The sequence below is a fragment of the Amycolatopsis speibonae genome (assembly GCF_042647925.1).
GTDB lineage: Bacteria > Actinomycetota > Actinomycetes > Mycobacteriales > Pseudonocardiaceae > Amycolatopsis > Amycolatopsis speibonae.
In genome coordinates this window covers 113,344-169,287 of sequence record NZ_JBHRWK010000020.1, presented here as the reverse complement: position 1 = coordinate 169,287, position 55,944 = coordinate 113,344, and the positions used below count along the sequence as shown (strand labels likewise).

58 protein-coding genes, 1 tRNA gene and 1 pseudogene (1 of these 60 only partly in view) are annotated in these 55,944 nt (G+C 67.0%); 12 read left to right on the top strand and 48 right to left on the bottom strand.

The genetic code is table 11. From position 1 onward, the window contains the following. Window positions 1–6 precede the first annotated feature (6 nt). From ACFOSH_RS15225 to ACFOSH_RS15135, 19 genes are all read right to left on the bottom strand, one after another. The gene (locus ACFOSH_RS15225) at window positions 7–1,314 is read right to left on the bottom strand and encodes a DNA/RNA helicase domain-containing protein (protein ID WP_378239519.1); all 1,308 of its coding nucleotides are present in this window, start codon (window positions 1,312–1,314) and stop codon (window positions 7–9) included. Further along, entirely contained in the window at window positions 1,311–1,715 is a 405-nt protein-coding gene (locus ACFOSH_RS15220) for a hypothetical protein (RefSeq protein WP_378239518.1), read from the bottom strand. Before ACFOSH_RS15220 ends, ACFOSH_RS15225 begins: the two co-directional genes overlap by 4 nt. A 2-nt stretch (window positions 1,716–1,717) precedes the next feature. Then, window positions 1,718–2,059, bottom strand: a complete 342-nt coding sequence (locus ACFOSH_RS15215; RefSeq protein WP_378239517.1) for a hypothetical protein — start codon at window positions 2,057–2,059, stop codon at window positions 1,718–1,720. A 41-nt stretch (window positions 2,060–2,100) separates the two neighbouring features. After that, a complete protein-coding gene (locus ACFOSH_RS15210) occupies window positions 2,101–2,913 on the bottom strand; it encodes a hypothetical protein (RefSeq protein WP_378239515.1) in 813 nt (270 codons plus the stop codon). Further along, window positions 2,910–3,398 carry a hypothetical protein gene (locus tag ACFOSH_RS15205; RefSeq protein ID WP_378239514.1) on the bottom strand — a complete coding sequence of 163 codons (489 nt, stop codon included), beginning with the start codon at window positions 3,396–3,398 and terminating at the stop codon, window positions 2,910–2,912. The genes ACFOSH_RS15210 and ACFOSH_RS15205 overlap by 4 nt, the downstream gene beginning before the upstream one ends. A gap of 10 nt (window positions 3,399–3,408) precedes the next feature. Further along, window positions 3,409–3,621 carry a hypothetical protein gene (locus tag ACFOSH_RS15200; RefSeq protein WP_378239513.1) on the bottom strand — a complete coding sequence of 71 codons (213 nt, stop codon included), beginning with the start codon at window positions 3,619–3,621 and terminating at the stop codon, window positions 3,409–3,411. A gap of 63 nt (window positions 3,622–3,684) precedes the next feature. After that, window positions 3,685–4,158, bottom strand: a complete 474-nt coding sequence (locus ACFOSH_RS15195) for a hypothetical protein (RefSeq protein WP_378239512.1) — start codon at window positions 4,156–4,158, stop codon at window positions 3,685–3,687. Then, entirely contained in the window at window positions 4,158–5,108 is a 951-nt protein-coding gene (locus ACFOSH_RS15190; RefSeq protein WP_378239511.1) for a hypothetical protein, read from the bottom strand. The genes ACFOSH_RS15195 and ACFOSH_RS15190 overlap by 1 nt, the downstream gene beginning before the upstream one ends. Beyond that, on the bottom strand, window positions 5,105–5,755 hold the full coding sequence (locus ACFOSH_RS15185; RefSeq protein WP_378239510.1) for a hypothetical protein: 651 nt from the start codon (window positions 5,753–5,755) through the stop codon (window positions 5,105–5,107). Before ACFOSH_RS15185 ends, ACFOSH_RS15190 begins: the two co-directional genes overlap by 4 nt. After that, on the bottom strand, window positions 5,752–6,303 hold the full coding sequence (locus tag ACFOSH_RS15180; RefSeq protein WP_378239509.1) for a hypothetical protein: 552 nt from the start codon (window positions 6,301–6,303) through the stop codon (window positions 5,752–5,754). Before ACFOSH_RS15180 ends, ACFOSH_RS15185 begins: the two co-directional genes overlap by 4 nt. Then, window positions 6,303–6,557, bottom strand: coding sequence for a hypothetical protein (locus tag ACFOSH_RS15175; protein WP_378239508.1), 255 nt, complete (start codon window positions 6,555–6,557; stop codon window positions 6,303–6,305). The genes ACFOSH_RS15180 and ACFOSH_RS15175 overlap by 1 nt, the downstream gene beginning before the upstream one ends. Before the next feature lie 125 nt (window positions 6,558–6,682). After that, window positions 6,683–7,000, bottom strand: coding sequence for a hypothetical protein (locus tag ACFOSH_RS15170; protein ID WP_378239507.1), 318 nt, complete (start codon window positions 6,998–7,000; stop codon window positions 6,683–6,685). Between the two features lie 86 nt (window positions 7,001–7,086). Next, the gene (locus tag ACFOSH_RS15165) at window positions 7,087–8,844 is read right to left on the bottom strand and encodes a hypothetical protein (protein ID WP_378239506.1); all 1,758 of its coding nucleotides are present in this window, start codon (window positions 8,842–8,844) and stop codon (window positions 7,087–7,089) included. Between the two features lie 51 nt (window positions 8,845–8,895). Next, window positions 8,896–10,089, bottom strand: coding sequence for an AAA family ATPase (locus ACFOSH_RS15160; protein ID WP_378239505.1), 1,194 nt, complete (start codon window positions 10,087–10,089; stop codon window positions 8,896–8,898). A 75-nt stretch (window positions 10,090–10,164) separates the two neighbouring features. Continuing rightward, window positions 10,165–10,494 (bottom strand): hypothetical protein, encoded by a 330-nt coding sequence (locus ACFOSH_RS15155; RefSeq protein WP_378239504.1) that lies wholly within the window; start codon window positions 10,492–10,494, stop codon window positions 10,165–10,167. Window positions 10,495–10,532: 38 nt separating this feature from the next. After that, on the bottom strand, window positions 10,533–10,697 hold the full coding sequence (locus ACFOSH_RS15150; RefSeq protein WP_378239503.1) for a hypothetical protein: 165 nt from the start codon (window positions 10,695–10,697) through the stop codon (window positions 10,533–10,535). Between the two features lie 933 nt (window positions 10,698–11,630). Further along, window positions 11,631–14,546, bottom strand: coding sequence for a BTAD domain-containing putative transcriptional regulator (locus ACFOSH_RS15145; RefSeq protein ID WP_378239502.1), 2,916 nt, complete (start codon window positions 14,544–14,546; stop codon window positions 11,631–11,633). Beyond that, window positions 14,546–14,971, bottom strand: coding sequence for a hypothetical protein (locus ACFOSH_RS15140; RefSeq protein WP_378239501.1), 426 nt, complete (start codon window positions 14,969–14,971; stop codon window positions 14,546–14,548). Before ACFOSH_RS15140 ends, ACFOSH_RS15145 begins: the two co-directional genes overlap by 1 nt. A gap of 36 nt (window positions 14,972–15,007) precedes the next feature. Further along, on the bottom strand, window positions 15,008–15,397 hold the full coding sequence (locus ACFOSH_RS15135) for a hypothetical protein (protein ID WP_378239500.1): 390 nt from the start codon (window positions 15,395–15,397) through the stop codon (window positions 15,008–15,010). Window positions 15,398–15,496: 99 nt separating this feature from the next. Between ACFOSH_RS15135 and ACFOSH_RS15130 the strand changes: the two genes are divergently transcribed. Next, window positions 15,497–15,883, top strand: coding sequence for a M50 family metallopeptidase (locus ACFOSH_RS15130; protein ID WP_378239499.1), 387 nt, complete (start codon window positions 15,497–15,499; stop codon window positions 15,881–15,883). Between the two features lie 137 nt (window positions 15,884–16,020). Here the strand turns inward: ACFOSH_RS15130 and ACFOSH_RS15125 are convergent, their stop codons facing one another. The 11 genes from ACFOSH_RS15125 to ACFOSH_RS15075 all read right to left on the bottom strand — a co-directional run bounded on the left by ACFOSH_RS15125 (window position 16,021) and on the right by ACFOSH_RS15075 (window position 24,676). After that, the gene (locus tag ACFOSH_RS15125; protein ID WP_378239498.1) at window positions 16,021–16,488 is read right to left on the bottom strand and encodes a TadE/TadG family type IV pilus assembly protein; all 468 of its coding nucleotides are present in this window, start codon (window positions 16,486–16,488) and stop codon (window positions 16,021–16,023) included. Then, window positions 16,485–17,420, bottom strand: coding sequence for a hypothetical protein (locus tag ACFOSH_RS15120; protein WP_378239497.1), 936 nt, complete (start codon window positions 17,418–17,420; stop codon window positions 16,485–16,487). Before ACFOSH_RS15120 ends, ACFOSH_RS15125 begins: the two co-directional genes overlap by 4 nt. Before the next feature lie 51 nt (window positions 17,421–17,471). After that, window positions 17,472–17,924 carry a TadE/TadG family type IV pilus assembly protein gene (locus ACFOSH_RS15115; RefSeq protein WP_378239496.1) on the bottom strand — a complete coding sequence of 151 codons (453 nt, stop codon included), beginning with the start codon at window positions 17,922–17,924 and terminating at the stop codon, window positions 17,472–17,474. A gap of 2 nt (window positions 17,925–17,926) precedes the next feature. Then, entirely contained in the window at window positions 17,927–18,094 is a 168-nt protein-coding gene (locus tag ACFOSH_RS15110; RefSeq protein WP_378239495.1) for a hypothetical protein, read from the bottom strand. An 83-nt stretch (window positions 18,095–18,177) separates the two neighbouring features. Continuing rightward, window positions 18,178–19,071 (bottom strand): type II secretion system F family protein, encoded by an 894-nt coding sequence (locus ACFOSH_RS15105; protein ID WP_378239494.1) that lies wholly within the window; start codon window positions 19,069–19,071, stop codon window positions 18,178–18,180. Next, entirely contained in the window at window positions 19,068–19,982 is a 915-nt protein-coding gene (locus tag ACFOSH_RS15100; protein WP_378239493.1) for a type II secretion system F family protein, read from the bottom strand. The genes ACFOSH_RS15105 and ACFOSH_RS15100 overlap by 4 nt, the downstream gene beginning before the upstream one ends. Continuing rightward, window positions 19,979–21,358 carry a CpaF family protein gene (locus tag ACFOSH_RS15095; RefSeq protein ID WP_378239492.1) on the bottom strand — a complete coding sequence of 460 codons (1,380 nt, stop codon included), beginning with the start codon at window positions 21,356–21,358 and terminating at the stop codon, window positions 19,979–19,981. The genes ACFOSH_RS15100 and ACFOSH_RS15095 overlap by 4 nt, the downstream gene beginning before the upstream one ends. Continuing rightward, window positions 21,355–22,239 carry a MinD/ParA family ATP-binding protein gene (locus ACFOSH_RS15090; RefSeq protein ID WP_378239491.1) on the bottom strand — a complete coding sequence of 295 codons (885 nt, stop codon included), beginning with the start codon at window positions 22,237–22,239 and terminating at the stop codon, window positions 21,355–21,357. The genes ACFOSH_RS15095 and ACFOSH_RS15090 overlap by 4 nt, the downstream gene beginning before the upstream one ends. A 38-nt stretch (window positions 22,240–22,277) precedes the next feature. Further along, window positions 22,278–22,988: an SAF domain-containing protein gene (locus ACFOSH_RS15085; RefSeq protein ID WP_378239490.1), complete on the bottom strand. Its 711-nt coding sequence runs from the start codon at window positions 22,986–22,988 to the stop codon at window positions 22,278–22,280. 126 nt (window positions 22,989–23,114) lie between these two features. Continuing rightward, window positions 23,115–23,837: a hypothetical protein gene (locus ACFOSH_RS15080; RefSeq protein ID WP_378239489.1), complete on the bottom strand. Its 723-nt coding sequence runs from the start codon at window positions 23,835–23,837 to the stop codon at window positions 23,115–23,117. A gap of 275 nt (window positions 23,838–24,112) precedes the next feature. Continuing rightward, window positions 24,113–24,676, bottom strand: coding sequence for a hypothetical protein (locus ACFOSH_RS15075; protein ID WP_378239488.1), 564 nt, complete (start codon window positions 24,674–24,676; stop codon window positions 24,113–24,115). 222 nt (window positions 24,677–24,898) lie between these two features. Between ACFOSH_RS15075 and ACFOSH_RS15070 the strand changes: the two genes are divergently transcribed. Then, window positions 24,899–25,543, top strand: coding sequence for a prepilin peptidase (locus ACFOSH_RS15070; protein ID WP_378239487.1), 645 nt, complete (start codon window positions 24,899–24,901; stop codon window positions 25,541–25,543). A 362-nt stretch (window positions 25,544–25,905) separates the two neighbouring features. Here ACFOSH_RS15070 and ACFOSH_RS15065 read toward each other — a convergent pair whose 3' ends face one another. After that, on the bottom strand, window positions 25,906–26,265 hold the full coding sequence (locus tag ACFOSH_RS15065; RefSeq protein WP_378239486.1) for a DUF6355 family natural product biosynthesis protein: 360 nt from the start codon (window positions 26,263–26,265) through the stop codon (window positions 25,906–25,908). A gap of 395 nt (window positions 26,266–26,660) precedes the next feature. After that, window positions 26,661–28,961 (bottom strand): helix-turn-helix domain-containing protein, encoded by a 2,301-nt coding sequence (locus ACFOSH_RS15060; protein ID WP_378239485.1) that lies wholly within the window; start codon window positions 28,959–28,961, stop codon window positions 26,661–26,663. A gap of 302 nt (window positions 28,962–29,263) precedes the next feature. Between ACFOSH_RS15060 and ACFOSH_RS15055 the strand changes: the two genes are divergently transcribed. The 4 genes from ACFOSH_RS15055 (at window position 29,264) to ACFOSH_RS15040 (ending at window position 32,653) form a co-directional block, all read left to right on the top strand. Next, window positions 29,264–29,743: an XRE family transcriptional regulator gene (locus tag ACFOSH_RS15055; protein WP_378239484.1), complete on the top strand. Its 480-nt coding sequence runs from the start codon at window positions 29,264–29,266 to the stop codon at window positions 29,741–29,743. Window positions 29,744–29,808: 65 nt separating this feature from the next. Then, complete coding sequence (locus tag ACFOSH_RS15050) at window positions 29,809–30,354, top strand: hypothetical protein (protein ID WP_378239483.1); 546 nt, start codon at window positions 29,809–29,811, stop codon at window positions 30,352–30,354. Next, entirely contained in the window at window positions 30,351–31,460 is a 1,110-nt protein-coding gene (locus tag ACFOSH_RS15045) for an MAB_1171c family putative transporter (protein WP_378239482.1), read from the top strand. Before ACFOSH_RS15050 ends, ACFOSH_RS15045 begins: the two co-directional genes overlap by 4 nt. Then, entirely contained in the window at window positions 31,457–32,653 is a 1,197-nt protein-coding gene (locus tag ACFOSH_RS15040; protein ID WP_378239481.1) for an FAD-dependent monooxygenase, read from the top strand. The genes ACFOSH_RS15045 and ACFOSH_RS15040 overlap by 4 nt, the downstream gene beginning before the upstream one ends. Here ACFOSH_RS15040 and ribD read toward each other — a convergent pair. Together ribD and ACFOSH_RS15030 are read right to left on the bottom strand one after the other, a co-directional pair. Continuing rightward, window positions 32,650–33,510, bottom strand: coding sequence for a bifunctional diaminohydroxyphosphoribosylaminopyrimidine deaminase/5-amino-6-(5-phosphoribosylamino)uracil reductase RibD (ribD, locus tag ACFOSH_RS15035; protein WP_378239480.1), 861 nt, complete (start codon window positions 33,508–33,510; stop codon window positions 32,650–32,652). The genes ACFOSH_RS15040 and ribD overlap by 4 nt on opposite strands. Before the next feature lie 35 nt (window positions 33,511–33,545). Then, window positions 33,546–34,802, bottom strand: coding sequence for a helix-turn-helix domain-containing protein (locus tag ACFOSH_RS15030; protein ID WP_378239479.1), 1,257 nt, complete (start codon window positions 34,800–34,802; stop codon window positions 33,546–33,548). A gap of 555 nt (window positions 34,803–35,357) precedes the next feature. Between ACFOSH_RS15030 and ACFOSH_RS15025 the strand changes: the two genes are divergently transcribed. Then, a complete protein-coding gene (locus ACFOSH_RS15025) occupies window positions 35,358–36,299 on the top strand; it encodes a helix-turn-helix domain-containing protein (RefSeq protein WP_378239478.1) in 942 nt (313 codons plus the stop codon). Between the two features lie 81 nt (window positions 36,300–36,380). Further along, window positions 36,381–36,611, top strand: coding sequence for a hypothetical protein (locus ACFOSH_RS15020; protein WP_378239477.1), 231 nt, complete (start codon window positions 36,381–36,383; stop codon window positions 36,609–36,611). Between the two features lie 60 nt (window positions 36,612–36,671). Here ACFOSH_RS15020 and ACFOSH_RS15015 read toward each other — a convergent pair whose 3' ends face one another. From ACFOSH_RS15015 to cas2, 10 genes are all read right to left on the bottom strand, one after another. Further along, the gene (locus ACFOSH_RS15015) at window positions 36,672–37,439 is read right to left on the bottom strand and encodes an ESX secretion-associated protein EspG (RefSeq protein ID WP_378239476.1); all 768 of its coding nucleotides are present in this window, start codon (window positions 37,437–37,439) and stop codon (window positions 36,672–36,674) included. Between the two features lie 23 nt (window positions 37,440–37,462). Next, window positions 37,463–38,710 carry a hypothetical protein gene (locus ACFOSH_RS15010; RefSeq protein WP_378239475.1) on the bottom strand — a complete coding sequence of 416 codons (1,248 nt, stop codon included), beginning with the start codon at window positions 38,708–38,710 and terminating at the stop codon, window positions 37,463–37,465. After that, on the bottom strand, window positions 38,710–39,297 hold the full coding sequence (locus ACFOSH_RS15005; RefSeq protein WP_378239543.1) for a DUF3558 domain-containing protein: 588 nt from the start codon (window positions 39,295–39,297) through the stop codon (window positions 38,710–38,712). Before ACFOSH_RS15005 ends, ACFOSH_RS15010 begins: the two co-directional genes overlap by 1 nt. Window positions 39,298–39,317: 20 nt before the next feature. After that, window positions 39,318–39,719 (bottom strand): hypothetical protein, encoded by a 402-nt coding sequence (locus tag ACFOSH_RS15000; protein ID WP_378239474.1) that lies wholly within the window; start codon window positions 39,717–39,719, stop codon window positions 39,318–39,320. Between the two features lie 9 nt (window positions 39,720–39,728). Then, a complete protein-coding gene (locus ACFOSH_RS14995; protein WP_378239473.1) occupies window positions 39,729–40,280 on the bottom strand; it encodes a DUF3558 domain-containing protein in 552 nt (183 codons plus the stop codon). A gap of 44 nt (window positions 40,281–40,324) precedes the next feature. Beyond that, a complete protein-coding gene (locus ACFOSH_RS14990; protein WP_378239472.1) occupies window positions 40,325–41,056 on the bottom strand; it encodes a hypothetical protein in 732 nt (243 codons plus the stop codon). Continuing rightward, window positions 41,053–41,436: a hypothetical protein gene (locus ACFOSH_RS14985; protein WP_378239471.1), complete on the bottom strand. Its 384-nt coding sequence runs from the start codon at window positions 41,434–41,436 to the stop codon at window positions 41,053–41,055. Before ACFOSH_RS14985 ends, ACFOSH_RS14990 begins: the two co-directional genes overlap by 4 nt. Continuing rightward, window positions 41,433–41,756 (bottom strand): hypothetical protein, encoded by a 324-nt coding sequence (locus tag ACFOSH_RS14980; RefSeq protein WP_378239470.1) that lies wholly within the window; start codon window positions 41,754–41,756, stop codon window positions 41,433–41,435. The genes ACFOSH_RS14985 and ACFOSH_RS14980 overlap by 4 nt, the downstream gene beginning before the upstream one ends. Continuing rightward, window positions 41,741–42,214 carry a YbaB/EbfC family nucleoid-associated protein gene (locus ACFOSH_RS14975; protein ID WP_378239469.1) on the bottom strand — a complete coding sequence of 158 codons (474 nt, stop codon included), beginning with the start codon at window positions 42,212–42,214 and terminating at the stop codon, window positions 41,741–41,743. Before ACFOSH_RS14975 ends, ACFOSH_RS14980 begins: the two co-directional genes overlap by 16 nt. A gap of 930 nt (window positions 42,215–43,144) precedes the next feature. Continuing rightward, a complete protein-coding gene (gene cas2 / locus ACFOSH_RS14970; RefSeq protein WP_378239468.1) occupies window positions 43,145–43,375 on the bottom strand; it encodes a CRISPR-associated endonuclease Cas2 in 231 nt (76 codons plus the stop codon). On the opposite strand from cas2, the pseudogene ACFOSH_RS14965 reads away from it, so the two are divergent. After that, window positions 43,355–43,930, top strand: a pseudogene (locus tag ACFOSH_RS14965) (IS5 family transposase); the annotation flags it as partial. The gene cas2 and the pseudogene ACFOSH_RS14965 sit on opposite strands and share 21 nt — an antisense overlap. A 59-nt stretch (window positions 43,931–43,989) precedes the next feature. Here the strand turns inward: ACFOSH_RS14965 and ACFOSH_RS14960 are convergent. From ACFOSH_RS14960 to ACFOSH_RS14945, 4 genes are all read right to left on the bottom strand, one after another. Beyond that, window positions 43,990–45,360, bottom strand: coding sequence for a hypothetical protein (locus tag ACFOSH_RS14960; RefSeq protein ID WP_378239467.1), 1,371 nt, complete (start codon window positions 45,358–45,360; stop codon window positions 43,990–43,992). A gap of 29 nt (window positions 45,361–45,389) precedes the next feature. Then, window positions 45,390–47,762: an N-6 DNA methylase gene (locus ACFOSH_RS14955; protein ID WP_378239466.1), complete on the bottom strand. Its 2,373-nt coding sequence runs from the start codon at window positions 47,760–47,762 to the stop codon at window positions 45,390–45,392. A 751-nt stretch (window positions 47,763–48,513) separates the two neighbouring features. Continuing rightward, window positions 48,514–48,586: transfer RNA gene (locus ACFOSH_RS14950), tRNA-Thr, on the bottom strand. A 44-nt stretch (window positions 48,587–48,630) separates the two neighbouring features. Beyond that, complete coding sequence (locus ACFOSH_RS14945; protein WP_378239465.1) at window positions 48,631–50,202, bottom strand: alkaline phosphatase D family protein; 1,572 nt, start codon at window positions 50,200–50,202, stop codon at window positions 48,631–48,633. A gap of 149 nt (window positions 50,203–50,351) precedes the next feature. Here ACFOSH_RS14945 and ACFOSH_RS14940 point away from each other — a divergent pair, with 149 nt between their 5' ends. The 3 genes from ACFOSH_RS14940 to otsB form a co-directional block, all read left to right on the top strand. Further along, on the top strand, window positions 50,352–51,917 hold the full coding sequence (locus tag ACFOSH_RS14940; RefSeq protein ID WP_378239464.1) for a threonine/serine exporter family protein: 1,566 nt from the start codon (window positions 50,352–50,354) through the stop codon (window positions 51,915–51,917). 82 nt (window positions 51,918–51,999) lie between these two features. Beyond that, a complete protein-coding gene (locus tag ACFOSH_RS14935) occupies window positions 52,000–53,451 on the top strand; it encodes an alpha,alpha-trehalose-phosphate synthase (UDP-forming) (RefSeq protein ID WP_378239463.1) in 1,452 nt (483 codons plus the stop codon). A gap of 39 nt (window positions 53,452–53,490) precedes the next feature. After that, a protein-coding gene (gene otsB / locus ACFOSH_RS14930; protein WP_378239461.1) for a trehalose-phosphatase crosses the window boundary here: on the top strand, window positions 53,491–55,944 show its 5' portion. 75 nt of this gene lie beyond the right edge of the window; only the first 2,454 of its 2,529 coding nucleotides appear in the window; its start codon is at window positions 53,491–53,493; its stop codon lies beyond the right edge, outside the window.

Sequence of the window (55,944 nt, the reverse complement as noted above, 5' to 3'; positions counted from 1 at the left end):
TTTCGGCTACGCGTTGACGAGTTCGTGCAGCAAACCACGGGTTTCGGTGTCGGCGGAGTAGAGGACTGTTCCCACTCTGGCCCGCGTGAAAAGCACGCGGTAAGTGCGGCGTACCCACAGATCGACGTCGGCCGCTGTCGCGCCGTCGAGAGCATCGTCGCGAGTGGCGGCGGGATCGGTGATCCACCGGTCGTCGCGCCACACGAGGTCGGGGCCGAGAATGACGCCACCGTAGTCGTACTCGAAGCCTTGCGCACTGTAGACACTGCCGACCTGGCCAGCACCGGCCGGATCGATCGCCCACAACGGCGAGGGTGGAAGACCGTTGACCGCACGCTGGCCCTTCACACTCCACGGGCGCCGCCAGTCGCCGATCACGATGTCCTCGACCAGCGGAGTTCCAGGCCTCGCGTCGCTCCACGGCCAGCACAACCCGGCCGTGATCCGGGCGCTCGCCCCGAGCTCGGTCTTCGCGTGCAGCAGCTGCTCCAGCTCGCCGGGGCTGTCGGCCACCCTGAACTCGAAGCGCGGCGCGGGTTCCTTGCCCGTGTTCCAGGGGGCCGGCTGCCTGAGCGGGCCGTCGAGGCCGAGGAGCCGTCGGACCCAGCTGTCGTAGCAGGCGCTGCTGTGACGGTGCTGGCTCTTCAGTTCGGCTCTGTGCACTGTGGCGCCGCTGGCGCGGGCGGCGGCCGTGAGGTAGTCGCGGGTGCCGATCTGGCCGGGGCGAATCGCCTGGTCCTCATCGAGCAAGAACACCACGACGCGAGCGGTCTCGAGCAGCTGTACGGCCTGGGTGCGGTCGCTGCGGCGCGAGGCGGGGGTGTAGCGGGTGTTCGAGGTGGCCCGCAGCTGGTGCGCGTCGTCGCACACCAGAAGATCCAGCCCGGCGGGCTCCGTATCGGCAGCGGTGCCGAAGTACTGGAACAGCTTCTGAGTGGCGCGGGAGCCATGTCCGGCGCTCTTGCGCAACGCGGTGGTGAACGCCTGCGAGCCGGTGGCGTGCCGGGCCCGGCGGCCGGCACGCAGGGCCTCGCCGAGCAAAGTCAGCGCGAGGGCGCTCTTGCCCGTGCCCGCGGCCCCGGCTACCACCACCACGGCCCTCGGGCCGTCCTCGTCAGCGAGGCACTGTCGCACGCGGTCGAGGACGACCTGCTGATCGGCCGACAGGGCGAACGCATCGGCATGGGTAAGCGTGCGGGCCGCGAGGTCGAACAGAGTGGGCGCCGCGGAGCGCGAAGGTGATCCGGCGGTCGAAGCGCCGCCAGACGCTCGACGTTGGCAGCCCGCTCGCTGCAGAAAGCCGGACGCGGTCACGCCGAGTTCCCCCGCCCGGTCGGTGCCACGCCCTGGTGCGCCGCACCCTCTGATTTCTCCGAGACAATCTGGTCGCTCGTGCCCGGATGGCTGGGGCGGGTCCAACGGCGCGCGACGGGATCCCAGTTGGCTGTGGTCATCAGGCGGTTGAGGTCGGGGAGGCCAGGGCCGTATACCCAGCCGAACTCGATGCATTCGACTTCCCCTGGCCACAGCCCGGACCACGTGTCCTGCGGGCACCGGCAGGTCTCGAAGTCATGACCGAGACGCTGCAGCCCGGTGGCCAGACAGCGAGCTACGTCGCACCAGTCGTGGTGGACGTGGCCGATCTCGGCATGACAGTCCGGGCAGAACGGGTCCAGCGGCCGGGTGCTCGACGAGAGACTGGGCGGGGTGGTCATGCCTACCTCCCGGTCGTGTTGTTCTGGGCTTCGATGAACTCATTCCAGTGCCGGGTCTCGGCACTGACGTAGGTGTTGTGCAGGCGCACGTCGGGATTTGCGAGCAGTTCGCGGTGCGCGAGGACCAGGCTGGCTCCGGCAGTGATGGCCTCGGCGAGGCGCAGGTGCATGCGCGCCCAGTCGAGGCAGCGCCGGTATTCATCCTGGTCGTACGCGCGGCTGCTCAACGTTGGGTAGATCTCGCGGGCGCGGGTGAAGAGGGCCTCGGCGGCGGCGCAGTGCTCGGCGGCGCTGTGCGGCTCTGTCGTAGTGGCCGGGTCGGCAGGTGCGCTGTTCGGTGACATGGGTGTGGTCTCCTTCGGAGGTTGTGGCTGGAACGTGGGGGTCAGAAAGCGGTGAGCACCGCGCGGGCGCGCGGATCACCCAGCACGGGGTGGGTGGTGTGGCGGCCGTCGTCGGCGAGGAGGACGCGTACGCCGAAGCGGGGTGGCCCGCCGAGGGGATCGGTCCATCCGTAAAGGGCGGGCAGCATCGACAAGGCCTGTGCGGCGGTCTCGGCGGCGGGGTCGCCGTCGCGGTAGCCGAAGACCTCGAAGCCCAGCTCCACCGCCGTCTCGTCGGCGGTGACGGCGTAGCGCAGGTGCGGTGGTAGCTGTGCCCGGAGCCCGGTGAGGGCGCTGGGTGCACCGGGTACCGGTGGCCCGGTGAGGTCAGTCAGGATCCGCAGCCCGAGCTGGGGCAGGTCGTGGCGGTAGGTGTCGCCCAGCAACGGGCCGTAGCGGCGGGCGGTGGTGTCGGCGGCGTCGATCCCGGTGTAGCCGCAGTACTCGCGCATGGCCGGGAACACCAGCGGTGTCTCGTCCGGTCCGGGCGGGATGTACTCGTCGGCGCGCAGCGACCACCGGTCACCCCGTCTCGCGGTCCACACCGTGCCGGTGTCGAAGGCATGGACATAGTCGGTGCCATGGCTGGTGGGCCAGGGCCACGGCCACACATGGTTGCCGAGGGTCACCTCGCCGGCCTCGTGGATCTCGGCGGTGCGCAGGAAGAGGGCGACGAGGGTGATGAACCCGCCCGCGGACCGGGCCCGGGTGAACTCGTCGAGCCAGCGGCCGTCCCAGCTGGCCAGGCGGACCGAGCCGAGCCAGTCGGCGTCCGCGCCGCGCCCGAGGTAGAAGTCGTGCGTCGTGCTGCTCATCGGGTATCACCGCCGATGATCGGCATGTCGGCGGTTTTCTCCCGCATCAGCGGCATCGGCACCGACGGCGGTGCGGCCGGATCACGCAGCCACGCGTACAGGTCCGGCGGGCCGAGCGGGTCGTCGCTCTCGGGGAACCAGGGGTTATGCGGGTCGATGCGGTGCCAGCGGACACCGCCGCCCACCGTGGCGAACACCGCGCTGTCGCCAGGGTCGAAGGTGATGATCCAGCTGCTGTTGTGGCTGGAATACCACGGCCACGGCCAGCCGCCCTCGCGCCGGTACGCGTGACCGAGGCGTTCCTCCTCCCAGATATCGAGAGTGTCGGTCACGGCAGCGCGGAACGTCGCCTCGTCGGTCGCGGTCACCGCGAGCCGCAAGGGTGGGACGGCGAGGAAGTTCTCGGGATAGCACTCCCCGTGCAGGGAGCCGATCCACTCGGCGTCCTCGCCGCGTCCGAGGTAGAAGTCAGTGGTGCTCGACATCGCCAAGTCCTCACTGTGTGGGCGTATAGGGATTCCGATCTGCTGGGACGCAGGCGTACGGATCGGGCGGCGGGTACGGCGGGGCCCCGTCGTGGCACGGGGTCTCCCGGTCACGGTCGGCGACGCGGTCGAGGACGTAGGCGAGCACGACCACCGGGGTCCACGGTCCCGGCAGGACCACGGCCAGCACTGTCCACAAGAGACGCTTCTTCCTGTCCTGCATCAGTTCTCCTCCGATTCATTTGGGTGGCGCGGAAAGGGGACGGTCTTCCACGGGGCTTGGCACTCAGGGCTGCTGCCAGCTGGACACGGGGTCGGTCACGCCGGGAGCGCGGAAGGTCGGCAGCCGCAGTGCGGGTGGCGCGCCCGGGTCGCACAGCCATCTCGCGACGTCCGGCGGGCCGCACCGCAACGGCGGGCACGGATCGTCGGGGTCCAGGCGGTGCCAGCGGTCACCGCCGCCCGCCGTCATGTGCGCGGCGCCGTCGTAGTGGGTAGTGATCCAGTCGTTGCGGTGGCTGGTGTCCCAGTCCCAGGGCCACCCGTTGCGGGGCTCGTGCGCCGCGCCGAGTCCTCCGACCGCCCACATCAGCAGCAGGTCCCGCACCGCTTCCCGGTAGGCAGTGGGCTGTCTCGCGGTCAGCGCGGCGCGGCCGTGGGGGTCTTTGAGGAGGTTATCGGGATGGCAGGCGAACTGCAGGGAACCGAGCCAGGTCGCCGACGCTCCGGTGCCGAGGTAGAAGTCGGTGCGCGTGACCATCACGATGCCCTCTCGGTGGCGGTTGGCTTCGTGAACTGTCCGGTCTGGTGCGGGCATGCCGACGTGTGGCCGACGCCGTACCTCGATTCGGGTGGGCAGGCAACGAGGTGGCTATCGGTCCGCGCGCCGAGGAATCGGCCGAGGGACACCAGATCGGTGACGTCCGCCAGTGGCACCTCGCGACCGCAGTCCGGGCACGGCCCCAGGGCCTGTAGGGCGTCTCCTCTGCCGCTGAATGAGGTGAATCGGTAGTCGGTGCCGTCGTCGGTGATGGTCACGCGAAACCAGCGCCACCCGCCGTGTATCCGGTCGGGATCGTCGGTGACCGTCACCGCCGATTGCGCGACCCCGAACGTCTCGGCCACGTCGTGGACCAGCTCGCGGCGACAGGTATCACGCTCGAAGTCACCTCGGCGGAGGTCGAATTCGGGATCCTGGCGGCGGGCCCGGTCGACCGCGTCGCACGCGCGTCCTGCGAGAGTGCTGGCCCCGGTCGCCGGGGTAGCGGACAGCGCGCGGCCGAGGGTGATGTTCTGCCAGTCGTTCTCGGCGTCGTCGATGCTGGGGCGGCCGACGGGAAGGTACAGGACTCGTCCGCCGTCGAAGGTGTACGAGCTGCCCACGCGAAGGTCCGAACCCCACCACTTGTCCAGCGTCGCGAGTTCGTAGTCGAAGCCGGATACCGCCAGTCCGAATCCGCTCAGCGTCCACGCCTCGGCCAGGTTGTCCAGCGCGGTCAGGAAGTCGGTCTCGGTGGTGGCGGTCAGGAACTCGCGTCCGACCGGGAGCGTCGCGACGGTGGCGGGGTCGGCGATCCTGTCCGGCCACGCGGATCCGAGATAGCCGTTCAACTCGGCTTCCGGGCCCGTGCCAATGAAGACCTCGACACGGGAGGAGTCGTAGAAATTTTCGGGACACAAGCGTGAGACGGCGGTGGTCATCGCGGTCATTTCTTCTCCCGGGTTTCCGTCGGTGTGGACGGTGCGGTGGTGGCATCATCGGCACGGAGTGCCTGTGCGAGCGCGGGAATACGGGCGAGCGCGTCGTCAACCGGCATGATCAGCGTGATGCGTATTCGGCCGTCGTCCATGTAATAGATGGCAGAGGACCCGCACGCCGGAGAAGGGAACTCGCTGTGCAGCTGTGCGGCGATCTGGTGTCGGGCCTTGCGCAGCCGTTCATGGGCTTTGTCTCGCTTACGCAGGGCTGCGCGGGCGTGGTCAATCCACAAGTGAAAGGCAGGAAGGAGCTGTTGCTGGATGTGGGTCGCGACCTCGATCGCCGGGGTGCCGACGGTGAACGTGGCGGTGGGATACTCCTCAGCGTTCCGCCACGTGAAGGCTTCCCGAAGGTCGCTGGGAACAGGTCCGGGTACGAGTGTGTAGCGCCACGCGCCCGGCTCCTGCACTGCCAGGAAGCCGAGATGGATACCTGTGGCCAAGCACAGGACGTCGGCGACCTCTCCGAAGTCACGGCCACGCCCGACCGTCCAGTGTCCCGGTAGCGCGGTCGCGACCTCGATCGCGGCGAGAGCCACCCGATCCTTCTTGAAGACGCGTGCCGATTCGTCGATCGGCGGGGTCGGAGTCGTGGTCATGACCGGGCTTCCTTGTCGTTGTCCCGTGCGGTGTGCGGCGCGGGGGCGGCGTAGAGGCAGTGGGGGCGGTGGGCAGGGTCGCCGTGGAATTCGATGGGTGCGGTGTCGAAGAAGTGGTGCTCGGGCTCGGGGTCGAGGTGCGCGCCGAGGTCGGCGAGGCCGGCGACTCGCGTGACCGGGACCCGCGGTGCCTCGCAGGCTGGGCACGGGCCGAGCAATAGCCAGGACCACAGCACGAACCCGGTCACGCCGGGAATGAAGTACCAGGGACGGCCGTCGCTGGTGACCTCGATCAGGTCACCCGGGCTGGTACTGGCCCCGATGCCGTAGCGGCGGTCGGGGTCGTCCCGCACGATCACGCACTCGACACCTACGCCGAGCGCGACCGCGAGATGGGTGGTGGTGATCGCGCGGCGATTCCACGAGGACAGGATCGTGTCGCGGTCGGCGAAGGCGCGCGGCGCGATGGCACGCTGACGACGGGCGACACAGATGGCGCGGTCTGCCAGCGAAGCGGATGTGTCGACGTGTGTTTCGTCGGGGGCCATCACGACCACCCCAACGCGTCGGCGGCAGGCGCGGGCACATACCCGACCTGTTCGCCCGCACCGAGCCACACCACGGGCTGGTCGGTGTCGGCAAGACTGTCGCCGTCAGCATTGCCCGGGGTGCACGCGACCCGCGCGAGCAAGTTTTCCAGGGGGTAGCCGGGTTGTGTCGCGAGCCGTAGGGGGCTTGCCGGGTCGTAGTGGTCGAGGGCGGCGATCAGCTCGCCCACGGTGGCGATGGTGGTGTCGGTCATCGTAGTCATCTCTCGGTAAGTGGTCGTGGTTCGCGGAATGGGGTGCAGCCCGGGTGGCAAGTTCGTCGGCCCGCGTAGCTGGTTGGGTGTGGTGTGGTGTGCCCCGTGGAGCTGGGGTCGGGTTTTCAGTCGCAGCCAGCGAAGCCCGGCATATTCGCGAACTCTTTCCATCCATTGATCCCGTTGCACCGGTGTGCGGACAGTCCGAGGGCGTAGAACGCGGTGACCGCGTCCGGCATCGGGTAACGCCGTACGGTTCCCGTGGCGTCCTGGCATTTCGCGGTTACGGTGCCGTCCTGGTGGCGGATGATCGTGCCGTTATCGATAGGCGCGTAGGTGGTGCCGTCACCGTTGTCTCGCCAATGCAACTCCGCGATTGTGTCGCCGTACTGGTTGACGATGGGCTCGGCGGAAGCAGGTGGCGTGGCGTGAGTGGAGGTCATGGTTCGACGCTTCTTTCCGTGTCGTCGTGAGCTTCCGTGCACCCGGGGGAGCGGGGAGCCCCCACTCCCCGGGGCGGCAGGATGGTTCAGCGTGTGCTGCGCAGCGCGGCCGTGGCGGCTTGCCCGATGGCGCGGGCGGTGGCGGCGGGGTCAGTGAGCGTGTGATTCGTGACGCCGTCCATCGGCCGATTCCACGGGCCACCGTCGGGCAGCAGCCACAGAACCGCGCATCCTGTGGCGCGTAAGCGATCGAGGAGCCGCTGGCCCGGTTCGCGGGTCTCGTCTTCGAAGTCGCCGTCGGAGATGACCACCAGAAGGCGGGCGGCGTTCGGGCAGGACAGGTCGAGGGCGCCGTCGAGGGCTTCGATGGCGTCATCGATGACGTGACCGGAGAGGCCTGTGCCGAATTCGGTGATCCGGGCGGGGGTGGCGCCGGGGCGGGTGATCGGGGTGATGCGGCCCGAGCCGAAGGTCACGGTCGCGGTGGTGGCGGGCACGTCGGTGTGGTGAGCGGCGTGGGCGAGAATCCACGCGGCCGAGGCGACCGGTTTCCTGTACTCCTTCATGGAATCGGTGACGTCGCAAGCGATGCCGAGCCGTAACGGTGGTGCGGGCACGGTTTTGCGGGTAGTGCGGGTGAACGGCTCGGCGGTGGGGATGGCACCCGCCGCGCGTTGCGCGGCGGCGGTCATCGCACCGCGCACCCGCAGCCGCCCGGGTGGTATCGCGGAGGTGGTTCTGGTGGTGGTGCGGTCACGGACTCCGGCGGTGGTCAGCGCGCGAGCCAGGTGCCGCGCGGCGGCGCGTTCGGCCGTGGTCGGCGGGCGGGTGCCCGTGATGTGGGTGACGTACGGGCTGGTCCCGGTCCCGAAAGTCTTGCCCGCCGCACTGACGGCGCTGGCGCGGGCGGCGTCCTCGGCGGCCCGTGCCTCCATGGCCTCGGTGACGGGATCGGTCGGCGCGGGGTCGTCGGCAGCCGCGTGGAGGATGGCGGCGGCGGTCGCGGCGATCGCTTGAGCCAACGGTGACGGCGCCCCGTTCCCGCTACCGGGCTGCGCGCCCGGGTCGGCGGCGCCGCGATCGGGCGGCGGCTGGTCGGGGTCGACGCCGAGGACCTCGCACCAGCGGCGCCCGAATTCGATCATGGCGGTGGCGTTGTCGTCGGCGACACGGTGCACCGTACGCCAGATAGCCCGCAACTGGGCGAGGGTGTCGTCGCCGAGAATGCCACGCAACACACGCTCGACCCGGGCGACCTCGCGACGGTTGAGGACCCCGCTGTCCACGCGTGCCAGCAGCAGCGCGGCGGATTGCGCGGCATCCTGTTTCGTCATGGTCGGCGCGGCGGCGGGATCATTCGCCCGGGTGTCGGCGAGGATGAGATTCGTCGCGCTGCCACGCAGCCAATACCGATCCTGCGGGCGGCGCCGTAGCTGTGCCGCTTCGATGCGGGACTCTTCCAGCAGGATCGCGGCCGCCGCCGCACCGGGTGGCGCGCCCGGGGGTACACGCCACACCGAGTGTTGCGCGTGGGCGCACTCGTGGGTCAGCAGCCCCCACGCGGTGCGGTAGCGCTTGCGGTCCCCGACCCGGTGCGGCTCGACGGTCGCGGGGTCGACCCCTTGGGGGAGGTGGATTCCGTCCACTTCGATGGCGGCGAGGTCAGGGAAGAAACACGCGGGCGCGTCGTGTCCCGCACCGGGGGCGACGGTGACCACGAGGTCGTCGCGGTCGGCGATGGCGGGGACCTCGTCCCCGAACCGCGCGGACAGGCTCAGCCATCCCGGCTTGGCGGGGAACACGGCGGTCGGTGTGGCGGCGGGTAAGGCGATGTGCGCGGTCATCGTATGTCCTTTCCGGACGGTCGCGGTCGGGCGGGACCGGTGGAGCGGGGGCTAGAACTGTTCGCCGACGGCGAGCGGGGCGACGTGGGCGCCGAAGACGTTGCGGACCACGTCGGCGACGATGTCCTGGTCCTCTTCCGGTGCGGCGGCGATCAGGTTCCCGGCGGCGGTGATGGGGTCCAGCGCGGCGGCAGTGTCTTTGAACGCCAGAAGTTCACGCATTTGGGGCGCCCACCCGATCTCGCCCTTCTTGTGCCGTCCTGCGAGGTTCTTCGCGACCCGTACCGCTTTCGGGTCGACCCCGATCCGGGCGGCGAGGTCATAGTCGGTGGTCACCTCGATCTTGACCCGGAACCTCGACGCGAGGGCCGGGCTGAGTACCGCGCCGTGTACCCCGGGGTTGTGGCCGCCCACGACGTAGAACCCGGGTGCGGCGTCGACACGCTCCCAGTTGTTGGTCTTGATCGTGATGTGTCCGCGCCCGTCCATGACGGGGTACACCACCGCGAGCACGGGTGCCGGGATGAGGGTGAAGTCGTCGATGAAGAACGCGCGCCCCTCACGCATCGCGGTCACCAGTGGCCCGTGCGCGAACTCGTAGGTTCCGCCCGGGGCGGGCACGTACCCGCCCACGATGTCGTCGACCGTGGTGTCGCTGTCGCCCGGCAACGTCACCGCGTCACCGAACACGGCCTCGACCAGCGACGTCTTACCCGTTCCCGGGGGCCCGTATAGCAGCGAGGGAATCTTGTTCTGCCGCAACCGCCGCAACACCGTCACGTCCGAGCTGCCCGCCAGTTTGCGCGGGTGGTACATCTGCCCGTTCGGGCGCCGTACCGGTGCGGTCACCAGCGCGGGCGCCCTTTTCGGCCCGGGGCAACGTTTCGGTGTGACGGGCGCGGGCGGCGTGGTGGCGTCGCTTGTCGTGGGGTCGGTGGTGCGCGCGCTGATCACGGCGGTCGCGGCGGCCGTGGGGGTGTCGGCGTTGGCGCGGTAGGCGCGGGACGGCTGCCCCATGTAGTCCGCTTCGCCGCGTGTGACCAGGGTTTCCAGGGCGTTGCCGACCGCGCCGGATGATCGGTTCAGGAGTCGGGCGGCGGCGCCCGCCGTCAGTCCGGCGTTGGCGGGTTGCTGGGTGAGCAGTTCGGCCACCATGCGGCGGAGTTCGCCGTTGGGCAACCGGTGTGCCGCGCCCGGGGCGGCGGGCATGGCGCCCGTGGCCGGAGTCGTGGCGTTCGTGGTCATCGTGCTGGTTTCCCTTCACAGCAATGGGTTTCGTCGGTCATGTGCGGCGGGGACCGGGGCGGGTGGCGCGGGTTGTCAAGCGCGGCGCAATGTGGTGGTGAGCGCGAGCACGGCGTGCCCTTCGCTCGGGGCGGGGTATTCGGCGCCGTCGGCGGTCACCACCCGCCATTCCGTTTGCCGCACGATGTCGGCGGGAAAGTAGCTACCGACGAAACGGCCGTCGGGCCCGGTCACGGTGCCGTACAACAGTTGTTGCTGATCGGCGGGGTCGATCACCACACCCGTGACCGTGCAATCGTTTTCGGTATTGGTGCGGGTCACCACTTCGGGTTGCACGTCGCGGCCCATGGTCGGGTCGACCACGTACACCACGCGTTCCGGCGTGTCGTCGGTGTTGTCGTTCACGGTGTTGCCCTTCCGGTGTCGGGTGCGGCGGTGGCGGGTCAGTGGGCGGCGGCGAATTCGGCTTCCGCCGCTTCGGCTTCCCGTGCGTGGTTTTCGGCGGCGGCGTCGGCGGTGTCGTGGTCGGGGTAGGTGTTGGACCAACCGCAATAGCAGTGCGCGGCGGCGGTGCCGTCGGGGTTGTCGGTGGTGTCGGCGTAGCACATAGAAATCCCCAATCGCGAATTTGCCGGTTTCCGCTTTCCGGGGCCATTCGCGCCCGGTGCGGCGGTTTGTTGTGATTTCCGGTTTCCCGGTGACACAACAAACGTAACTCGACCCCCGGGCGCCGCGCAATAGTTTTCCGGGGTTAATTCCGGGGAATTTTGCCTATCTTTTCGCGTGAATGCACGCGCTTTCATGGACATGTTCGCGCTGGTCAGGCGATTGCGGATCACCAGAGAAAGGAAAAGCCGGCCACAGGCGAAACCGCAGATGAATGCAGTCCTCTTCAATAAATAATACGGAAATGAAGGAAAGGGGGAAGGTGAGCGAGGTACCGGGGTGAGTACTGGTGAACAGGTGACGGAGCCGCGTGACATCGCCGCCGGGCCTGATGTGTTCACCTGCTTGGTGTCAAGCGAGTCTGGGATACCGGTGGATCCCCCTGGAGGGGGTGTGGCCTGCGAGAACGTCTGACACGGGGGGATCCGCCTTAGGCGGATACCGGAGGACGAGGCTGATAGGCCGGGTCGGTGGCCCCACGGTTGGCAGTCACGCTCCGCGTCGCCGGAGGCGACGGGGACGGCACTGAGTGACCGTGTCGAGGGTGCGGGCCCGGCATGCGAGGCGGTGTCCGCGCGCCGGATATGCGGGCCGCCACGGCGGCGGAGTGTCTTTGTGGCGCGCGAGAGTCGCCGATAACACTCGGCGAGAGCCGATGTATGACGTGCCGGGAAATGCGTGTGTGCGCCCACGAAGTTCTTTTTCTCTGGCCTCGATGGTTGTGCTGCCACGGTCGACGCTAGCATCGGCGCGGGCGCAATCGCGGCGGAAAATCGAGGCATTTCGCTGTTCCACGCAAATACCTTTACCGCGTGGTAAACACGCCTTGATTCCCGAATGGGCAGGACGTGTTCGCGAACCGGTGGCGTGGTCATTCATGGCGCCGTGGATCGGGAGAAGTCCTCGACCGGTATCCCGGTGTCGCGGGCGCGCAAGCGCTGGGCGAGGCCGACGGTGTCCGCGGTGGGCGTGGTGTCGATTTCGGCGAGGCGGGTTCGCAGGAGGTCCAGGGTGCGGGAGATGGCGTCGTGCCGGCCGAGGGTGTGCTGCAGGCGCATGATGTCGCGGTACAGCAACTCGTTGTGCGGGTCGAACGCCCGCGCGGTTTCCAGCAGATCCAAGGTGTAGCCGGGGTCGGCCCCGACCCGGGTGCGGGCGAGCGCGGCCACGGCGTCGAGCGCGTCGCGCCGCGTCGCCTCCCGGGCGGCCGTGAGCCAGTCGGCGTCCAGGCCGTCGGCCAAGGCACCACCGTAGTGCGCCACGATCGCCTCGTAGCCCTCAGCGCGCCGCTCGGCGGTGCCGGCGGTCCGACGACGGGTCACCGCGTCGGCGAAATCCCAGTAGTCCGCCTCCACCACGGCCGAGTCGAGCCGGTACTGCCCGTGCTCGGCCAGGACCAGCCCGCCGACAGTGCCGCGGGTGGCGGTGTCGAGGACGCGGCGGATTCGGGACAGAACGGTGCGCAGCACGCTGGCGGGATTGCGGGGCGGTGCGTTCGGCCACAGGGCGTCGACGACCATGTCCCGCGACACTCCGCCGGGATGCACCGCGAGGAAGACCAGTAGTTCGAGCGGGCGGCTGCTCAGCTCGCCGGTCAGGTCACGCGGCTCCCCTGCGGCCTGGCCGGGGTCGAGTCGCCAGTGCAGGGCCGGGGCACCGAAGACCGTCAGCGCCAGCGGCGCGAGTGGCCTCGGCTCCGTGCTGGCCGCGCGCGGGCGGGGTGTTTCGCCAGGGGCGCTGGCCGGGGATGGTTCCGGCGCGGCTGGTTCCGCGGTGATCTCCAGTCGTCGCGGGTCGCCGACGGCATTCCGCTGCGGGCCCGGGGAAGTCATGTCCTGTGGTGTCGCCGCCTGCTCGGGCGCTAGGACGTCGAGGGGCGGGTCGGTGGTGCCGCTGTCGCGGGGTGCGGCAGTGCGGAGGAAGTCCAGGAGGTCGCGGGTCGCGGTCTCGGGCAAGGTGAAGGCACGGGTCCCGCGCAGGGGTTCGCCGAGGCCGGGATCGGTCGCCGAGATGATCCCGCCGCCGGTGACGTAAGCGGTCACCCCGGCCCGCCATTGGCCCAGCAGCAGCGCGGTGAGCCCGTGCTGGCCGTGGTTGTCGAGCAGGTGCTGCAGCCGCGCCCGCCGACCAGGGTCACCGGGTGGGGATGCGATCAGGACAGCGGGACCCGGCGGTGCCGAGGCCTCGAGGACGGCCAGGGCGGTGTCCAGGTCGGCAACCACGGTGATCGATGTCGGCAGGTCGGTGGTCGCTCCCGGTACACCGAGCAGGCGGGCCACGTCGGCGCTGGGCACGTAGACCCTGCGCGTGGGCACGTTGTCGGACGCGGTGGTCAGGAGAGTGAGCAGCAGGGCGCGGGCCGCGGCATAGCCACCGGGCCCGACCAGGCCGAGGCCGTGGACACGCGCAAGGTCGAGGGCGACCTGGGTCCCCTCGCCGGCTGTCGTGGTCTCGCCGTCGTCGTGGGAGGGCGTGGTGTCGAGCGCGATGTCGACCACGGATGGTGGCGTCGCCGGTCCGGCGACGCTCCCGGTGGGCGCGGCGGCGCCGATCACACGGCGGACACGAGGTACGAACACCGTCGGCCGGGCCTCATCCCCCGTTTCTTCCGGTGCGGTACTCGAGCACAGCGTTGGGTCTCCGCTGCCGGGTTCTCGGCGCTCGCGCCTGTTCGGCTCGCCGGTCGCGCTGTCGGTCCCGGCGTCCAGTTCGAGGTCTTCGTCGTGGTGCTGGGCGCGCAGATGAGCCAGGCGCAGCTGATACACCACCGGGGCGACGGGCGGGTCGTCGTCTCGCCGTCCGCTGCCCGGCCGGTAGCGCGCGTGGCGCCGCCGACGCGTGAGCACGAGCAAGGCGCTCACCGCCGCGGCCAGGCCCAGGCCGACGAACACCTCACCGCTGCTCCAGCTCACCACTCCGCCGCCGGGCCGGTCCACCTCATGGTCGGCGGCAGGCGTGGCACTGGGCGTCGCGGCCGGGGCAGGCTCGGAGGGAGCTGGCATGCCTGTGCTTGGCGGCGGGAGCCCTGATTCGGGGGCGGGCGCAGAAGGCGTGTATTCCGGCGGAGGCGGGGCTGGGCTGGTGTTGGGAAGGTGGAGGGTGTCGCCGGGGTGGATCCGGTTCGGGTTGGTCAGGGTCCGTCCGCCGGGCTGGGCGCTGCCGTGGTTGAGGGCCCAGATCTCCGGCCAGCGATCGCCAACTCCCAGGCAGCGTTGCGCGATCCGCCACAGCGAGTCGTGCACCCCGTTCTCCGGCGGGCGGACCCGCTCGGTCCCGGGAGCGGCCGGAACCCGGGCCTCTTCCTGGGCGACCGGTGCCGTGGACGCGGGAGCGGTGACAGCCACCTGGGCGTGGCCGGCGGGGCGTGCGGCGTCGGCGAGGGCGAGGGGCGCGGCGATGGCGGCACGGTCCAGCACGGCCACGAGCAGGGCGCCGACGAGCACAGCCGCGACACGCCGCACCGGACCCGTCTGCTGTTTCAGGTCGGATAGCCGGGCGCCGCGGGCGACGTCGGCCGCGCACGCGCCGAGGTCGAGGACGAACACCAGCCACAGCGGCCAGGCCAGGCAGGCGAGGGTGTTGAGCAGGAACCGTGCGGACATGGGCGTCATCAGCCGCGAGCCGATCTCGTCCAGGCCTGGCAGGTGATCCGGCAGCGGCCAGCCCACGCCGTGGATCAGCGCCCACGGCAGGCCCGCCACCAGCCCTGTCAGCACGACGGCGGCGAACAGTCCCCGCGTCACCCGGCCCAGCAGCCGCGCGGTGCGCGTGAACGGCACGCGGCCAGACATCAGGTACTCGCCGCGGCGAGTACCTGACCGCCGTTACCGCCGGCTTCCGGTGCGGGCCCGGTGGGCCGGGTGGCGCGCGGCGGGGTGGCCTCCGGGCTGTCCTTACCGGGAGAGCCGCTCTTCTTCGCGATGTCGGGACGTTTGCGTTTGCCGGCGCGGGTGGACTTGGTCGTCTGGTCACGCCACTGCGTGAGGTCGGCGGCAGGGACGTCGGTGACTGCGGCGAGCTCGGGCACGTCGATGACGTCACCGGCCGCGGTGAGGACCTCGCCGAGCTCGCGTTCGAGGTCTGCGAGCTGCCCGGCCAGGTCGGTGTGCCGGCGCGCCAGGTCTCCGACGGTGGCCGCCACTCGCTGACGGCGGGCGCTGCGCGCGGAATCGGTTTCCTCCAGGCGGCGGGCGATCTCTTTGTCCGTGGTGACCATCCCGGTGTTCTCCCTTTTCTGTCGGCCGAGGGTGGGTCAGGGCTCGATGCCGGTGACCCCGCGCTGCGGATGGGCGGCACCCCGCCCGTGGGTGTGGATGTCGTCGATCCCGGCCAGGGACAGCAGCTGAGTCCGGTAGGTGGCGGTGACCTCGACGATCACCGTGTCCCCGGCCACCACGACGGTGCCGGTCGCGCCGACGCTGGCCAGATACCGCTGCGCGAGGTCACGCGCCCTAGCCGGATCTATACGAACGGTGCCGTTGGCGCGATACGCGGCGACGTCGAGCGCCTGGGCGCCGGCACGGGCGGCGGACTCGGCCTGACCGCCGGCGCGGACCTTGCTCGCCAGGGCGAGGCCGCCGTCCAGGCTCAGCCCTGTCAACGCGAGCAGCCCGATCAGGAGAGCGAGTACGAACGCCGTCACCCGGCCTTCCTCAGCCCGCCACCACCAGCGCAAGCCGCACACTGACGTGCTGCGCACTCGAGTGCGCAGCACGTCAGTGCCACGGCGAGAATGAGCAGCGTGACCGCGACGCTGGAATCGCCTGAGGTGACCGAGGACCGGGTGACCGCGTGGCACGAGGCCGGTCACGTCCTCGTCTACCTGCTGCAGGGCCGGTCGCTGCGCTACGTCACGCTCCGTCCCCGTACGGCTGGGCGTACGGGTTTCACCGCGGTCCGGCCCCGGCGTGTCGACCTGTCGTCGGTCGCGGTCGTCGCGCACGCCGGCCCGCTCGCCCAGGCCCGCTATGTCCTCGAGGCGACCAGCGCGGCCGACCGGCTCGATGAGGAGGTGACCGACGAGGACGTCCGCCTCGGCTCCTACCTGCTCGGCGGGCACGACGACCTCGCCCTGATTACCCAGGCCCGCCAGGCATACGGGATTTCCGACCGGCAGCCCGATCTGTGAGCGGAGATCGCGCAGGACCTCGTCGACCGGCACTGGACCGACATCGGCCGGATCGCGACGGCGTTGCTCGAGCACCGGACGCTGACCGGCGCCCAGCTCCGCGCCTGCGTTCCCGCGCTCGCGCGCTGACAACGCCATCAGGCACCACCCCGCCGAGCCTGGGACCGGTAGGTGTCGACGACTTCGCTGGCGGACGAGACCAGGATCTTCCTGCCGGGAACACCGAGCAGGACGGCCTGCCCGAAGTCCACAGTGCAGCGCACCTGCACGGTCACCGCACTGGCGGGAGCCAGCGTGCCGGACAGCGTGGTGGTCACGTCCCGGCACACCACGCCCGCCTGGGCCAGCGCGGCGCCAGCCGTGTCGCGAGCTGCGGTGGTGGCGGTGGGTGTGGTGCGGTGCAGGGTAGCGGCGCGAGCGGCCTGGTGGGCGGCGTCGTCGAGCCGCAGCCGCGCGTCGACACCGCGGTGCACCACCACGGCGAGCAACACCAGCAGCATGACCAGCACCGGTGTCAGCAGGACGGCTTCCGCGGTGACCGAGCCGCGCTCAGCACGCCACCAGGCGCGCACCCCTGTGACCAGACCGCTTCCTTGCCGCGTCACGACTGCCTCTCCCCCGCCCGACCGTCGGTTCCGGGCGCTGTGGTCGCGTGGTGTGGTGGAAGCAATCTGAGACGGGGCCACTGCGAAGGTGGCCGTTCCCAGGGGAACTCGCCGGCCCGGGTGAGGTCGCGGGCGGCGGTGACGTGAGCGAACACGTTCTGCGGCAGCACTTCCGCGGCACTGGCCAGACGGCTCAGCTCGTCACGGCCGGGCAACGCGGCCAGGACACGATCAGCGCGGTGGGCCAGGTCGGTGCGCCGCAGTTTCGCTTCCCACGCGCGGGTCAGCAGCAGGCAGCCGCGCAGGTGCCGGGCGACCTCGTCCAGGTCGTGGTCGATCGTGGTGACCGCCTGGCGTGCCGCGGCCACCAGGTCCTCGCCGGCGTCGGGATCGGTGGCGAGTTCCTCGGCGAGGGCTCGCGCGTCGCGGCTACGGTCCAGGCAGCACAGAGCCTCCCACACCACCCGGTGCGCCTCGCCTGGGAGCGCGGGATCGATCCAGACGCGGGCCGGTGTCCGGTGCAGCTCGTCGACACCGGCCAGCAGTTCGCGCACCAGGCTCGCGGTATCGGCCCCGAGGTCGGCGAAATCTCTGCTGCGCCAACCCTCGCCACGGCGCAACCGGGCCCCAGGAGCTGGCTCGTGCAGCCTCCGGTACTCGCCGGGCCCGCACGCGGCGCGCCAGCCGGCGAGCACGACGATCAGCACCACGGCGGCGACAATGAACTTCCCTGCGAATCCGTTTCCCGTCACCAGCGCGAATCCCACGACAGTCGCCCCGGCCAGTCCTTTCAGGACAGTTCCCGGTCGCGCGGCGGCGAAGACCTGCCGGCGCCGCCAGCGGCGCGCGGCGAGGGCCGGATGGAGCAGCACGGTGTCCGGCCCGTCCGGGAACACGCCGTCGAGCACCGGCGAATGACTGAGGTCACCCATCAGGAAACTCCTGTCGTCTCACACCAGGAACTGGATCTGGATAAGGAAAAGTCAGGGTGTGCTGTCCGTGTCGGGCACGAAGCGCTCGACCTCGCCGACGGTTTCGGCGTGCACGTGCAGCTGCACACCGGGCAGGACCGTGGCGGCCTCGCCACGGACGCTCACCGACACCGAGGTCGCGTCCCGGGTCACGGTGAGCCGGGGCTCGCGGAGTGGGCCGGCGGCGAGGTCATCGAGCAGCCGCTGTCCCGCTGCGTGTCCGGCGCCGGCGGTGCCGTGCTGGACGCGGGCCGCGGCGAGGGCTTGTGAGGCGGCGGTCTGGGCGACGTGGGTCGCGTGGGACCACACCGCGAACTGGATGATCGCCAGCAACGCCAGCAGCAACAACGGTGTCGCGATGACCAGCTCGACGGTGACCTCGCCCCGGTCCCCGGACAACGCGCGCCGGACACGGCGAGCCAGCGGGCCGCGAGGCCGCCGCGGTGAGGCGTTTCGAGCCGGCATGGTCAACCGATCCCGAGGTTGATCGACGTGGCCTTCTCGGTCAGTTTCGCGACGATGATCGCGATGATCACGATCGCGGCGATAGCCATCAGGGCGGTGACGATGACGGTGGTGGTGATCTCACCACGCTCGGGATCGGCTCGCAGCACGGCGATCCTCGCCGCGATCACTGTCCATATCGTACGGACATATTGCTTCATGGCTCTTTCTTCCTTTTCTGCGCAAGGCTTTCTTCCTGCAAAGCGTGGGCTGGTTAGAGTCCGTTGAGGACCTGGATGACCGCGGGATAGGCGACGAATCCCAGGAATCCGAGGAACAGCAACGTCACCGGCAGGGCCATGCGTTCGGTGGCGGCCTGGGCATCGGTTTCGGCGTCGGTGACCTGATGAGTCCGCAGTGCTTGGGCTTTCGCCGCCAGGGACGCGCGAACGCGAGCACCTTCGGTCCCGGCCAGAGAAATCGACGCGGCGAGTTCGGCGAGCTCGGTGATGTCGAGTTCCTCGCCAAGCCGACGCAGCGTGGCCCAGGGGGTGGTGCGGGTCAGCTGGGCGGCGTGCAGCGCGCGGCGGATCTTGTCGAACGCCGGCCCTGTCCCGACGGCCGCGGCGTCGCCGAGAGCGGCCTCGACCCCCGCTCCCCCGGCGAGGGTGATCCAGACGAGATCGAGGAAAGCCGAGAGCGCGCCGCAGAACTCGCGCCGCGACCGGGTGGCTTTGGCGCGGACCTCGAGGTCCGGGGCCAGGAAGCCGAGCGCGGCGAGCACAAGCCCGCCCAGCAGCGGCACCTCCACCCCGAGCGACAGCCCGCCCAGGGCCAGCAAGGCTTGCAGGAGCCACGGCGCCAGCAGCCCGGACATGGCGAGAACGGCTTTGGACGCCAGGTGGGTGTCGGCGCCGCGGCCGGTGACCCGCAGATCGGCCTCGATCCTCGTCCCGGGCAGCCCGAGCATCCGCAGGCCAGGCACGAACACGCGGCCCCAGGCGCGCACCCACGCGGCGTCGCCTGTGAGGACGATCGGCGTAGCCGGCCGGCCGGCGTTGACCTTGGCGAGCTGGTCACTCAGTACCGGGCGTGGTGGAAGAGCCCAGGTCAGCAGCAGCCACATCCCGACGCCAGCACCGGTTCCGAGGACGAGAGCGGGGATCATGGACGCTCACCTCCGCCAACGGCCGGTGCGGTGGTGGATGCGGGGGTGTCCAGGGCGAGGACCCGTGGTTGCCGTCCGCCGGTCGCGATCCGGGCGAGCCAGGCGAATCCGGCCGCGAACAGGCTCGCGATGAGCAGCAGGACGAGCTGGCCAGTGGCCGTGTTGTAGACGTCGAGGTAGGCGCGGTTGAACACCACGACCCCGACAGCGAAGGCGAGGGTGGTGGCGACGATGACCCGCACCGAGGTCCGGGTCCGCGCGCGGCCGGTCTCCACCCGCATCCGCATCGCGGCCTGCTCGCGGGCGGTCGTGGCCAGGGAGCCGAGCAGGTCGCCGAGCTGGCGGGCCTGGTGCTCGGCCGCGAGCACGAGGGCGGCGAGGACGAGGTCCGCGGTCGGGTCGTCCAGCTCGCGTGCGAGAGCCCGCAACGCGGGCGCCAGGCGCTGCCCGCTTTCCAGCCTCGCGGCCAGCGTGGCGACCTCGCCGCGGATCGCCGCGGGCGCGAGACCGGCGGTGGCGAGGATGGCTTGCTCGAGGCCCGCTGCGGCGGACAGGACGTCGCGCAACATCTCCGTCCACGACGCGATCGCCTCGATCCGCGCGACCCGGCGAGTGTGGGTGCGGTCCGGGCCGACCAGCCGCGGCAGGAACCAGGCTCCAGCGGTGGCCATCACCGCGCCGACCACCCACCCGGTCGCAGCCCCGGTCAGCACACCCACACCAACCGCCACGGCTAGGCGTAGCAGCACCCGCCGGTCACCGGCCCGGTTGCGTGCGAAGCGCAGCAGCGGGTGAGGGGGCGAGGGCGGCACCGCCGCGGGCCGGCGCCAGACGGCCACCATCAGCAGCAGGCCGACGGCGGCACCCAAGCCGAGTACGGCGGCGATCATGGTCGTGGTGTCGATGCTCATGGCGTCCACCACCCCTCCGGCCGGGACAGCAAGTCCGGATCGAATCCGGCCGCGGCGAGGTCGTCGAGGGTGTCGGCGCGCAAGGCACCGGCCACGGGAACGGCGCGGCGGTCCGGGCCGCGGCGGTAGACCTCGTTGGAGATCACCGCCCCGTCCTCGGCGTCGATCACCTCCCGGATCGAGGCGATCACCCGCGTCGTCCGGTCGGTGGCGCGGTCGAGGTGGACCACGAAGTGCACCGCCGACGCAACAAGCAGTGCGGTCGCCTCCAGCGGGAGCCGCTCGGGTCCTTGGGCGGCGTAGGAGGCCAGCCGGGTGAACGCGATCTTCGAACTACTGGCGTGGAGGGTGGCCATGGAGCCGTCATTGCCCTGCGACATCGCGTTGCACATCGGGATGACTTCGGCGCCACGGATCTCGCCGACGATGACCCGGTCCGGGGACATGCGCAGGCCCCAGCGGACCAGCTCGGCCTGGTCGATGGCTCCCTCGCCCTCGACGTTGGGCTCGCGGGCCTGCAAGGCGGTGACATCGGCGTGCCGCTCGGGATCACGGTCGAGACCGAGTTCGAAGGCGTCCTCGACCGTGACGATCCGCTCCAACGGATCCATCTCCGCCGCCAGCCCCCGCAGGAGCGTGGTTTTCCCGGCGCCGGTGCCACCGGTGATCAGCACGTTCTTCCGCGCCCGCACCATCGCGCGCAAGAACCTTTCCAGCCCGATGTCGAGCGTGCCGCGGCGACGGAGCTGCGGAAGGGCGGCGGTGAGGTAGCCGTGCCGGCGGATCGTGCACGCCGTCACCCCGCCCGCCGTCAGGCCGAGGACCGCGAAGAGCCGCTCGCCGCCGGGGAGCTGGAGGTTCAGCGCCGGACTGCCGCGATCGAACCTGCGCTCCTCCGACGACGCCCGAGCCGCGAGGGTGCGGATCAGGTCGGTGAGTTCCTCGTTCGACGCCGCCACCGGCGCTACCCGGGCACGGCGGCCGTCGTTGTACTGCACGAACACCCGGTCGAAGCGGTTGACCGCGATCGTCTCCACCGAGCGATCCGCCAGCAGGGGCTGCAGCCCGCCCAAGCCGAACACCTCGTCCAGAACCTGATCCACGACCCGCTGCTCCGTCGCGGAATCCACCAGGGCACGCCCGGCCAGGAGCTCGGCCTCGCTGTGTGCGGCGATCGCGGTGTCGAGGACGTCGCGGCCGATCTCGCGGCGCCGCGCCATGCTCAACCCGTCACCGCTCGTCCGGGACACGGTCTCGACGCGACCGGGCAGGTCCGTGGTCAGCGCCTGCCGGAGCCGGGCACGCAGTCGCTGCTCGGCATCGCCTCCGTTGCCCGGCGAGGCGGATGGTGCGGCTGGGTGATGGATCTGAGTCATGCCAGTGGCTCCTTCCCGGCAGGGCTGGGCTGATGGCCGTTGTGTCGCGGATCCCTCACCTGCGGCGGCGCGGACGCAGGTTGTGGCCCGAGGCCGGGCGGGGTGATGAGCACGCCACCGGGTCGGCGCACCTGCTGGGCAGGTACACCCGGGACACCGGCCGGCATGGTCGCCGGTGGTGAGGCGATGGAAGTGGCGGGTTCGGCCAGGGTGCGGGCGAGAGCTGCGGCGTGGCGGGCAAGGCCACCGTTGTTGCCGCGGCGGCGGGCCAGCGGCTGCCGATGACCGGTCAGCGTGGCGGCAGTGACCGGGTCGTGCGGGAGACGCCCGATCGCGGGCACTCCTAATTCGCGCTCCACATCCACGGTCGGATAGCCCTCGCCGGTCAGCAGCAAGCCGGGACGCGGCGTCCAGCGCGCCAGTTCCCCCAGCCGCACCGCGGCGTGGGCGAGGTCGTCGCCCTGAGTACCAGTCACCAACACCAGAGCATCGGCGCGGCGCGCGATCGCCTCGGCCGGTGTTCCGGGATCCACCCGCCCGCAATCCGCGAACACCACCACACCCGCGTCACAGGCCACGACGGGCAGCAGCGGCCCGTCTGAGGCAGTGGCCAGGGTCGACAGCGCGGCACGCGCGTGCGTGCCACCCGGCGGGGCCACCAGCGCGCGGGCGCCGCCGGACAGGGCCTGGGTGTGGTCCCACACCACCGCGGGATCACGGGTGCGGCGTGCCACGGCGGCGAGGCTCACCAGCCCCGGGGTGGCTGGCAGGCCGAACCTCATCGCCAGATCGCCTCCGGACGGGTCGACCTCGGCAACCAGACGGCGCGTGCTCTCGGCATGCGGCCAGGTCATGGCCAGCGCGACAGTCAGGGTCGTCACGCCCGGCGAGCCTTTCACCGAGCACAAGGCGATCAGCATCACCGCTCACCGCCCGCCGGTTGCATCACCAGCGCCAGCTGACCGGCCGGGACCTGCGCCAGCTGCGATGCCCCGGTGGTGTCGATTTCCAGCGACACCACGGTGGTCTGGTCCGTGCCTGCTGGCGTGACCCCGACGGCCGTGGCGCGCCAGGACGTTCCAGGTGCTTGTCCGGTGGCCGAGCTTCCTGCCGCGGTGGCGGCGGTGACGACGACGGTCACCGGGGCTCCGGCGGCCAGCTCGGGCGGGGCCTGCCCCGGCTTCACGACGACCGCGACCACCGCCCGGCCCACCGCCGGGAGGGCGGCAGAGCCCACCGCGTCCGGCGTCAGCAGCGCTCCCGCGCCGAGGCTGGTCGCCATCGGCCGCCCCAGCACGCTGGCCGCCCGATCCGCCGGAATCAGTGCCAAGCCCGGCGCGGCGGACACGTCGATGCTGCGCAGGTCGCCCGGGGTCAGCACATGCCCGAGCGGGACCGGTTTCACCAGCGCCAGCACCGGAACCCGGTCCTGGGCGCTGGTCGTCCACCACACCGCGCCACCGACACACAGCACCACCAGCAGCACCCCCGCCACCAGATGCGGCAACCGGCGCCGCCGACCCCGGCGCGCAGCCGACCTCGACGGCGAACCCGAGGAATCCAGCCACGACACCGGCCGGGCTTCACCGGCCGTGCTGTGGCCGCGCGCGGGACTGTCAGTACTGGTCACGAGAAACCCCTCCAGGCATAGCTCACCCGCACCACGTATTCACCCGGCCGGCAAATGCCGCCGGGAATACACGGTCAGGAAAAGGAAAGAGAAGAACTACTGATTCAGTTGGGAACGTTGTCCGGGTTATCCGGTGCCCAAGGCTTGAGCTTCGGCGACCCGGAAGGACGCCGCTGCGCTGGTGGTCATGTCCGGGAACGTGCCCGACGCCCTGGCACCCGACCACGTGATCCGCCACGACACCGTCGCCTTGGCAGGAAATCGCTCGCCCGGCGCACCGGCCGACGAACGCTGGTAGGTGTGGCCGCAATCGGGCGAGACCGCCCGCGGATCCCCGTGGGCGGGGAACGGTGTGCCCGGTCCAGCGCAGGACACGGTGTCGCCATCGCCCATGGTCCAGGACACCCCGGTCGGGGTCGCGGTCGCGGTGACCGACACCCCGGGAACCGACGCCGTCGCCGACCGCGGCCGCCAAATCGCGCGGTCCAACCACAGCCACGTCGGTAGTTGCACCAGCTGGGTTCCGGCTGGGCTCGAGCCAATCACCGGACTCGGCAACCGCAGCTGTGACCGCGCCTGCTCGGCTAACTCTTCTGGCGAGGGCAGCGGCGCGGCACCCGGTGCCTGACCATCGGGTATCCACACCGGCGCCCGGTAGAGCGCGTCCCGCTGCCCCTGACCGGAACACTGATAGACGTACCACCCGCCGCCGGAACCTTGCGCCAGCACCACTTCTTGGGGCCGCGGGCGGGCCAGCGACGCGAACTGCACCCCACCGTAACCCCAGCGGCGTGGGTGGAAGCTGATCGTCTGCACACCGTTCGCCGGTGGCTGATAGTTACTGCGCACGTACGAGCAATCGGCTTGGTTGCTGTTGCCTCCGACGATTCGATCGCCCGGCAGCGCCGGGGCCGCACCCCGGCCCCCAGCCTGCGATTTCGGCGCACCCGGTTTCGGTGCTGAGCCGGGTCGCGGTGCGGGCTGCGCGCCGCGCCCTGCGTTGAGGTCACAGTAAGGCGAGGGGTCGCTGGCGCAGTCGACACTGCCCCAGCCGCCGGCTAGCGCCGATGTCGTCGCGCAAAGGAACAGGCCGAAAGCGAGGCCTGTGGTCGCACCCGTTTTCCTTAACATGTTCCTACGTCCTGAATTGCGAAGTCAGTGATTTTCCAGGACCCGTCGACCGCCTTTTTCGCCATGGCGTTGATGTGCCGACGCCCTCCCGGGCCGTCGTTTGCCGGTTGGCCGTTGTCAGCGCGGTACTTGATCCAGCGGCTGTCGTCGCCGCAGTCCACGATGTTCACCGTGGTCGGATTGTCGGCGGGTTCGACGGATTCGACCGTGGGGGCGTTCTCCGGCTTCCCCTTGGTGACGAGTCCGTTGTAGTGATCGGCATACAAGCCACGAGAGATCTTCGACAGCGCGTCAGATGTCGCGTTCTGGACCAATTTCGGCGATCGCCAGTCCGAGGTCGTCGCGGCCTCGGCCATGTCGCTCCACATGCCCAGGTAGGCGGTGGTGGCCTTCTGCTTGGCGATGTCGGCGGGCGAGGCGGGAGTGGTGCTGGGGGCGAGTGCCGGCGTCGTGGAAGTCGGGGTTGCGCTGTTGTCCGGGCTGCAGGCGCTCAAGCCAAGTCCGGCCGCGGCGGCGAGGATGGTCAGGGCGAGGCGAGTGCTGCGGTAGTGGGTCATTATGGCCCCCCGTTTTGTCGACGATCGCAGGTCAGCGTGGGCGAGCCACACTGCCGTGACACTCCACTGCAGCGAGTTCACCTCAAGACCGACTTTCGTGGTGATGGCGCTCCGGACCGCTGCTCTCGCGTGAGATTCACCCGTTGGTTTGAGAGCCGGTCGGTCGGAAGATCGGGCGGGCAGGATGGCGTACAAGGTGATTCGCTGAGGGGCGGAGGAGTCGTGGAGCTGACGACGAGCGGCTGGTGGTGGAGTGGCAGCGCTGCCGCTGGCCTGATGCTCGGTGCGGCGGCGAGCGGGCTCGCGCGCCGGTTCCTGCGACATGAGCGGACACTGGCCGGGGCGTGGTGGTTCGGCGCGATGCTCACGGCCGCCGTCCTGGGGTCGCTGGGCTGGCGAGTGGGGGCACGCGGCGAACTCGCCGTCTACGGGTTTGTGGCCGTCCTGGCGGTTCCCTTGGCCGTGATCGACTGGTGCGAGCATCGGCTTCCCCGGGCATTGATGTGGCCGCAGCTTGCCGGCGCCATACTGGGTTTCGTGGTGCTGTGTTTGGTGCGGCACGACCCCGCGCCGGGTGTTCGAGCGCTTGCCGCACTCGTCGCGGCGGGCGGGCTGTTCCTGCTCCTCGCCGTCGCGACCGGTGAGGGTGTCGGTGCAGGCGACGTCAGCGTCGCCGCGGTTGTCGGCCTGGCGACCGGCTGGATCGGCTGGGCCCAGGTCGTCGGAGCGCTGCTGACAGCCTCGCTGCTCGCGTTGGTCATGATCGCTGTGCCCGGCGTCCGACGCCGCGACGACGACGGCGCCGTGTTGGTGCCATTCGGGCCATGTCTCCTGACGGGCGCGCTGGTCATGGTGCTGGCAAGCTGACAGAACGCTCGTCGCCGTGCGGCGCGATTCCATGGGTGCCTGGCTCGTCATCGTTCGTCCCTACTTCTCTGACAGCGCTCGTGGCTGGACCGTCCTGCCAGCAGGCTTTGTCCCCCTGCGGGGTTGCCGGGGTGGCGCTTGAGGGGAGGGGCGCCACCCCGGCGGCTTCCGTCGATCCCCCGATGACACCGACGGAGCGCTTTCTCTTGAGCGATTAGTTGGGGCGCGGCGTGACAGGCCAAAATGGGGCAGATACTTTGGCCCCTGCCACGCCGCGTCCGGGGCGCTGACCTCCCCGGAGCGCCAGAGCTACCGCTGATCAGCAAACCCGGGTCGGCGATGACGGCGCTGGCGAGCCTCGATCACGCTGGACCGTAGTAGCCCGGGATACAGCGGGTACCCCCGTTCCACCATGCTCCAACCACCCGCCATCTGATGACCGGTTGAAGGTCGGTGGTGCCCGGTCCGACGCAGTAATGGAAGATGTTGCCGAAGAAATCCTCTACATCCAGCATCACAGTGGACCCGGTTCCGCCGTCGCAGTGCCGGTACTTTCCCCAGCCGAGATAGCCGCATCCCTCGCTGACTGTGACGGGACCGCGAGCTGCCGTTTCCTTTGCGGTAGCGGCGTTTGCCGTCACACCAGACCCCGCGACGGCGAGCGCAGCGACTGCTCCAGCCAGACCATATCGAACCGCAGTAGTCCGCGAAATTCCAATCATATCCTCAACCCTTAAGAGTAATGGAGGTGAATAGCCGAACAACGATCCCGCACAATCCGAGCGATCGATTAAATCAAGTTATGACGGTTGCGCTGCTTCTGATTTCACTATCCTCCAACGCGAGATGAGCGGGAACCCCCAAGGCGAGCACAACGTTGTGCCGATTCTGTGTTGATCTTGTCCTTGCCCAGTCAAGACGGAAATGGTTCTCATTAGTGCTGGCTACGCGCAGAACCAAGGGAAACTACGAGGTGTGTCGTGACGAAACAGTTGAGCCCAGCCAGATGTAGCCTGACTGGGCTCACACTGAAGGTCGGACCCGTGAAGTTAGAACACGTGTCAGCTTAGCTGCACCACAGACCGAGCTATCACCCACAACTGTGACTACGGACGCTTTATCGCGTCCACGAAGGCAAGCGTTGAACTGGGCCGGCGGGCGCGTTCTTTGACGCCCACTCAGGTTTTCCTCGCACCGCGGCGCGCGCGCGGATTTCGTGCGCCCGGGAATCGCGAAGGCTTTCCAGAATGTCGGCAGCTTGTTCGTAGGCGGCTGTGGCGCGTGGACGAAACCCTAGGGCTAGCAGGGAATCTGCTCGGGCGATCAGGGTGTCGGCGAGGTTCCATCGTTGCCATGGGCGCTGCCGAAGGATGGCCGCGGAATCGAAGTGGGTCAGGGCGGTCCTATGTTCGCCTCGACGCTGCAGCAGGATGCCGAGGCTATGGTGCGCGAGGCTTTGGATACCGTCGGAGCCGTGCCGCTGAGCGAGGTCGAGCGCTTCGCGCGCGGTGTCGAGAGCACGCTCGCGATCACCGGCCTCATGGAAGGCGAGGGCGAGTGCTACCCGGTTCACAACACCGCCGATGTCGTGACGAAGTGTCCGGAACCGGTCGTCCGCCGCCTGGAAATGGGCGATCGCGTCACCGTGCCGCTGACTATCGGAGAGTGCGAGCGCCAAGCCGTGTGCGGTCCATGCTGCGGGCAGCTCGTCCCCCAGTTCGCCGTAGAGCTCGAGGGCCTGCGTGAGGTGTGAGATGGCCTCAGATGTCCGACCGAGGTCACGCTCGGCCCAGCCGAGGACTTGAAGGCTACGAGCGATGCCTGGGGTGCTTTCCGCCGCGGTTGCGGCGTCGAGCCCGTCGTTGGCGGCAATAAGCCAGTCGGTCCAGCTTCGCGTGATGGCGAAGTAAGGCAGGAATGCCGTCGGCAGGACCCACAAGAGGTCCTTTGCGAGGTGGCTGCGGGTGTTCTTCGCGATTTGCAAGGCGGTCGCGACCTCGGTCTGACACCAGGACATCGCCTCGTCGAAGCCAGGACCGGCTTGACCGAAGTCGGCAAGCAGGCTGTTGATCGTCGGGTCGCGCCAGTTCGGGATGAGCGAGTTGTTGGCGGCGAGCGCTCGTGCCGTGTACCACCTGAGAACTCGGTCCTGGGCCTCCTCGACGTCCCGGAGGTGCTCCTCGACCAGCGCGCGCTGATGTGCGTATGCCCGCAGGAGGTAGTCAATGCAGTAGCGGCCATCCGGCATGGGCGTTACCAGGTGAGCCTGCCGAAGCACGGTGAGAAGTGACTCCGCGAGGTCAGGCTCGATGTCGGCGAGCACGACAGCGGAGTCCGCGCTGACGGTGCACGCGGGGCTGATCCCCAACAGGCGGAACAGCCGTGCTGCAGCCGGTGGCAGAGCGAGGTAGGACAGGTCGATGACGCCGTGGATGTTGACCGTGGGGTCTGGCGAGGTGAAAAGGTCCAGCCGGTGGCGGTCGGTCGCCAGCTGATCCGCGATCTTGCCCAGCGTGCTGTCGGGCCGTTGTTGGAGGTGTTCCGCGACGATAAGGACCGCCATGGGCAGCCGGCCGCAGCGTCGTACGACCGCTTCCGCGGCCACAGGGTCCGCGGCTACCCGGTGACCGCCGGCGCGGCTGGCGAGCAAGGTCAGCGCGTCGTTGATCGGCAAGGCGGGCAAGTCGATCGACACGCCACCGGTCCGCAGCAGCAGGCCGGCCTGATGCTCGCGGCTGGTAGCGACGACGACGCTGCCGCCGCCTGGCAGCAGATGCCGCACCTGGCTGTAGTCGGCGATGTTGTCGAGGACCACCACGGCGGGGCGTTCGGCGAGGATCGATCGGAACCGCGCGGCCCGGACCTCAAGCGGGCCGTTCAGGTCCGCTTGGCCGGCGCCCAATGCCTGTAAGAAGCCATCCAGTACCTCCTCCGGCATCCTGGGCGCACCTGGACCGAGCCCGCGCATATCAGCGAAGAGGCAGCCACCGGGAAATCGGCCGAGGATGCGGGTGACCCAGTGCACGGCCAACGCCGTTTTCCCGACCCAGAAGCCGCCTTCGATCACGATCGTGTGGGCGCCCCCGTTTGCCTGGCTCGTGAGTGCGGCGTCCATGGCCTGTAGGACGTCGGCTCGACCGACGAAGCCAGGGACGTCGGCGGGCAGTTGCATCGGTTTGTTCCCACCCGCTGAGCCTTCGAAGCGTTGCTGCTCGGCGAGGCGTTCGAGTTGCCCCTTCGCGCCGAGGACCGTATCGATCTGGCGCACGACCTCGGGCAGAAGGGCCCGGTGACCGTGCAGCAGCTTGGACAAGTAGCTCGGGCTGTAGCGGGCTTTCGCCGCCACGTCGCCCAGGCTCATTCCCCGCTCACGGCGCAGCCGGTGCACGGCCTCGGCAAAGCTGTTGATGTGTCGCATCTGCGTCTCCCCATCCGCAGAGCAATCGACCGCGCTAGATGCGAGCCGCTCTTGCCCCGCTACGCCGGGGCGCGCCCGACCATTCCTCGTGCACTGGTGCCGTTGAGGGCACATCGACCTCCTTACGACCTCGCAAGGTCTGCGTTTTCGTACTCCGCCCGAGTGACTAGCTTTCTCCTCAGTTGAGCTGAGATGCCTTCGAGACTATTCTCAGGGGAAAGTCCTTTTCAACTGACGAGAAAGTGATCACCCGATTGGGTGTCTCATCAGTGAAGACACGGCGGCTGTCATGGAGGCCTGGGGTGGCAGGGCAAGCGACGCGAACGCTCGCGGCGAAGCTGAACGACCTCTTCGCGACGAAGAAGCGACCGGACGGCAAGGAGTACAGCAACGAGCAGGTCGCCGCAGCTATTATTGCTGGCGGATACGTCAAGACGGCATCTCAGAGCTACATCTGGGGACTCCGTAACGGCACGAAAAACAACCCGACGAAAGGTTATCTGGAGGGACTCGCGGCGTTCTTCGAGGTTCCGGTCGCGTACTTCTTCGATGACGACGTCGAACTTGTGCGGCAAGTCGACCAGCAGCTGGAAGCGCTGAAGGCGGAGCGCGCGAGGATGGCCAGCCTTTCGGGTGATGAGGAGATTCAGTTGCTGGCGATGCGCGCCGGGCGGCTATCACCCGAACGCCTGAAGCTGGTGAGAGACATGCTCGATGTCGTCTACCAGCAGGAACAAGCCGAGAGGCGTTCACCACCCGATGGAGGGCTTCCGAGCGGTTAGCGCGGACCCGCTATCTCGGCTTCTGCGATGCTGCCCGAAGTCGCTACCGCGGAGGGAGGGTACGGGTGTCAGAACGGCGCATACGCCGACAATGCCGCGAGATGCTGAGCAAGCTCGACATTCGCCCACCCCTGGACGTCACCGAGCTATGCCGTCAGATGGGCGAGATCCGCGGCAAACCCATTCGTCTGATCGCCTACCCCATCCCCGTGCCCGGCCCATTCGGCATGTGGATCTCCACCCCCGAAACGGATTACATCCTTTTCCAAAAGGAAACATCCAAACGGCACCAGGACCACATCGTCCTGCACGAACTCGGCCACATCCTCGGCGGCCATCAGGGTGCCCTCGACAGGGAAGTCCTTCCTGACGGGCTCACAACGCCAGGCACGCAATCCTTGAGCGAGCAGTACCCGGATATCGGCGATGACGCGGTGAAACGAGCGCTCCGGAGAACTGCCTATGACACCGAGCACGAACGGGAAGCCGAAGCAGTCGCGACGATCATTCTCGAGTGGGCGTCGATCCTGAATATCGCGGCCCCGCGGCCATCTGACGGCGCCGCGCGCGGCATGGACACCGCTCTCGGCGCCCGGATCGGCTGGCTATGAGCTGGCTCATCAGCGCCGCGCTGATCAGCTGCCTCCTCGGCGGCCTGATCTGGAAGGGCTATCAACTCAGTCGGCAACCCTGGAACCTGCCCCTTCAAGGCATCGTCGGCTTCCTCGCCTTCGCACTCATCGGGCGCATCCTGCGTGACGTCGTCGGCGACGCGTCGCTCGTGCGCGGGGGCCCGGTGTGGTCCGCTGTCGCATGGCACGCTCCCACATCGGCCGCCGTTCTCTCCCTGCTGTTCTTCTTCGACGCGGCGACGCTGCCTCGACAGGTGGCCAAACGCCGCACCCACCGCAATCTGATCGTGCTCGTCACCGCCGAACTCGTCATGATCGGCGCCGCCGCTTCGGCGCCGGCGCCACGATCCGTTCCGCACATGTCGGTCATCTACTTCGCCGCCAACCTCTTCATGGGCTGTGCGCTGGCAGCATGCGCGGTCTCGGCACTGCGCTACGCCCGCCAGGCCGAACGTCGGCTGAGTATTGGACTTCGCGTCGCGGCCGTCGGCTTCGTCCTGGTCGCGGTGACCAGCGGAATATTCGCCGCGATAGACGTTGAGTACTGGTTCACCGGAACCCTGTTCATGGACATCATCAGTGTGAACGGGACGCTGTCGTTCGCCGGCATAGTCGCGATCGTGGCCGGTCTCCTCTACCCGGCGGCCCGCATGCGACTGACCGCCATACGGATCTGGTGGCGGCAACGCCACGCCTACCACGCGCTCGGGCCGCTATGGACAGCCCTCCACAACGCATTCCCGGAAGACGAGTTCCTCCGCGCCTCCACTACGCCATGGGACTCCCTCCGCGTATGGGACGTACACCGGCGCTACTACCGCCGCATGATCGAATGCCGCGACGGGCTCGTCCGGATCAGCCCTCGTGTAGCGAAACTCCGCGAACACCACACGGACGACACACCGCTGTCAGACCTCATAGCCGAAGCGCTCCAGGGCTCCCCTCACGACCACGGCGAGCAACAGCGGGCCGTCCCTCTCGCAATCCCGGACACCAACTCAGCGCATGATGAGGTCGACGAACTCGTAGCGCTCTCACGTGCCTTTGCTGCCAGAAACTCAGCCATCTCAGGGAGGGCCGCGTGACCCATCACGCGATCATCGTCGGCGGCGGCATCGCGGGATCCGCAGCTGCCATAGCTCTGCGCAAAGCCGGCATCACAGCCGAAGTCTATGAAGCTCGGCACGACGGAGGCGACTACAGCGGAGCCGCACTACGCCTCCCACGCAACGGTCTCAACGCCCTGCGCGCCCTCGACGCACACGACCTCGTCACCGACATCTCCTACCCCGTCGCCAACACCGAACTCAGCTCAGGCACCGGCCGACACCTCGGCACGGTCTCCTTCACCGGCAACGGACCCAACGACGTCCCCCGCACGATGCCCCGCGCTCGCCTCGCCCGCGTCTTGCGCTCCACGGCCGCCGACCGCGGAGCGGCCGTCACCATGAACAAGCGCCTGATAGCCGCGACGAGCCGCTCCGGCAGCGTCATCGCAACCTTCGACGACGGCTCCACCACCGAGGGCACGGTGCTCATCGGCGCAGACGGACTGAACTCGACAACCCGTCGCTTGACCTTTCCCTCAGCCCCTGAACCCCGCTACGCCGGCACCCACCTCATCTACGGCTACGCCCCCGCGACCACAACCGTTCCCCCTTCACCGAATGCCTTCCACATCTACTGGGGCAAGAAGGCGACCTTCGGCTACACATCCGCCGCTGGCGACATCTACTGGTACGCCAACATCGCTTCACCAGCACCTCTAGCAGCAGACGTACCGCGCGACATCGAAACTTGGCGCGAACGCCTCATAGGACTCTTCCGACGCGACCGCACACCAGCCACGGACGTCATTCGAGCCGCAGACGTCATCTTGCCCTCCAACGCACGCACCCTCGACACGTTGCAGACCTGGCACACCGACCACACCATCCACATCGGCGACGCAGCCCACGCCGTCCCACCCGCAACAGAACAGGGCGCCGCGCTCGCCCTCGAAGACGCTGTCGTCCTAGCCCAAGCCCTCCGCGACAACGACCAGACCGCAGCGGCGCTCGAAGCATTCGAAGCCACCCGCCGCGAACGAGTCACACGGGCCGGAGCAAGCCGCCGCAGCCGCACAAGGCATCGACGCGGCACACCACGCTGGCTCGAACAACGAAATCGCGACCGCAGAATCGCCCAAGCAGCTCGAAGCGGCGCCATGAATCCACCCGCGTGGCTACACGACCACCAAATCACCTGGAACGAGATCCCCAACGACAAAGCTCGTTAGAGCACCCGCCCGTCATTACGTCGAGCAAGCACCATCCGGACTCCCGTGGATCCCTTCTCCACAGCATTAACTTCAAAGGATGCTGCGCACGTGTCCACCCAAGATGTGAACGCCGCCCCAGCACCGTCTGGTTTGTCGTCGATCAACTGAACGATCTCGTCGACCAGGCCCGCGTCGCAGAACGATTTTGCAACCTCCGACCGACCAACCAGCAAGAGAGACCGCACCCCGCCGGTGTAAAGCTCACGAAGGTATAACTCAGGCCCTTGACCTCCGTATGCCGTTGGCAGAGCAAATACTTCGGGAAGGTGCACCCCGGACGCCCCCTCCTCGACTCTTCCATTCGAAAAGATGACCGCGTCACTGACGGAACGGAAGTAGGCGAACTCAGACGACCGTTCAAGGTCTCCGTAGTCATCCAGCAGGCGAACGAACGGCAACTTCGTCTCCAACGAACGCATCCATGGTCCCACCACCAGGAGTGCTTCACGACCAAGGACACCGTCTTCGACATCGACGCCCGTGGAGCGAAGTCGAGATGCGCCACCTTCTTCCCTCGATGTGGGGTCCATGAGGGCGATCACCACTCTGGTCACACCGGCGTCGAGTAGCGCCTGCCTGCAAGGCGGCGTTCGTCCGTGATGGTTACACGGCTCAAGGGTGACGACAGCGGTCCCACCGCGAGCATTGTCACCGGCGGCGGCCAGCGCGTTGACCTCGGCGTGCGGCTCACCCTTTCTGAGGTGAAATCCCTCGCCCGCGAGTTGGCCCTCCGGGTCAAGGATAACGCAGCCAACGGGCGGGTTCGGGCTCGTTGTTCCAAGCCCTTTCGCGGACAAGGCAATCGCACGGCGCATAGCGGCGATCTCTCGAGGTGACACCATTTCAGTTGTTACCCGGCAGCCAGTTCGGCGATGAGCTGCGAAACCGGGGCAAGCTGGGCATGATCCTTTAGTCTGCCGCCAACAGCTTTGACATCAGCGACCGTCCGGAGCGAACTCCCGCGACGGCCGATGCGTAAGGCTTCCACCGCGACTCTCGCTGCTTGTTCCGGTTCTCCATACGACACATACGCCTGTGCCAGCTGCCCGAGTGCCATACCGCGGTCTCGCTGATACACAGTCGGAAGTCGCGGCACATGGTGCTCAAAGAGTTCGATCGCCCGAGCCGGATCGCCCAGGGCCAGCCAGCACCGAGCCCGCTGCACCTCGAGATAGTCCGGCGTGCAGAACGATCCATGACCTCCTCGAGCTTCACCGTTGATGTCGGTGGCCGCCCAGTTTTGCGCCTCGTCGATTCGGGTCTGTGCCTGGAGTTCATCACCGTCGAGCGCGAGCCCGTAGGCCTCCTGCTGCGCGAGGGCCGCACGCATCGGCGTCGGAAGATCCCGTGAAGCACGCCTCGCAGCTTGAACAAGACTGAGGATCTGACCAGCGTTTCTTTCGGCCACCTGCTGACTCCTGCGGAACAACGCCCACGTGACCATCGGCTGGTCGTCCGCCTCCAATCCCCATTCGAGCGATTGGCTGCACCAACGGCGCGCCGTCGTCACATCGCACATGTCCTCGTACAGCCAAGACGCTGATTCCGCGTACTGAGCACCGACACGGACGATGTCGCGGCGCTGCTCTGGCCTCACGGACGCGAGGAGTTCCTCGACGGCGTCCAGCTGGCTCAGCACCCCGGACAGGGCATATCGAGGCCCCAGGAGGTTGTCGGTCTTGACGAGAAGGTGCCACTGCTCGCGTAGATGCGACAAAACGTCCTCAAGATTCGGTCCCAACTGCGGAGAATCGCTCGTCGAGTCCGTTTCCGCGAGGCGCAGAGCGAGTCCCTTCTGATCGGCGGCTTCGACGACGTTGGCCGGGCCCGTTGCCGCGCTCAACCTCAGGTCCCGCTGCTCGCGCTTGGCTTGGCCTCGTAGCCCACGCAGGGCCCCGCCGGCCCCGAGCACCGTGTCAATGGCATTGACAAGGGGTTGGGACGGCAGGTTCCCACTACGCCGCTCGGCCATGGAGACGTAGTTGCGGCTGTATCCGATTCGCTGCGCGAGCTCTGGCTGGCTGAGCTTCGCCGCTTTGCGAAGTCGTCGAATCTCCCCAGCAAGACGCGCGTGGGCGGTGTCGGGCGTCGCACTGTCGTCGGTCACGGTCAACTCCGGCTTGGCCAAAGGGCGAACGGGGGTAAACGCCATGCGTGGCGGGTTTACCCCGTTACGTAATCATAGCTGGTCACGGTGTCATGGTGATCGTTCCCACACGTGCAACTGTGCCGGAGGATCCCCGTGACGACAACCGCCAGGCGTGGCACCGCGCATCTACGTCGACCGCTTCACGCGCACGCCGACGATCAGGCCAGCGGCATCATCCTGGTTCCGGCAACCGCGACAGAAACGTCGCGTTCGACCGGACTCTCCTCACACAGGGCGTTGATCGAATCATGACCTGGTTAGGCGTTTACGCCCTGACGGTGCTCGCTCTTCCGATCACGCTAGCCCTTCGCTGGATTGCCGCCGACTGGCTCAAGGCGCGTCGACGTGCCCGGTTCGCCGCGCAAGCAGCCGCACGGTGGTCTCCTGCAGCCATTGCAGCACGCCTCGAGCATGAGAACACCAGCGGCTACCCCCATTCCTTTGAGCGTTACCCCCGGCGCTAGCCGCGAAGCCCTCGCCAACGCAAACGTCCCACCGAGAAAGTGATTCACCGTGCGCAAGCAAGACCCCAAGGCAGTGTCATCCAAGCGCTCCGAGGAGACGACGGCCAAGAGCCGAGAGATAGGTACCGCTCTTCGGCGGGCACGAGAAGAGGCAGGGCTGAACCAAGTTGACATCTGCCGCCCCCTCGATTGGGGAGCCCCACGAGTATCCCGAATGGAAAGTGGCCAGCGCGAAGGATCCACCATGGAAATCGTCACCTATCTTGCGCGCGTACGGACCGCCCCTAAAGAATTCGACCGGCTGAAGCGGCTATCCGAGCTTCCCGCCAACGGCTACGACCTCCAGCGCCACCCAGTCGGCCTCCACGACCAACTCCCCACACTCGAGTTTCTCCACGCGAGCGCCAAAAAAATGACCTTCTATGAGCCGCAGCGGATCCCTTCACTGCTGCAGACCGAGCAGTACGCGGAAGCGGTTCTGCGGCGAGGCCGAGACCCCAAGGATCCTGTTATCACAGCAGGTGTTCGCTCCCGCATGGCACGACAAGGCCTACTCAAGAACGCGCGACCAGGCTTCGATGTCACGTTCTACATCGACGAGATCGTCCTTCGAGACACCACCATGCGCGAGATCATGGAGGAGCAGCTCATTAATTTGACAATCGCCGCATGTCTGCCACATTGCCACGTGCGCATCATACCGACAACGTGCTTCGATTACGAATTTAGCATCCCTTTCAGTCTCTTCGATGACTTCGACAATAATTCGGTTCTCACCATTCACACTGCCAGCGCAACTTTGATTCTGGAAGATCCAGAAGACATGGTTCCGTACCTACGGAAGCTGGAGAAGTTCCGCGAGAGCGCTTTGAGTGACCACCAGTCAGCCCAGAAGATCAACTCTATTTATAGCACCGATGACAGAGCAGTACAGTCCAAGACTGGAATCCCACTGCGGCCGCATCTCCCAGCCTCTGAGTTCGTCCACTAACGCTTCACCTCGGTCCATACCGCCACGCCACCTATCGAGGCGGCGAGATTCTTCACGACACCGCAAGTACGTGAGGTAGCCATGAACCGTAATACCGCAGCACTGGTATGGGAGTTGACCGGCTGCGCCAAGGGCATTCCGCTGGCGGTCACATCACTGCTCGCGAACCAGCTGTCCGCCGCTGCGCAACGCGACCTTGCCGACCAGCTGAAGACGACCGCTGAGCTACTTCGAGCGCACGCCAATGAACAGGAAATGTGGAACACCCCAAAGCCAGCACCGGAGAAGCGCCACGACGAGGAGGGCGACTGACGATGTCGCAGAAGTCCGATGCGTGCGGGGTGTGCTCGGCTGGCTGATGCACGGCCGCAATCAGGCCCGCAGTGCCTCTAGCGTGTTGTGCAGGGTCTCGGCGATGTACGTCGGGCTGCCCGGCCCCCACGTGATTTCGAGGTCGTCGGTCCCCGGTCGGAGATACGTCAGAAGCCTGCCATGGTCTGCCGTGTCGACGGCCGTCAGTGGCACGCTGGCTCGTCTGATCCCGTTCGAGCGAGCGGCAACGTAGAGCTGATGGCTGGCGAACCGCCGCGCGGCCATCAGACCTCGCAACTGGTCGGCCGGATCATCGGCTGTGTAATCCGTCCCTGTGTCCAAGGTGTACGAGTCATCGTCCGCGCTTGCCAGGTACTCCATGCGCGGAACCGATCGCTCGGTGACCGCGGCAGGAGGGTACTCCGGCAGCGCCTCGGCAACCGACCGGACGACCCGGGTAGACCGAATCTGTTCCAGCGTCAGGAGGTCGTCCTCGACGGTGATGAGGGCACCGTATTTTCCTGCCGGTACCGCCAGGATTGAGCGATTCCGGCCGGTGCGGTCGGCTGAAAAGCCGTAGCACTCGTGGTTCGACGAGGCGATGGCCAGCATCAGGTCCCGGAACCATCCGGCGATCCGGCCGCGCCGTAACTCGTAGAAGCCGGGTTGCGCGAGGGCCTGCCGGGCCAACTCCGCGAGCTCGCTTTCCGCGTCAGACTCGACCCACACATCCACTGGGCCGATCACCGGGTGCACCTGCCCGATCCGCTCCCACTCCCACGCTTGAGCCACCGCCAGACGCGGTACCGTCACCGGCTCGTCGAGCACCCCTCTGTCCTCCTCTGCCGGTTCTACTTACCGATCACCGGCGGCGGTACCCGGCCGGTGTAGCCGAACAACCCCTGCGGGTCCGGCTCCTGCAGATACTCCGGAGACTTCTTCTCTTTGTCCTCTTCCTTGCTCTTGTCGCGCCCGGCAACCGGAACGACCGGCGCACCTCCTGCGCCGCGGCTACCTGCTGGCCCCTGACCGCCAGCGCCGACACGCCCAGCAGCCTCACCAACCGCCCCATATGGCCCCGGCCCCGCCGACCTGCCCGGACCTCCCGGCCCTATCACGCCGGGAGAACCACCGCGGCCGTACGGCGGCACGACCGGACCTGAACCAGGCCGGTCCGGTCCCGCCACGTAGTTCAGCGTGTCCGCGCCGCCACCCGCGGCCGGAAGATTCCCCACCCCTGGTCCCGGCACGTTCGCGACGTCGATGCCTGACGGGGCCGGGCGCCCGAACCCAGCCACCTCTGTCCCGTCATCCGTGCCCTGCAGCAAAGAGGCGCTGCCCTGCCGCTGTTCACCTGCCGCCTGTTCCGGCAACGCTTCCCCGACTTGCCTTGGCCCGGCACCCGCGCGATGATCGGCCTGCACGGCGCGTCCGGCAACGCCGACGGGTTCACTGTCGGATGGCCTGCCGGGGCCCGTGATCTCGCGCTTCTTCGCGGTCCTGCCAGTGCCGGGGGTCTGGCCGATGGAGAAGGCCCCGTCGGACTCGCCGGCGATCTGGCCGAACTCGACCGGCATCGTCTGGGCGTGCCCGTCACTGGTGCGCGTGAAGGCGTTGTAGATCTCGTTGTTGCGCTGGATCGCGGCGTTGCGCTCGTTGAGCTGGATCTCGGTGTCGGTGTCCCATGGGCTCGCGACGTCCAGGACATTCCGCTGTGGTGGCGTATCCGAGACTTCGACCATCGAATCCCGCGTCGTCTGGAACGCGTGGTCCTGGTTGGCCAGCGTGTTCTGGCTGACGTGCAGAGCGGCGGAGGCCTCGGTCGCAGCCTGCGCGAGCGGGCGCAACCCGGCCCGGGCCGCGTCGCCACTTTGGCCCGACCAGGCGTTCTCCAGCCGCGCGACCGCCGCCAGCGTGTCCGCCTCGATACCTTGCTGTTCCTGGGCCTGCAGCACTCCCGCGCGCTGAGCCTCCCCCAGGCTTGCCGTGCCGGGCCCGGTCTTGACCATGCGGACAAGATCTGCGGGCACGATCAGCTTGCCTTCGGCCTGCAGTCTCTGCAGGTAAGCCACCATGGCCTCGGTCGGGGCGAAGCTCATCAGGCACCGCTCTTCAACGTCGTCACGGCCAGATCCGCAACCATCCGGGCATCCTTGCAAGGATCCACGGTTCCTGCCTTGGCGTCGGCGACGTTCACGTCGACCTCGAAGACCGCGTTATCCGCGACCCCGACCAGCACCGAGCAGTCTCCCAACGTCTGTCGCGTGTCCTTCGCTCCATACGCCACCGCCGGGTAGCCCTGCACCGGCTCCAGCAGCTGCCACAACCCGTTGCTCTGTTTCTTCGCGTAGAACTGGCTCAGGCCGTCTCGCGCCGCGTACAACAACTGAATCCCGATACTCGAACCACGGCTGATATCGGCCCACCGGCACTGCTGCGCGACCCCGGTGTCCCGCGCCGGCTGCACCTCCGGCTTCCCCTGAAACAGCGAAGAGATCTGCGCCGGGGTCAGCACGTCGCACGGATCCCGCTGGATCACCGACGCAGACATGGGGTTCTCGACCGTCGGCGCGTCCGCGTACGGCAGAGCCGCCTTGGACAGCGAAGGTCCCGAGCTGGCGCCCGGGGGCGTCTCCGGCTTCTCAGTGCATCCGGCCAGCAGCAGGATCGAGGCTGCTGCCAGCACCGTCAAGGTCACGCACCGCATCAGAAATGTCCTCCACCGACGTTGCCGATCTCCGCGGCCGCCTGCTCATCGTGCTGTTGCGTAATCCCCAGGGCGGTCTGGATCTTTCCGATAATGGTCGCCACGAACTGACTCTGCCGGGCAAGATGCTCACCGTACGACGTACCGGAAGTATTGCTGGCATTGGTGTTGCGCACGGATGCCGGGTCGCTTCCGGGGGAGACGATCGACCACAGTGGAGCAGCGCGCTCTCGCTGAGCCTCGATCCGATCATGAAGCCTTCGCAGATTCTCCAGCTCCGCTGTCATCTCGTCGCGACTCAGGGAGAAGCCGCCTGCGGAACCTGCCGCGTTGAGGTCGTCGGCGACGAAGAAGTTCAGTCCTGGCAAGGAGAAGTCGTCGACCGTGTTCTGTTCAGCCATGCCTTCCTCCTAGCTTCGAAGGTTGTCGATGACGAACTCGGAGATCTTCTTAGCCGCGCCGCAGGGATCGTTCCTCCACGGACCTGCTTCTGGCCTTTCCTGCGTGTTGGCTCCGATGTACACCAATGTGCTGTCGTCGACGCCGAGCGCCAGCCTGCACGCCCGAGGGCCATTATCCTTCCGCGTCGGAATGTTCTCTTGGACCTCCACGATCACGGCTGGGTAGCCGTTGATCGTGACTTCTTCCCAATTCTTGCTGGAATGGCGACCTCGGGCATGGTCGCGATACAACGTGCCGATATTTTCCGGCAGCACCGGGTACCATAACGCGGTCACCTCGACCAACCGGCCGAACGCGATCAGGCACTTCCCATCCTGGCCCCGCTGCACGGTGCCGTTGTCGCTGAAGCCAATTCCCTGCAGCTGTTCCACGGTGATCGCCGTGCACGGATCTGCCTTGAACTTGGCGCCGTTCAGCTGTGCGGGGAGCGGCGGGACCGACACCGACGGTTCCGGTGGCGGAGGCGGCGGGCTCGTTTCGCAGCCGGCGAGCACCACCATCCCACCAGCGATCAGTATGGCGAGCCCTCGGGACAGAGGTGGTTTCACGAAGGATCGGCTCCCAGTTTGATCCGCCAGCGGCGGGGTTCGGCGACCACCTCGACACTTGTGCCGACATCCGGGATCTTCGGGAAGGTGGTTTCGATGGTCGTCAGCTCGAGACCGCTCCCGACCAGCGCTCCGATGTCGGTGATCATGCCGGCCATGAGCGTGTTGCAGTCACGCCAGAACTTCTCGAAGGCCGAGTTGATCGCATCCACGAAATCCTTGACCGCAAGAACGGCCAACGGTGGAAGCACGACAGAGCCGGCGACAATCGCGAACTTGCCAGTCAACTGCGCGAGGTTGGCCGCACAGTTCCCGAGCGCGAGCAACAGGTTCTTGTACGTGCTGATCACCGTCATAGCGACCGTGCTCATCGTTTTGGTCAGACTCGTCAGGGAGACCTGGCCCTTGTTCAGGCCATCGACGACCATCCCGGAATACATCGAGAACTGGTCGAACGCGTCACCATGCCACGCGGCGTTAAGCGACAGCTTGGCGTCATTGACCGTTTCTGCCGCGACCTTCAGCGAGCTCTCCTGAGCAAACGCGCCTGCCAGATTCAGTGTCTTCTTCAGGTCGCCGGCGACGAACACGCGGAGCTTGTCGAGCAGCCCGATGATCCCGTTCGCGCCGATCAGGTCTGCGTACTGCCGGATCTTGGCGTCCGCGCCCTCCGGGTAGCTCATGGTGGCAAGATCCGCCGCAGCCTGGCCCGGGTCGGGGGTCGTCACTTGATCTCACCCTCCAGCTTCTTCAACCGCTCATAGGCTTCCTGATCGAGCTGCTCATAGTGCTGGGCAGCCTTGCCCAGTGCCGCGCTCAGCACGGCGAGCTGAGTCGAATTCTCGGCCGTGATCCGTCGAATCGCGTCGATGGCCGAGTTGTACCGGTCCACCGTCCCTGTACCGTTGAGCCCGGGCATCATGTTCGTCGCCGTCCCCGGCAAACCCAGGTCATAGGAGCCGAGCGCGACATCCGCAAGCTCCACTACCGCGAAGTTCTGCAGCAGTCCCGCCGCGTCCGCGATCGCGTCGGCCGCGGCCCGCAGCTTCTCCGGATAGACGTGATAGCCCTGACCGGCCCCGGGGTCGAACGGATCCGGGAAGCTCATACCAGCCTCTCCTCATCCTGGACCGCCGCGATCGCCGCCTCATACCGGCGGGCCGCGACCTCCTCGGCTCGCTGGATCCCCAGCAGCAGCTGACGAGACAGACTCGGCGCGCTGTAGTCCTTCATCGTGGCCACGTCCACCGACACATCGACCAGCTCACCGGCACCGGACACCGTCACCGACCCCAGCTCCCCCGGCAACCTCCACACGACACGGTCCCGCGCCGCGCCCGTCGCGGCCTGCTCGACCGCGGCCACGGTCGCGTCGATCTCTTTCGCCAGGTGATATAGCTCGTCCTGGTAACTCACCAGCCATCCCACCCCTCGTCCTCGAGATCATCGTCCAGGAAGTCGAGCTGGTCGAAGCTCTCCTCCTCGACCTCGTCGGTGTCCCGGCGCGTTCCACGAGACCCGGCTACCGCCTCGGCCCGGGGAACAGGCGGCGGAACACAATCCACCCGTTGATCAACCGCCGCGCCGTGGGCGGGTTCGGGTGCCCACTCCTGGTCCTTGTCCACTACGGCGCGCATCTTGGCGACACCGACCTGCGCGGCCTCACGTCGAGCCGCCGACACTGCCTCCAGGACCGCGGGCCCCAGCCGCTGCGGATGCGTACTTCGGATCACGTGATCCGCGATCGTCAGGTCCACCAGCTTGCCCTGACCGGTCACCACAGCCGACGCGATACCGTCAGCCGACCGCCCGGAATACCTGGCCTGCTCCAGCTCGGCATCAAGTTCACCAGCCTGCTGTCGCAACTTGGCCACGTTCAATGACACGTCGGCTCGCCCTCCCCGTCGCCCGACATCTTCTCTACCAGCCGCCCCCACGGCCCGGCCGCTCCACTCGCGATCAACACACAAGCGTAGTCGGTCGAGCGGTCAGCGTAGTCGAAACCGCGAATCCGTGGGTCCCGTTGTTCCCATCACTCTGCAGCGATCATCAACAGTTCAGTGTGCCTCTGCCTGAGGCCCGACTTCACCTTTGGCCCGTCACCGGCGGCTTCGCGATGTCAGGATCCGTCATCGAACTCTCTCCGGTGCACGTCCGCCGGTCGGTACGATCGGCCGCTCCTGAGTCGCCGAGCTGAACATCTGTTCGACATGTGGCGTGGTGTCCTCGGGTCCTGCGCGCCCTTCCCTCTCTGTGCACCGGACCCGCCATCCCGGACGACGTACCGCCGAGATCCACTCCGCCTCACCGCTCCCGACGCGCAGGCATGTAACCATTCGACCAGGTACTTGCCGTCCTTGCGGTTCCAGTACGCCCGCTCGCCATAGACGGCCAGCACTGCTAGGTGGCATAGCGCCTGCCTCCGTGTTCGGCGAAAATTGCGGCCTTCGCTGACTGCAGACAACCAGCGCTGCTCCACGAGAGGAACGCGTTCACTCCTGAGGTGTAGTTGCGCTCCTGGCTGGCTGCGGCAGCCAGCGCTGCCACACGAGGTCGGGCGCAGGCTGGTAGGCGACGTAGTTGCGATGCTCGGCGGCTGCGGGCAGCCAGCGCTGCTGACAGGAGTCGAGGTCGGCAACCTCATGAACATGTTGCGATCCTCACTGGCGGCGGATAGCCAGCGCTGCCCTAGATGACCAGGCATGCGTCTGAATTGAGCTAACGGCAATCTCGGCGATCCCACATAGCAAGATGACACGCCGGGTAGCGCTTGAGGACCTCCTGGCGTGTCGGGCGACGCTTGGGGTTCCCAACCGCTACACGATCAAGCGTCCTTGGTGCGGCGGCTCGACTGCGGCGCCGAGGTGCCTGGCTTGTCCGAAGGTTCCTCCGTCAAGTTGATAGATCCGGATCGAGTCGGCATCGGGGTCGATGATGTCGCGCAGGTTCGCCTCGAGCCCCAGCCGCTGGCTGGGGTTGCAGACGACCTCGAAGACCGATTTTTGTACGCGGTATCCGATCTCCTCGGCGTGTGGACACGGCTGCACGAGCGACTGCTGGCTGAATTGCACGCCGCCGACACCCTCGACTGGGACCGCTGCGTGATCGATTTCTTCTCATGTTCGGACCGCTCGTCATGGCCCAAAAGCGGGCCGAGCCCGGTCGACCGCGCCCGGCCGGGCTCCAAGCACCACATCCTGACCGAGGGCGGCGGAATCCCACTGACAGCCACGCTGACCGGCGGTAACCGCCACGACATCAACCAGCTGGAACCTCTGCTCGAGGCGGTGCCGGCTGTGCGCGGCCGACGGGGGCGTCCCCGCCGACGCCCGAAGACGGTCTATGCCGAACGTGCCTACGACCACGACAAGTACCGCAGACGCTTACGCACCAAGGGAATCGCCACCCGGATCGCCCGCCGTGGGCAACCTCACGGCTCCGGACTCGGCACGACCCGCTGGGTCGTGGAACGCAGCATCGCCTGGTACCACGGCATGAACCGGCTACGCATCCGCTGAGAACGCCGCGACGACATCCACGAAGCCTTCCTCAGCCTCGCCACCTGCATCATCTGCTACCGCCACCTCAGCAGATTCTGTTAGGACCTCTAAGCACGAACGCCGCAGGAACCTCGCACCACGCTGTCCGCTAGAGCAATCAGCTAGAAATCGACCCGACCATCCGCATGCGCGGCCGCAATTTCTAGTTCAGCTTGAGATAAGGCTTGTTCAACCAGCTTTGTTGCGTCCATTCTTTGCGAGTGCGCCTTCATTAAACCATCACGGAACTCTCGCCCCAAATTCTCCTGGGTCCGAATTGGCGGAAGCGGAATGGGCATGTCGACTACCGCATCTCCGGTAATGCCCGCGAGATTAGTCGTCATCTGCGCCCTACCCTGAAACCACGCTCTGACCAGAGGCGTCGCAAGAAAGGCATTAATATACTCGGGATGAAGCTCATCAAGGTTCAGAGCAAGACGGAATACATGGTCATCGTGCACACAATCCTCGATCTGCCCCTCCCAAAGCGCAGCCTTTCCGACTAGCTCCATACTATTATTTCGACAAATCAAGATATCACCGGCGTTAATCCGCAAGCTTTTCAAGCTTGACGGGGGAACATCGATCTCTTTAACATCCGATAGATCCAACCCCCACTTCTGAATGTTTGCCACCCGAATGTAGGGTCGCGCATTGTCACCGGGACGGTTTCGCGGCGACTTGGACACCCCACGCTTCAGCACAGACAGATCGCCGCTTCCGAGCGGAGCGGATCGATAGCGCCCGTCCGCCAATGCAGACCCTCCCTGGAGGATTGACATAGCAGAGCGAAATGTCCAACGATAAAGTGACCCACTCTCCACAGCGACAAACTTTCGCCCATGCTCAATAGGCCGGTAAACAAGCCCGAGAGCGTCCATGAATGCTCGAACTGTCAAGCCCTCGGTATCTTCGGCATCCACAATGAGTTGCTCGGCAACATCCAATTGACGGCGGTATTGGTCAACAATACGACGTTGCGTCGATTTGCCGACCACTGGAATCAGCAAATCTTCGAAGCTTTCTGGAGTCACACGCCTACGACCGCTGTGTCCGACCGCTAGCGCCTCGACTTGACTCCGGAAGATTTTTGTCCTGCAGAGTATTTGCAAGAATTCTGGCAGAAACCCACCCGAAACATGTACATCGTAGATGGGATATTCAGAGCTAAAAGCGATCGACTCGAACTCCTTCGGGATAACGGCGATCGCCCCATTTCTAATATCAATCTTCGAGAAGACTAGATCATCTGCACGTGCTATCCACGTCTTACCAGCGATTTTCGTTCCTTCGGCCCGAAGTGACACTGACCCGTCAAAATGGATCGAGCCGTATCGAACGCCATTCGCATCGATATTTTCTTCCCGTCGCCTCCGAACGAATCGCCCGATCGGGCGCTGCGCTTCCTTGCTCCCTTCCCAGTTCTTCGAAAGTACACTCTTAACGTCCCATCGCGAAAGAGCCGTCGATGCTACAATCGTCGTAGCGAACATCTACACACCTCCTTCTTGCAATCTAAATTCTAGAACAAAGCGACTTCTTGCGTTTCGATAAATCTTGCTTTATTCTCGTCAAAGTCACGGAACGCTTGGAGCACCTCCGGCAATTCATTCGGGACATGTGTGCCAGTATCACCGGAACCGGTGATTCCAGCAGAGGAAACCTCAGCCATAAATACTGGGTAGCTCCAGCGCGCCTTCCTCCTTTCCTGCAGCTCGCGCTCGAGTTTCGCCTGCAGTGCATCTTCTTTCGCTCGCGCCATCCGTATTAGTTTCCTCGAGCTTGCGCGACCAGACGGCCCCATTGCCTCAGATAGTTTTCTGGCCGCTTTCAACCTGGCCACGGATGAAGCTTTGTCTTTTTCGAGTTTCTTTAACTCATCCAGCAGAGGCAGCAGCGCTTCGTTGCCACCAACTTCGGCCAATCGAAAATCGTTCTCACCCTGAAGTATCTCGTCTTTGAATTCACTTTTTAGTTCATTGGCAATAGAGTTTGTGAGCTCCTCCCAGCCCCTCGCCTCGTCGTCACTAAATTTCCGAAGAAAAACTAGCGAAGTTTTCACTGTGGCATTAGCCGAGCGAAACACTTCGTGCGGTATGGAAACTACTGCGAGAAGTTTCGCTCGACTCTCGACGTAGTTTCTCAACCATGCGGTAGTAGGGTTGTTAAGGATCCCATCGGGTAGGACAATGCCGAGCTTTCCGCCAGGTTTGAGCAGCGAGATGCAGCGCTCGACGAAAACCTCTTCAGTAGCACGTGCCGGCCTAACACTTCCTTGGCCCATAGGAGAGCCGACTGGATTGCGGCCGACGTCGAACAGTTCGAGAATTGGCCGCTGAAGACGGGCGGCCTCTAGCATTGCACGATAGTAACCATGCCACTCTTCGCCATATGTCTCGATATTCTTCCGCACCTGAGTGGCAGTCATAGGCGCCACGGTGGTTTGCTCTGTCGTACCAACCAGCTGATCATGGCCCACTGTTGCACCGAAAGGCGGGTTACTCAGCACGATATCGAACCGCTGCGGAAATATCGCGTCGATATCAAGCAGGCCATCGTGATAGTAGATACCAGCATGACCATCACCGTGCATGATCATATTCATCTTCGCCGTACGGGCAGCTCGCATTTCTGCATCGACGCCGAAGATCGAATCACCGCTAACCGCCCGGATGCGTGAATTTTCAACAGTCTCGTCGAGTCGCGCATTAACCGCAGAAATGTTTGCATCGATCTCGGTTTCCAACTTTTCCGTCGACCAGTTGTTCTTCTTTGCCTCCAACAACAGACTTGACTTGGCGTCAGCCTTCTCGCGTGCAGCGTCGGCCTCAATCCCGTTCCTGATATATTCAAAGGCCTTGATAAGAAAGCCCCCCGTTCCGCAAGCAGGATCACATACGCGCTGCCCCTCCCGGGGATTCAACATCTCGACCATGAAGTCGACAATCGGCCTCGGCGTGAAGAACTGGCCAAGCTCGCCCCGGAACGTGGCTCCCAGGAACCGCTCAAAAGCCAACCCTTTGATATCATCCCCGGTGCGCGAGAGATTGAAGCGCTCCAACATGCGGACGATTCGCTCAAAGGTCGGGTAAGAAACCTTAATTCTGTCGTCGTCCGAAAACAAGTCGTCAGCTGCGAATTTGCCCTTGGTCACAGAGAACAGCTGTTCAAGGACTTCACTGCCGTCTCCTTCGATAAGGTTAGCTTGCTTCACCTTCCTGATCTTTTCGGTCGTAAAGACCTCTGATTTACCTGTACGCTCATACGCCATCTTGATAAAGAGGATCTTTGATATCTCGTCGAAGGCGGCGCCTGGGTCCATCTTATGGTTGTCTCGTAGGATGGAGTGGCAATCATGTAGGAGCCGCTGGAACTCGTCTCTAGTAAATGCCTTGGTAGCTCGACGGACGGACTCTAGGCGTGCTGGGTCAGACAGATCAGCAGCAGACGGTATCCGAGTAATCTGAATGCGATCGCCTGGAGCCCCGGGCGTCAGGCGAAATACAGCCTGATCTCGATTGTTTAGACAAACAAGGAATTCAGCGTTCACCGCCCTAGCGTAGCTCTCCCCTTGTGCATAGTCGCGTACATCAATCGAGACATTATCTGACTTAACTTCAGCCACCATCAAGTAGTCTCGGTTGTCCTTTAGAGCTTGTGCGTCTCGAGCAACAACCAGGTCAGCGCGACTCGATGAGCGTCCCCTTTGAGTTCGCCTTTCTTGAGCCATCTGATCTAACTGGAAACCATACTGCACAACAAGGCGGTAGATAAATTGCTGGCGAACTTCCTCTTCTGGAGTAAGCAATAGCCAGGCGTCTCGTAAAGGAGCCCATACATACCCTGAGTCGACATGCAGGGGCTGCTGGTCATCGCCGTACGGGCTGGTGGGCACCCGCCTGGGTTTACGCCTAGTAGACACCGCCATGGGTGATCCATCACCTTCCGTTCGAGCCACTACCGATCGCCGTGAAGCTTAGTTCTTCTTAGGCTTTGCTCCCCTCAACGACCCCACGGATCACCAGACGGCCCGGCCAACCGCGGCAATACACTTCACCGGCGCGAGGTCCATCTATGCGGCACTTGCTGACTTGCAGCACGAGGCGTGCAAGCTAGCGAACCCACAAGCCACACGAGAGATCGGACTCATACGGCCGATCATGGAGCCGCTGCATACCAACATCGCCGTCACTTCCTGAGCCTCCGCCCACTCGACGAAGTCAGAGCACGCGGCACATGGCCCCGCCAGCACAGGCGGTCCAACGTTCAGGCGTTGCCTGTTGCAAGCAACGAGGACTTCGCCAGCAGGCCTGGGTGACTAGCTGCATTGGATCGCTCACAGCCAGCGTGCCCCTTCTTGCCGTCTCATGTCCGCCTCGTCGCGGGGAGGGCAGAACATGCATCGGGTGAAGCCTGCGTCGTTCTTCTGGGAAACCATCCCAGCCAAGCGGGACAGCGCCCATAGCCAGCCCGGTCCGCAGCGTGACGTCATCAAACGCGTACGGCTCTGAGCTCGCCAACTTTCGCCGCGGCTTTCGGCACAGCAGTGAAAACGGAGACGAAACGGAGCCCAATGAGACCAAACCAAATGTGAACAACACTCACATAGAGTGGAGGACCGGCAGGTCAACGCCATGTTGATCTTGAGCCGCCAAGGGGGTTCGAACCCCTGACCTTCTGTTTACAAGACAGATGCTCTACCAGCTGAGCTATAGCGGCCTTGCCCAGGACAGCCCGGGCGAACCCAGTATATCGGCGTCCCCTCAACCCTCCGCAGGCCGCACCCAGGGCTCCCCGGCCACCGTCCGGAAGGCGTGCGCGAACGTCACGGCGGTCGCCGGGTCGCGGCGGTCGGCGACGTAGTGCCAGTTCATCCGGACGGCGTCCGGCGTCACTTCGAGGACGCAGGGGCCGTGCGAGTCGAGTTCCACGAAGCGCACGTGCGGGTTCAGCGCGCGGATCGCGGCCTCGACCTTGAGCGAGCCGGTCCGCGGCGGGACGCCGAGCTGTTCGTCGATGTTGTCCGAGGTGACGGACGGGCAGACGAACTCCACCGCGACGCTCGTCCCGTCCTGCGGCACGTCGTTCGCCCACGACGAGTGGACGTCGCCGGTCAGGAACACCGTGTTGCCCCGGCCCTGCGCGGCGATGGTGTCCAGCACCCGGCGGCGGTCGGCGGTGTAGCCGTCCCATTGGTCGGTGTTCACCGTGGTCGGCTGGCCGTCGAGCAGGCCGTCCAGCGCGAGTTTCTCGCGGCTTGGCAGCGCCGGAATCACCAGCGGCGTGACCATCACCGAGTTGCCGATCAGGTTCCACGACGCCGTCCCGCGCGCGAGGCCTTCCAGGAACCATTGCCGCTGCTCGGCGCCCAGGATCGTGCCGTCCGCCGCTTCCGAGGGGCTGGGCTGCCGGGTCCGGTAGGTCCGCAGGTCCAGCATGGTGAGGTCGGCCAGTTTCCCGAACTTCAGCCGCCGGTACAGCCGGTCGCCGCGATGCCGCACGGGCATCCATTCGAAGTACGCCTGGTGCGCCGCCCGCATCCGGTCGAGCCAGCTGCCTTCGGTCGCCGGATCGTGCGACGGCGATCCACCGGACCAGGCGTTGTCGGCCGCCTCGTGATCGTCCCAGGTCGCGACCATCGGATGGCGGGCGTGGAGCCGCCGCAGATGCTCGTCGGTCTTGTACATCGCGTGGCGTTGCCGGTAATCCGCGAGGGTGATCAACTCGTTGGGCGGTACCGAGGGGCGGAGATCACCCGCAGGGTTGGGATTTCCCTCGTAGAGGTAGTCACCCAAGTGGATGAAGGCGTCCAGATCGTCGCGGCCGGCCAGATAGCCGTAGGGGGCGAAGTGACCGACAGCCCAGTTCGCACAAGAGACCACGCCGAACCGCAGCATCGCGACGTCGTCGTCGTGCGAAGGCGCGGTGCGCGTCCGTCCGGTCGACGAGACCCTCCCCTGGGCCGTGAACCGGTACCAGTACGCGGTCGACGCGCACAGCCCGTCCGCCGTCACCTTCACCGTGTGGTCACGTTCCGGCCCGGTCCGGGCGTGACCGCGAGCGACGACGTCCGTGAAGCCGTCGTCCTTCGCCACCTCCCACCGGACGTCCACGAGCACGCCTTTTCCGGATCCCGGAACGGCTTCGGCCGACGGCGTGACCCTGGTCCAGAGGAGCACCGAATCGGGCATCGGGTCACCCGAGGCCACCCCGTGCGCGAAAACCGGGGCCTCCGCCCCGCTAGATGCCCCCGAAAGGGTGAATGTCGTCGCCGTTCCGGCTGCGGTGACACCGGCCGCGCGAAGGACAGAACGCCTGCTCACAGTGGACGCCATGGCATTCAGTGTGCCGCAAACCGACGACGCCGCGATGATCTTCCTCCGACGTGGCGGACGCCACTTCGGGTTTCCTGCAACGGTCGGGGCATCGGCCCCGATGGTCCTCGGGAAAGTCCCTATAAGACAAGTGAGGAGGTGGATCGATCATGAAGATCAACGAGCACACCAAGGGGGCCCAGCGCGGCGAACGCGGTGTCGGAAACAACCAGGACGAAACACCCGAACGTGGCGAATGGCTACTGGAAGCGCCGCGCCAACGTGACGGAGAGCGATCGATCCACCAGGCTCGCTCGCACCGGCCGAACCTGCTGCGCCGCCGCGCCTGGCAGATCCTCGAAGCCCCGACGACCGAGCAGCCCGCCGTCGACGGCGACGAGACGATGGGCCCGCAGCCGCCCGACGACACGACGGTCAACTTCGTCCTGGACCTCGTCCTGCGCATCGGCGAGGTCCAGATGTCCAGCGGCGCCGGCGCCTCCGACGTCACGGCGACGATCATCGCGCTGACCTCCGCGCTCGGCCTCCCGCACTGCGAGGTCGACGTGATCTTCACGTCGATCACGGTCACCTGCCACCGCGGCACCGACATGGCACCGGTGACGGCGCTGCGTGTGGTCCGCTCGCGCAGCCTCGACTACACGCGGCTCACCCAGACGGAGACCCTGGTCCGCCGGATCGCCCGCGGGAACATCGGCGCCGAAGAGGCCCAGCAGGAACTGCAGCGGATCACGACCGCGCCGCACCCGTACCCCCGTTGGGTGGCCACGGCCGCCTGGGGTGGGCTGGCCGGTTTCATCACCCTGATCCTCGGCGGCAGCATCGACGTCGCGCTGGTCGCGGTGGTGATCAGCGCGGTGATCGACCGGCTCGGCCGCTTCCTGAACCGCTACGCGCTGCCGTTCTTCTTCCAGCAGGTGATCGGCGGCCTGGTCGCGACCCTGTCCGCGATGGCGATAGTCAGCAGCGACCTGCTCACCACGAACAAACCCACGCTGGTCGTCGCGGCGGCGGTCACCGTGCTGCTGTCCGGTCTTTCCACGGTTTCCGCCGTGCAGGACGCCATCACCGGCTACTACGTCACGGCGGCCGGGCGCACGATGGAAACCGCGCTGATGAGTGCCGGGTTGATCGCGGGCGTGGTGCTCGCCCTGAAGATCGCGCTGTTGCTCCGGATGCCGCTCACGCCGTTGCCCGAGGTCATCTCCTCGACGCCGCAGGACCTGCCGATCATCATCGTCGGCAGCATCGGCGCGTCGGCCTGCTTCGCGCTCGCCTCGTACTCGACGATGCGCGCGATGATCGTCGCGGGAGCGGCCGGCGCGATCGGCGGCGCGGTCTACGGCGCCTTGATGCTGACCGATTTCGAGGCCGTCAGCTCGTCCGCGATCGCCGCCACGCTGGTCGGCTTCTGCGGCGGCGTGCTCGCCAGGCGGCTCAAGGTGACGCCGCTCGTGGTGGCTGTGTCCGGCATCACGCCCCTCCTGCCCGGTCTCTCCACCTATCGTGGTCTATACCAATTGGGCGTCGAGCCCGGCGCGAACATCTCGACGCTCATGACGGCCGTCGCCGTGGGCCTCGCCCTGGCAGCGGGCGTCGTGCTCGGCGAATACCTGGCGCAGCCGGTGCGCACGGGGCTCGGCAGGCTGGAGCGCAAATTCGCCGGGCCGCGGATGGCGGGTCCGATGGAACCCGCCGAACGACGCTTGGAGTGATCGCTCGTCGACCGGCCGTGACCTCCTCGCGCGATAGGGTTTCCCCTTAGGGCAGCGACCCGCGAGTTTGAGGGAGCGGCTGGTGGACGAAGTGATTGCCGAGACGAGCAGGACGGCCTCCGCGGATTTCGTGGTGGTCGCGAACCGGCTCCCGGTGGACCTCGAACGGACCGCCGACGGGAGCAGGCGCTGGACGGCGAGTCCCGGTGGACTGGTGTCCGCGCTCGAACCCTTCCTGCGCTCTCGCAAGGGCGCCTGGGTCGGTTGGCCGGGCGTGCCCGACGTCGAGGTCGAGGAGTTCGACGACGACGGCCTGGTCCTGCACCCGGTCTCCCTGACCTCGGACGACGTCCGCGACTACTACGAGGGCTTCTCCAACGCGACGCTCTGGCCGCTGTACCACGACGTGGTGGCGCGGCCGGTGTTCGACCGGAGCTGGTGGGAGTCCTACGTCCGGGTGAACAAGCGCTTCGCCGAGGCCAGCGCGAAGGTCGCCGCCGAGGGCGCGACCGTGTGGATCCAGGACTACCAGCTGCAACTGGTCCCGGCGATGCTCCGCGAACTGCGCCCGGACCTCCGGATCGGGTTCTTCCTGCACATCCCGTTTCCCCCGGTCGAGTTGTTCATGCAGATGCCGTGGCGGACCGAGATCGTCCGCGGCCTGGTCGGGGCCGACCTCGTCGGTTTCCACCGGCCGGGTGGCGCGCAGAACTTCCTCTGGCTGGCGCGGCAGCTGGCCGGTCTCGAATCCAGCCGCGGCGCGGTCGGCATCCGCACCCGCCCCGGCCTGATGCAGGTCGGCGACCGCACGGTGCGGGTCGGCGCGTTCCCGATCTCCATCGACGCCATCGGCCTCGACAAACTCGCCAAGACCAAGGGCGTCACCGAACGCGCCGCCCAGCTGCGGCGCGATCTGGGCAATCCGAAGAAGGTCCTGCTCGGGGTCGACAGGCTCGACTACACCAAGGGCATCGACCTGCGGCTGCAGGCGCTGCACGAATTGCTGCACGAAGGCCGCGTCCGTCCGGAGGACGTCACGTTCGTCCAGCTGGCCACGCCGAGCCGCGAGCGGGTGGAGCACTACCAGCGGATGCGCGGCGACATCGAGCAGATGGTCGGGCGGATCAACGGCGAATTCGCGCGCGTGGGTCACCCGGTCGTGCATTATCTGCACCAGTCCGTGAACCGGACCGAACTGGCCGCGTTCTTCTCCGCGGCCGACGTCATGGTGGTCACTCCCCTGCGTGACGGGATGAACCTCGTCTGCAAGGAGTACGTCGCCTGCCGCCACGACCTCGGCGGCGCGCTCGTGCTTTCGGAGTTCGCCGGCGCCGCGGCGGAGCTGACCAGTGCACTCCTGGTCAACCCGCATGACCTGGACGGGGTGAAGAACGCCTTGGAGACTGCCATTACGCTCGACCCCGCAGAGGGTCGCCGTCGTATGCGCGCCATGCGTCGGCAAGTCCTCACGCACGATGTCGACCGCTGGGCGCGCTCGTTCCTCCAGGCGCTCGGTGCCGAACCGGCCGACTGAGACTTCCCCCATACCCCGCATAGTTCCCGAGGAGAATCGTTGACCGCCGAGGCACTGCCCGCCGAGCTGCGGCGAGCGATCGTTCAGGTCGCCCGCACGCCGCGGCTGCTGGTCGCCTGCGACTACGACGGCACGCTGGCTCCGATCACGGCCAACCCGGACGAAGCCCGGCCGCTGCCCGAATCGGTAGGCGCACTCAGGTCGCTGGCCGGCCTGCACGAGACGACCACCGCGGTCATCTCCGGCCGCGCGTTGCGCGATCTCGCCACTCTGTCCCGTCTCCCGGCCGAAGTGAACCTGGTCGGCAGTCACGGGTCCGAGTTCGACATCGGCTTCATCCACGCGCTCGACGACAAGGCCCGCGAGCTCCACAGACGGCTCGAATCCGAGCTGGAGAACCTGGTGCTCGACGTGCCGGGCGTCTCGCTCGAGGTCAAGCCCGCGAGCATCGCGGTGCACGTCCGCCGAGCCGAGCACGAGGCGGGCCGCCGCGTCCTTCGCGATGTCCACAATGGACCTTCGAGGTGGGAGGGCGTGTCCACGACCGACGGCAAGGAGGTCGTCGAGCTCGCGGTCGTCCAGACTGACAAGGGCCGCGCGCTGGACACCCTGCGACACCAGGTCGGCGCGACCGCGGCGATCTTCCTCGGCGACGACGTCACCGACGAGAAGGCGTTCGCCCGGATCTCCGGCCCGGACCTCGGCGTGAAGGTCGGCGAGGGCGAAAGCCTCGCGCAGTACCGGGTCCCCGACACCGTCGACGTCGCGATGGCGCTCGCCTTCCTGCTCGAAGAGCGGCGCAACTGGCTCTACGGCGAGCAGGCCCCGCCGATCGAGCGGCTTTCCCTGCTGGCCAACGAACGTTCGGTCGCGCTCGTCACGCCGGACGCCCGGCTGACCTGGCTGTGCCACCCCGGACCCGACGCGCCCGCGGTGTTCGCGGACCTGCTCGGCGGCGCCGGCGCGGGGCACTTCTCGATCAAACCGCACCGCAACGGCCTGCCGCTCGGGCAGCGCTACCTGCCGAACACGATGACGGTCGAGACCCGCTGGTCCCGGCTGCTCGTCACCGACTACCTCGAACCGGAGAGCCCCGCGCACCGCACGGATCTCGTCCGGGTGATCTCGGGCGAGACGGCGGCGGAGATCGTGTTCGCGCCGAGGCCCGAATTCGGTGGCGTGCCGGTGAAACTGGTCGCCGACGGCGACGGGATCCTCGTGCAGGGCACCTCGGAGCCGTTCGCGCTGCGCTCGCCGGGCGTGAAGTGGGAAATCACCTCCGACGGCATGAACGACACCGCGTCGACGCTCGTCACCCCGTCACCGGAGAACCCGGTGGTGCTCGAACTCCGTTGCGGCACCTCGGATCTCGGCGCGCACGAACTGTCCGAAGTGGAGCGACGCTCTCGCGCGGGCGACTACTGGAGCACCTGGGCGCAGACGCTCAAACTGCCCAGCGTCCAGACCGACCTCGTCGGCCGCTCGGCGCTGACGCTGCGCGGACTCGTCAACACCGACACCGGCGGCGTGCTCGCGGCGGCGACGTCGTCGCTACCGGAGGAGATCGGCGGCGTCCGCAACTGGGACTACCGGTACTGCTGGATCCGCGACGCGGCCATGACCGTGCGCGAACTGGTCCACCTCGGCTCGACCGAAGAGGCGGAAGGTTACCTCCGCTGGCTGCACGGCGTGCTGTCCACTCTGGCCGGTCCGGAACGGCTGCACCCGCTGTACACCTTGGCGGGCAGCGTGATCGGTGCCGAGGCGGTCATCGAATCGCTGCCCGGGTACGCCGGTTCGCGGCCGGTCCGCGTCGGCAACCTGGCGAACCACCAGGTGCAGCTGGACGTCTTCGGCCCGGTCGTCGAACTCGTGCAGACACTGGCGGCGGCGCGCGGCGAGCTGCGCGACGAGGACTGGCAGCTGGTGCGCGCGATGGCCGAGGCCGTCACGCGGCGCTGGAACGAGCCGGACCACGGCATCTGGGAGGAGCGGCACGTGCCGCGCCACCGGGTGTACTCGCGGGTGATGTGCTGGGTGACCATCGACAGGGCGATCAAGCTGGGCGACGTCTACGGCCGTGAAGTGCCGGGAGCGTGGCCTTCGCTGCGGGACGAGATCTCCGCGGACGTGCTGGAGAAGGGCTGGAACGAAGAGGTCCAGGCCTTCACCACCGCCTACGACGGAACGGACCTCGACGCCGCGTCGCTGTTCGTCGGGCTGACCGGGCTGATCGATCCGGCCGACCCGCGGTTCCAGTCGACGGTGACCGCGATCGAGGCGGAACTGCGCAGTGGGTCCACTGTGTACCGGTACCGCCGCGACGACGGCCTTCCCGGCGGCGAGGGCGGCTTCCACATCTGCGCGGCCTGGCTCATCGAGGCGTATCTGCTCACCGGGCGGCGCACCGAGGCCGAGGAGCTGTTCACGCAGATCGTCGACGCCGCGGGCCCGACCGGGCTACTGCCCGAGCAGTTCGACCCGATCGCGGAA

Excerpts from the sequence above, each read along its gene's own strand:
- ACFOSH_RS15220 (WP_378239518.1), bottom strand. The coding sequence starts at position 1,715 with ATGACCACCCCGCCCAGTCTCTCGTCGAGCACCCGGCCGCTGGACCCG.
- ACFOSH_RS15215 (WP_378239517.1), bottom strand. The coding sequence starts at position 2,059 with ATGTCACCGAACAGCGCACCTGCCGACCCGGCCACTACGACAGAGCCG.
- ACFOSH_RS15210 (WP_378239515.1), bottom strand. The coding sequence starts at position 2,913 with ATGAGCAGCACGACGCACGACTTCTACCTCGGGCGCGGCGCGGACGCC.
- ACFOSH_RS15205 (WP_378239514.1), bottom strand. The coding sequence starts at position 3,398 with ATGTCGAGCACCACTGACTTCTACCTCGGACGCGGCGAGGACGCCGAG.
- ACFOSH_RS15200 (WP_378239513.1), bottom strand. The coding sequence starts at position 3,621 with ATGCAGGACAGGAAGAAGCGTCTCTTGTGGACAGTGCTGGCCGTGGTC.
- ACFOSH_RS15195 (WP_378239512.1), bottom strand. The coding sequence starts at position 4,158 with ATGGTCACGCGCACCGACTTCTACCTCGGCACCGGAGCGTCGGCGACC.
- ACFOSH_RS15190 (WP_378239511.1), bottom strand. The coding sequence starts at position 5,108 with ATGACCGCGATGACCACCGCCGTCTCACGCTTGTGTCCCGAAAATTTC.
- ACFOSH_RS15185 (WP_378239510.1), bottom strand. The coding sequence starts at position 5,755 with ATGACCACGACTCCGACCCCGCCGATCGACGAATCGGCACGCGTCTTC.
- ACFOSH_RS15180 (WP_378239509.1), bottom strand. The coding sequence starts at position 6,303 with ATGGCCCCCGACGAAACACACGTCGACACATCCGCTTCGCTGGCAGAC.
- ACFOSH_RS15175 (WP_378239508.1), bottom strand. The coding sequence starts at position 6,557 with ATGACCGACACCACCATCGCCACCGTGGGCGAGCTGATCGCCGCCCTC.
- ACFOSH_RS15170 (WP_378239507.1), bottom strand. The coding sequence starts at position 7,000 with ATGACCTCCACTCACGCCACGCCACCTGCTTCCGCCGAGCCCATCGTC.
- ACFOSH_RS15165 (WP_378239506.1), bottom strand. The coding sequence starts at position 8,844 with ATGACCGCGCACATCGCCTTACCCGCCGCCACACCGACCGCCGTGTTC.
- ACFOSH_RS15160 (WP_378239505.1), bottom strand. The coding sequence starts at position 10,089 with ATGACCACGAACGCCACGACTCCGGCCACGGGCGCCATGCCCGCCGCC.
- ACFOSH_RS15150 (WP_378239503.1), bottom strand. The coding sequence starts at position 10,697 with ATGTGCTACGCCGACACCACCGACAACCCCGACGGCACCGCCGCCGCG.
- ACFOSH_RS15145 (WP_378239502.1), bottom strand. The coding sequence starts at position 14,546 with ATGTCTGGCCGCGTGCCGTTCACGCGCACCGCGCGGCTGCTGGGCCGG.
- ACFOSH_RS15140 (WP_378239501.1), bottom strand. The coding sequence starts at position 14,971 with ATGGTCACCACGGACAAAGAGATCGCCCGCCGCCTGGAGGAAACCGAT.
- ACFOSH_RS15120 (WP_378239497.1), bottom strand. The coding sequence starts at position 17,420 with ATGGGTGACCTCAGTCATTCGCCGGTGCTCGACGGCGTGTTCCCGGAC.
- ACFOSH_RS15115 (WP_378239496.1), bottom strand. The coding sequence starts at position 17,924 with ATGCCGGCTCGAAACGCCTCACCGCGGCGGCCTCGCGGCCCGCTGGCT.
- ACFOSH_RS15105 (WP_378239494.1), bottom strand. The coding sequence starts at position 19,071 with ATGATCCCCGCTCTCGTCCTCGGAACCGGTGCTGGCGTCGGGATGTGG.
- ACFOSH_RS15100 (WP_378239493.1), bottom strand. The coding sequence starts at position 19,982 with ATGAGCATCGACACCACGACCATGATCGCCGCCGTACTCGGCTTGGGT.
- ACFOSH_RS15095 (WP_378239492.1), bottom strand. The coding sequence starts at position 21,358 with ATGACTCAGATCCATCACCCAGCCGCACCATCCGCCTCGCCGGGCAAC.
- ACFOSH_RS15075 (WP_378239488.1), bottom strand. The coding sequence starts at position 24,676 with ATGACCCACTACCGCAGCACTCGCCTCGCCCTGACCATCCTCGCCGCC.
- ACFOSH_RS15065 (WP_378239486.1), bottom strand. The coding sequence starts at position 26,265 with ATGATTGGAATTTCGCGGACTACTGCGGTTCGATATGGTCTGGCTGGA.
- ACFOSH_RS15060 (WP_378239485.1), bottom strand. The coding sequence starts at position 28,961 with ATGCGACACATCAACAGCTTTGCCGAGGCCGTGCACCGGCTGCGCCGT.
- ACFOSH_RS15045 (WP_378239482.1), top strand. The coding sequence starts at position 30,351 with ATGAGCTGGCTCATCAGCGCCGCGCTGATCAGCTGCCTCCTCGGCGGC.
- ribD (WP_378239480.1), bottom strand. The coding sequence starts at position 33,510 with ATGCGCCGTGCGATTGCCTTGTCCGCGAAAGGGCTTGGAACAACGAGC.
- ACFOSH_RS15020 (WP_378239477.1), top strand. The coding sequence starts at position 36,381 with ATGAACCGTAATACCGCAGCACTGGTATGGGAGTTGACCGGCTGCGCC.
- ACFOSH_RS15010 (WP_378239475.1), bottom strand. The coding sequence starts at position 38,710 with ATGAGCTTCGCCCCGACCGAGGCCATGGTGGCTTACCTGCAGAGACTG.
- ACFOSH_RS15000 (WP_378239474.1), bottom strand. The coding sequence starts at position 39,719 with ATGGCTGAACAGAACACGGTCGACGACTTCTCCTTGCCAGGACTGAAC.
- ACFOSH_RS14995 (WP_378239473.1), bottom strand. The coding sequence starts at position 40,280 with ATGGTGGTGCTCGCCGGCTGCGAAACGAGCCCGCCGCCTCCGCCACCG.
- ACFOSH_RS14985 (WP_378239471.1), bottom strand. The coding sequence starts at position 41,436 with ATGAGCTTCCCGGATCCGTTCGACCCCGGGGCCGGTCAGGGCTATCAC.
- ACFOSH_RS14960 (WP_378239467.1), bottom strand. The coding sequence starts at position 45,360 with ATGTTCGCTACGACGATTGTAGCATCGACGGCTCTTTCGCGATGGGAC.
- ACFOSH_RS14945 (WP_378239465.1), bottom strand. The coding sequence starts at position 50,202 with ATGGCGTCCACTGTGAGCAGGCGTTCTGTCCTTCGCGCGGCCGGTGTC.
- ACFOSH_RS14940 (WP_378239464.1), top strand. The coding sequence starts at position 50,352 with ATGAAGATCAACGAGCACACCAAGGGGGCCCAGCGCGGCGAACGCGGT.